Here is a 43,889-nt window from a genome sequence, read left to right as displayed (position 1 = left end):
AACTGGCTTGAAGCCATAACAAAAAACTGCAACTTACTCGTTGCAGATACACAGATTTAATTCTGTTCTTTTTAGAAACTTATATTTTCATTTTCAGGCATAGTAAAGACATCGTTTTTTTCAAAATAAGGTTTTACCATTTCTTTCCATCTAGCTTTATGAAAATTGATTGAGTTTAAAGGAGATAGGCCATAATTTCCCAATGCATAACCATCATTTACTTCAACAACAAGTGTTCTGCCATCACTAGTAACACCGATATCTAGTCCATAAGCTATTGGCGCATCTTTCCAACATGATATGGCTTTATCAATTACACTAGGATCAAATTGTGCATGATAATCACCTGTATAGGGTCGAACATCTAATACGCGACCATCTAAAACAAAACAACGCCATTCTGCTATGAATTCTACAACCTCACTAATCCATATAGGATAGTCAAAAGGTAGACCAATACCTATCAAATCACGGGTTCCGTTAACAACTCTTCCAGTAAAGACTTTTGAACCAGCTTTAGGCTTAATAAATTTTCCCCAATTATCAGGTATATTTACAATCTCTCCTAAAACACCTTCATAAATCTTTCGACCATAAAAGTCTTTAAGCTCAATAGGATAGTCATAAACCGGAACATTTAACCCCATCATTTTTAGTAATGCTCTGGTCTCCATTATATAATCTACAACTATATCTTTACTTGTTAACTGTTCTATTTCAGAAAAAGATTGATATAAAATAATTTCTTCTCCTTGTAAGTAGGCACCTACTTGAGCATTGTATTTATTAATTGAAACTTCACTTGGTAGTTTGCTTTGTCTAATATAAACAACCATTTCATCACTCCTACTTCACTAGTGTTGCACCTGTTTGTAAAAAAATAATAGCATTTTTGCTGTTATTTTTTTGAGTAAATAGCTCCCATAATATCATCGAAATAATCAACAGTATTAAGGAGTAATTCTATAACCTGGGACTTTGTTAGTCGTATTCCTCTTCTATCTCTAGCATCTTCTACTAAATTTTCAAGTTTATCTAGATTTTTATCATCCAAGCTAATCATTATTCTATTTTTATCAGTTGCCATTTTCTTCACCTCTAGTTAATTCTATCAAAAGTGTAACACTTGTGTCAACTGACTTTTATAATACATTAGTTTAAAAGTGGAGAGGATTTTTAACACAGTAACTTTAAATCTTTGGTATTAAAAAATTTTCACAGTATTTATAGAAATAAAATCTGTCTCAAATAAGTTATCAAATCTAGTATAAATTATGAGCGGCTACTCTAATACTTTTCCTCTAAACAAGACAAAGGCTTACACTCAATGATTTTCTTACCCCCTTCGTTACAATGTTTTGACATTTTTACTAGCAAAGGTACATACTCACAAGGAACTTTGATCGACTATTGAATCTCTCCCACTTCTTCTTTAACATATCCTTCTACATCTTCAATCTCTACAAACATTGGGTCTAAGTGACACAAGAAATGCCAATTTTCTGCACCTTTTTTTCTGTAGAGAATCGCTTCACCGTCTTCACTTCCGAAAAAGCTTCTATCTACTTCATATCCACTGCCTTCTAGAAAGTCTTTTGCCTGCCGATAGTTTGCTTCTCTTGCTTCCACATAGGTTTTAACTTCATCGTTGTTAACGACATATGCATCGATTTTGGAATAGCCTTCAATTACTTTTTCGTTTGGTTCGGATAGATTCGAGATCTTTTTCCAAATAATGTCTACATTTTCCTTAGAGTCAAACATAAATTTAGAAAAAGGTACAATGTTTCCGTTATAGATAATTTCCATATAGTCTGGTAGGTTTGTAGGATTAAAAAACTCTACTTCAAATCCATCTTCTGTTTCTAAAGTATATCCAGGGATTTGTGCTACAAAAGTTTTCCCATCTTCTATGGAATCAAATGCGACTAAATCTTTAGAATAATTATTTTGAGATAACTCTAATATAACCATATATAACCTCTTCTAAATTGTCTGTAGATTGATTTTTCAGAACATAATACTGATTAGTTAGTAACCGTTAGGATATAGCAAATTCTTTTTTCCACCTTCTTAAAACATCATTTCAAGGCTACATACTCAGCGGTTCGCTGTTACCCTATCGTTTCGTCGTAAACTTATTACTCTACGACAGCTATCCCATTGGCGGACTCAAAAGGTTTGGGGAACCTTTTGAGGATTAACTGCGTTTCACTAACAAACTCACACACTCAACATGTGTTAATATTCTTCTTTTATACTAATAAACAAAAGGCAATGAAAATCATTTTAAAATGATACTGTGGAACGGAAAGATTTTCGCCAGTTGCAAAAGAAACGACATTCATCATTCCACTTGAAATTACAACAGAAAATTCTTTAACATCGATTATCTAGATAGACCGATTGTTACCTTCAATAATGGATATACTGATCTAAATTTTAAAATGTTGTTTCCTTACTAATTCTATTACTCGCCAATATAGTATAAATAAAATAACCAATAAAAATGACAATAAAAATAACATTAATTTTTAACACAAAATAGAGATTTAACAAATTTGCGAACGCATGAAATAATATACAGTATCCCACAGATTTCGTTTGACGGTAAAGAAGACCTAAAACAAAACTTAAAAATAATGTATATATAAAAAACAAAATAAAAGGAAATCCTTGATGACTTTCTCCAACTATAAACCATAAAGGCAGATGCCAAATTCCCCAAATTGATCGTACAATCAAATTAGATTGCCAATATGTATATTTTTTATCAAGTAACGGTTGTAATATTCCTCTCCACCCTAATTCTTCATGTCCACCACCAAAAAAAAATTAGTTGTATAAAGAATAATGGCATTAGATAAATTGATACTCCATTTAATTCTAAGGAAGATACAGAAAATAGTATCAAAATTGCTAACATATGAATAATGAAATAGATACTACTATTTTCTCTCTTATTAAATAAAAAATGTTTAAATTTTATATTATTACTTTTCAAATAAAACCCACTTGCAATAGCTGGTCCGAGTGCACCTATTATATGTAAAGTTCTCCCTATAAAAGTTTCTAATCCAAAAATATGAGATTGCGTAAAGATGGCAAGAATCCCCCAAGCTATATAAGTAATTCCAAATGTACAATAAAGATAATTTTTTAAATTCCTTTTATCAATTTCTGTCATTTTATCTTCCTAATCTTGATTATTTTATGAATAATATTTTTACTGCTTCTTAGTTGCTCTCGGTTATAACTACCTATATTCTATCACAAAAATAGGAGCAGTTTAATTGACTGTTCCTGTTTTTTTATTACAAATATTCTCGAACAATTATCGTCACAACAGAATATAATTCATAGTTTACGTTTAAGTACTATTTTGTTACTAACTAGCTAACAAAAAGAGTGAGGAAATCAAACGTTTCCACCACTCTTTTGTATTCTATTATAGATAAATCGATGTTCTTTCACTATCTATTTTCTCTGTAATTTCAAATGATTTATCTTTCAGATTAGCTCTTAATTCTGCCACTGTATTGGCATCGGTATTGGTCCAACTGATGTGGATAGTATTAGCGTCTTCCATGTCAACAGTAAACTCTCCATCAAATGCTGCGCTGCTATTACGGAATTTGAGCAGATTGAACAAGGACAACTGGGCGTTGAACTTCTCGCTCAATTTCTTCCAAATCATAATAGTGACGGTTGATGTTGCGGCCTTCTTTGGTTGATTCGAGCAATTCGATATCATTTTCTCCTGCCAACAAGCCAACGTAGTAAATCTGCGGAATACCTTGTGCAAAACATTGAAGCACACGTGCCAAGAGATAGGCTTGGCCATCATTTCCTAAAACTGAATAGTAGGTACAATTTATCTTATAAATATCCAAATTGTTGTAGTCCTCTGTTTTGACATTTGCTCCTTGGGCATAGAGGGCTTCTCTTGTCACCTCTGTTTCCTCATCTGTCAGCAAGTCCTTGACATCGACCACTCCGTGTCCAAGGTTGTAAATTGCTTGCGAGGGCAGATTTCCATCCAGTGAACAAGACGGTTGACATTACCTGAATAAAGAGCATGAAGAACCAGCATCGGAAGGGCAAAGTCATAGACATAGTAGTCTTGCTCAGCGATTTTTTGCTGAATGGTGTAATGTTCATGAATTTCTGGAAGAATTTCCACTCCTTTTGGTGCCAATAGCTGACGCGGAAAATGAAGCATTTCCCAAATATCTGGCTCAACAAAGAAACAGTTGGTGCCGATTTTCTTATTGGCGTAGGCAAAGGCGTCCAAGCGAATAATGGAAGCTCCGTGGTCCGCCAGCTGTTCCAGATTTTCCTGAATAAAGCGACGAGTTGTTTCTGTTGTCACATCGAGGTCGATCTGTTGCTCATCAAAGGTACACCAAACTTTTTCCTTACTACCATCAGCAAACTTGGCAATGCGATAGGGAGCACGTGGCTTCCGTTTGTAAATCAGGTCTACATCTTCCTGAGTCGGCCCACTGTTTGGCCAAAAATTTTTGTAGCGGATAAACAAATCCGCATAGGCAGACTCATCTTTCTTTTCTAGGAAATCAAGGAAAAAGGCGACTTGGCTGAGATATGGTTAATCATGAAATCAAACATGAGGTAGTAGTCTTGACTGAGTGCCTCAATATCGCTCCAATCTCTAAAAGCCTCATCAACCTTGGTATAGTCCATGGGTGCAAACCCGCGGTCGCCTGACGATGGAAAGAAGGGAAGAATATGGACCCCACCGACCACATCTTTCAAAGGGCCTTCTAAGACCTACTTCAAGTCTTTCAGATTTTTTCCAAGACTGTCTGAATAGGTAATTAACATTGCTTGATTTTTTACTTTCATAACTTGCTCTATTTACCTTCCTCAAAGCGTTTATAGACTGCTATAAATTCCTCAGCAATCGTTCTAAAACCTTCTGCACTCATTAACTGATCCTCAGCGTGCATCAGAAGTAGACCTGTTTGGCTTAATGCCCCATTCATTTCTTTTGTCAAAAGTGAGTGGTGAGCATTGTGTCCCTGTACAAATGCTTCTTCGCCTTGTTTAATTCTATCTTTAGCCTGCTCGAATTCACCCTGCTTAGCCAATTGAATAGCATCGATGTACATAGATTTTGCTGTTCCTACATAGGTGATAATTTGAAAACACACTTCGAGTACTTTTTCGTCCATTTTAATACCTCTCTTACCAATCTTCGTCTTCTAAATCGCTTGTTTCTTGCATTACAGCTTGTAAAGCTTGTTTATCCATCTGTTTAATAAATGGATAATAAACAAAGAAAGACATAACCAAAATAAGTGTTTGCAACAAGGCTGTTTTCCAACCACCGATGATAAATCCTGAAATAATTGGAGGACAAGTCCACGGAACTTGAACGGCACCATACATAGGTGTCAGTCCAAAATAAATCGCTGAATACTGGATGATACAAGATAAAATAGGCGTTAATATAAAGGGAGTTGCTAAAACTGGGTTCATTACAATCGGCAAACCAAAGAGCACCGGCTCATTGATATTAAAGATGGCTGGAACCATTTCAAGACGTCCAAGAATTTTTAGTTGTTTTGATTTTGCAAATGCAACCATGTAAACTACCAAACCAATCGTAATCCCGGCACCTGTAACATTGATAAATTGATCAAAAAATTGAATCGTCACAATATGACCACCATTGGCTAGATTTAATTCAAGGCCCTTATCTAAAATGGCTTGGTTTTCCAAAGCATTCGCCTGTAGCAAGCCACTCATGATGCCACCAACTACAGTTGAGCCGTGCACCCCAAACATCCATAAGAATGGTACAAGGAAACACATAAGCACCGCACCAAACAATGAGTCAGTCAAGCCTTGCATTGGTGTTTGAATAAGATTATAAATCATTTCAATCGTTGTGACCTTAAACAATTGTTCAACAAGTCCGACAAAGATCGTTGCCGCTGTGATGATAACAGTAGCAGGAATCAAGGCTGAAAATGCGTTGGCTACACCAGTTGGTACGCCATCTGGCATTTTGATTTTGATATTTTTCTTCAAAAACCAAGAATAGCTTGCTCCTACAATCAAACCAACGATAATGGCACCAATCATCCCTTTCCCGGAAGTCCAATCCTTCAGAATAATGTTACCAACTACATCCCCATTTTTAGAAATCAAACTGGAGGGCTGGATTAGCAAGAAAACTGCTAGGGCAATGACACCTGCCCCAAGCGGCTCCTGTTTTTCTAGCTTAGCATAGGTATACGCAATCCCAATGACTGTTACAATCGCACTGATATTAAAGGTTGCACCAATTGTTTGATTGAGAACAGGGGTAATACCACTAGTTTCTAACATCGTTGCTAGAGCTGGAACTGGAAGATTGGCCAAGATAAGAAAGATGGAGCCAACAATCAACAATGGCATAGAGAAAACAATACCATCTTTTATCGCTGTTACACCTTTGGTATTGACAAAGGCCATCATCCCATCAACAAACTTTTTAATCAGTTTATCCTTCATCATCTTCTCCTTATTTTTTCATCATGTAAGCTTGTTTAAGAACTGCCATACCGTTTGCAGTGCCATAATCAGCCATTGCAATCACTTCTACAGGAACATTGTGAGAAGCACAAATTTCTTTTGCTTTTTCAAGTTGGAAACCAACCTGTGGGCCTAATAGAGCCACATCAATATCTCCAACTCTTTGTTCCAATTCACTGATGGAATAAGCTGCAATTGTTGCATCTTTCCCTTTTTTCTGAGCCGCTTCTTTCATTCGCTCAACCAAAATACTTGTTGACATACCTGCTGCACAAAACAATCCAATATTCATTTTAATTACTCCTTATAATTCGTTTCCATTTGATGTAATCACTTTTTGATACCATGTAAAGGAATCTTTCTTCATTCGTTGCAAAGTTCCTTCGCCATTATTATTCTTATCGACATAGATAAAGCCATAACGCTTCTCCATTTCACCTGTACCAGCACTAACAATATCGATACAGCCCCAAGGGGTATAACCAATGACATTTACGCCATCTTCTTCAATCGCTAACATCATTTGTTCAATGTGTTGTTTGAGGTAATCAATGCGGTAAGAATCATGGATTCCATCAGGCTCTACCTTATCATAAGCACCGAATCCATTTTCAACTATAAAAAGCGGACAATGATAGCGATCGTATAAAAGATTTAAGCTATAGCGTAATCCCTCAGGATCAATCTGCCAACCCCAATCGCTTGATTCAATATAGGGATTTTTCTTAGTATAAACATCTTTGAAAAGTTCTTCTGTTTCCTCAGATGCTGTAGCAGTCACTGTATCACTCATATAGTAACTCAAGCCAATATAATCTACACAACCTTCTTTTAGAGTTTCTAGATCTTCTGGTAAAATATCCAGTTTGATATTATTTTTTCGACAAAAGGCCTCGATATAGTAAGGACGCTCTCCAAAAACATGAAGATCTCCATAGTGAAATAAACGATGCTCCATTGCCTTCTGGCTAGCAAGTATATCTTTTGTATCACATGTATTCGGATAAAATGGTACCATTGCCAGCATACAACCAATTTTGAAATTTTTATTGATTTTCCGACCCAATTGTACAACTTTTGCAGAAGCCACTGACTGATAATGGATAACCTGCTGTAGTACCTCAACTGGATTTTCATCTTCTTGATAAATGACACCAGAATTAGTCCATGAGCACCAAGGAACATTAATTGCACCTTGATTATTGATCTCGTTAAAGGTCATCCAATACTTAACTTTGTCCTTATATCGTTCCATGACGACTTCCGCAAAACGAACAAAGAAATCAATCAACTTGCGATTACGCCAAGCACCATACTTAGTAACTAGATGATAGGGCATTTCAAAGTGACTGAGTGTGATGACCGGTTCAATTTGACGAGCTAGCAGCTGATCAAATAAATCATCATAAAATTTCAACCCTTCTTCGTTAGGTTCTTCTTCATCTCCATTTGGGAAGATACGAGTCCAGGCAATCGAAGTTCGAAAACACTTAAATCCCATCTCAGCGAATAATTGTATATCGTCCTTATAGGTTCTGTAAAAATCTATTGCATCATGATTCGGATAATATTCGTCAGGTAAGACGCCATCAGTAATCTGTCGAGAGTGGGTAGCACTTCCAACCGTCATCACATCGGCTATCGAAATGCCTTTTCCACCTTTATCATATCCTCCTTCAATTTGGTGAGCAGCAACTGCCCCACCCCATAAAAAGCCTTCTGGTATTTTTGCCATTTTACCAATCCTTTCTGTATTTTGTACTAGCGCTATGAACAAGTCTATTTTATAACATACTGTATCTGCTGACAATAGATATTGAGATAGAAAATAAATGTACAGTCGAACAATATTTGTTACATAAAAAAAACAAGAGTTTTCACTCCTATTTTTTTAAATAAACTTGGTAACGTAAGGATTCTAAAAAATAGACAACTGGAATCTGAGTGGTCAAATTAGTGGAACGTAGCGAGGAATCTGCGTAGGCAACTGGCATAAAGTAGGATAAATTTATATCCGATAGCTGTGATAAAGTGGAAATATCTGTATTTGTCAGACTAACAATCTTAGCATTTCTTTCTTTGAATCCCTGTACCAGAGTTAGAACTTCTTCTGTCTCACCGCTGACACTTAGAGCAATAACCAAAACATCCTCCAAATTAGAATGATGCAATTTCAGAGAATAAAATGGGTTAGTAATAGCAAAGCTAAGAATACCGATTCCAGAAAAAAGATATGAGCCATATTCTGCCAAACTTAGACTAGTACCCACCCCTAAAAAGATAACTTGTTTGGCTTGAACGATCAAGTCTGCTATCTCTGATAGTTGTTTTTTTAAAGCTTCATCTTGGACACTAGTCTGTAAAAATTGTATTGCTGGAATATCAATAGGAAAGTAGTGACGATGTTTATTTTCCTTATCTTCCGACCTTGACAAAGCATATTTTAAATCATTGTAGCTATCAAATCCCATCTTTTTCGCAAAACGAATGATGGTTGTTGTCGATAGATTTATAGATGTCGATAGCTCTCTGATAGTCATCGTAGCAACTTTATCTCTATGTTGCAATATAAAATTATACACGCTTAATTCACTATTATTTAGCCCTTTTACTTTATGATAATCAAATAAATTCATAGACACCCTTATGCTTTTGTAGTATATAGTTGTTTCATTAACATTTCAATAATAAGAATAACAGGTACCTGCGTCGTAATATTAAACCCATTTAAAAATAATTGAGGAACATGATAGGTTATGGAGCAATCAGATAGCCTTGACAATGTTGATTCCAATGTATTTGTGATGGCAATAACTGGACAACCTTTTTCCTTTAATTTTTGTACAATTTTCAATGTTTGAGAAGTCTCACCAGATTCGGATAAGGCAATGACACAAGTTTTTTCCATACTGTTTTGTAGCACTGGTTGCCAAGGATCTTCAATACACATACTAAATTTGCCAATATTTGAAAAATAGCGCGCTCCATATCGACCTAAAGTTCCAGAGGAACCAATTCCGACAAAAACAATCTGTTCAACTTTCTTTAAGATTGCCACAGCCTCCATAATCAGCTGCAAAAAAGTATCTTGCTCAGTATAATCAATGAATAGCTTCAAAGAATGATTGTTTTGATTGTTTAAAATAATTTGCTCATTTTTTAAATATTCTTTATAAGCAATCTTAAAATGGCTATATCCATCAAATCCTAGATGCTTGCAAAATCGTTGTACGGTTCCAACTGATACATGTGCAAGTTGGGCCAATTCCTTGATTGTCATAGAGGATATATTTTCATTTTCTAAAATAGTTGTATAAATAGCATTTTCTAAGTCGTTAAAACTTGCTACAACCTCATAACTAAACATATAATTCCTTTTTCTATCTCTATTGATTTGCTTACAATGTAACAAAAAACTAATAACCAAAGTGTTCCACACTAAAATAATGGAGAGCATAATGGCTATAAAACCAAGTCAGCATTAAAATCTATTAGAAAACCAGACGAATCAGATTTGTCTAACGAGACATGGTTAAGAGAAAATACTTTAAAACAGTATTGCCTTATGTCCTAGATTATATCATATTTTTGAGCATACTTTGAGTATTGTTAGTTAATTGACTTAAAAGAAACATAACAAGAGCTTATCTCTATTAAATTGTATCAATTTCAATCGCCCATTCTGGAGATATGTAAGGTGTGGACGTTTCTATTCCCACAATCTCCTTGTCAATGGAAACAAACACGTACCCACAGGGTAAATGGAAATAGAAACTGATAATTTCTAGCTATCACTTCTATTCATTCCAAAAATTTTCTCACTCTGATACTTCCCCACGCCAATACAAAAAGCCTTGCAATCAAGGCTTTTCGTTATCCCTTTCATTCAAAGGTTTCTAGGTTTTTACGAGCAGAGCAACACACTCCACGTGGTGCGTCTGCGGAAAAAGATCAACCGGCTGGACTTTCTTCAATTCATATCCCAATTCTTGGTAGAGTTTGATATCACGCGCCATGGTTGCGACATTACATGAGATATAGGCGATGCGGTTAGCTCCTGTTTGGGTACTAGCTTTGATAAAACTCTCGGTGAGTCCTTTTCTTGGTGGATCAACTAGGATAAGGCTTGGTTGAATTCCATCTTTAAGCCAATTCTTCATGGCGTTTTCAGCTGTGTCACAGACATAGTTGGCATTTGAAATATTGTTCAGTTGAGCATTCTTCTTACTATTCTCAACCGCTTCTGGAATTACTTCAACACCATAGACTTCCTTGACGTGTTTCGCAACAGAAATACCAATCGTCCCGATACCAGAATAGGCATCAATGACCACATCATCTTCTTTTAATTCAGCAAAGTCAATAGCTGTTTGATAAAGTTTTTCAGCCATTTCAGTATTGACTTGATAAAAGGCAGGGCCAGCGATTTGGTAGTCATTTCCCAACATCTGGTCAGTGATAAAATCTTGTCCATAAAGCGTACGCCATTCCTTACCAAAAATAGCATTAGTGTTCTGGTCATTGATATTTTGCATAACAGACACAATCTCTGGAAACTGCTTGATGACTTGTTCAATCAATTGGTCAACACGAAAAACTTTGGGACGAGTTGTCACCAAAATGACCATGATTTGCCCTGAATAGTGCCCACGACGCACCACAAGATTTCGAATCAAGCCAGATTGTTCCTTTTCATCATAAGGTTTCAAATCATAACGACGTAGCAAGTCACGTAGACCTACTACTACCTCATCAATCACAGAATCTTGTATAAAGAAATCTTCCAAAGGCATGAGGTCGTGGGAATTCTTACGGAAAAATCCTGTTTCCAAAACACCATTCACTCGACGAACAGGGACCTGTGCTTTGTTACGGTACTTGACTGGATTTTCCATACCTAAAGTTTCAGCAACCTCTATATCATCAATTCCAGCAATCTTATATAGACTGTCTTTGACTTGCTTGGTTTTAAACTTGAGCTGTTCTGGATAGGCAAGATGACCTAAATCCGCGATTCCTGAACGCAGGTAAGCCAAATCTAAATCTTGATTACGGTGTGGTGATTGGACAAGGTATTCTTCAACTTTCCCAAAACCAATCTTTTTATTAACCTTGAGGACACGCATAAGGATTTTTTCACTCGGTAAAGCATTCTCAACAAAAAATACCAAACCATCCACCTTGGCAACTCCTGCCCCTTCATGGGTCAAGTCAACAATCTCAACTTCTACAATATCATTTTTCTTTAACATTATTTTCTCTTTCTATTGGCCGACAAAAAAGACGGCAACGTTAGGGTTACCATCTATTATACCATGAAATTTCTTAAGAACCAAAACTCTTGAAGAAGTTGACAATGGCTTGCCAGAGGGAACTTAAGAAGTTCCCACCGTCCTCTAGCGCCTTATCAGCATCAAAGTTAAGGTTGATATTTTTAAAACTGTCGCCAGCTTGTGAAACAATACTTTGTTTAAGGTCATTTAGAGTTTTAGTGAAGTCTGTATTGCTAAGAATATCACTTTTTGAGAGATTCAAAGCAAAATTGATGATGATATTGATTTGGTTTCCTGTTATAACCTGATCAAGTTTGTAATTTTTCAAGGTATCTTCAACAATTTTACGGACATCTTCCTCTGTCAGATTTCCCTTACTTTCTTTAGCTTTGGCGAGTCCTGACTTAATATCTGCTAAGGCAACGTTTAATTTATTAGCATCATAGCCTGTTTTGTCCTTGTTTTCAGCATTGATATCGGACAAAGCCTTTAGCTCTTCTTGAGCCAAATCTTTGTTGGCTTGTGGCACCTTGGCTCCATTAGCTTCTAGCGAATAATAAATCCCTGCTAAAGCACTCTCACCTGTAACTGGAATAGGGGCTGCTACAGTGATTTTAGCATGTTCCACACCCAAGGTTACTGCTGCATTTCGGTACATATCCTGAGTCACCTTAGTGATGTTCTCTGGTGTTTCAATCTTGACCTCAAGTGGCGACTTGTCACCTAGTTTTTGAATCTTGGCTGATGAATACAATTGTAAGCTAGAGTCATTGGCCACATTCATAATCTTAGAATAGACATCAGGTGTCATGGTCTTGAGTTCTTTGGTGTCTGTTGAGGCATTGTAGCCTAGTTTTTTAAGGGTTTGATTTTTTTGATCTTCAGACAATGATGAACCTAGGACATATTCAGGTTGAACATAGGTTTCATCGATAACTTTTTGAACATCTGTTGCTGCATGGGCGCTATTCATAGCTGTTACTGCCCACAAGACCGCAGCACTGGTCAGAAAGAGTTTCTTTCTCATAGGGAATTCCCTCCTTTACCTTTTTAGAGTAATATATCTATCTTAAAGAAAACTTATAACAAAAACACCTGGATTAGCCAGATGTTGAAAAGAGAGTGAAACATTTGATGATGTAAAGGTTAAGATGAACCTGCCTAGAATAGTAATAGTTTCCTCCATTTACATAAAGTTCAGCACCGTGAAAAATGGAAATAGGGTGAATATAACTATAAGTCTTTCCAGTGGTATTACCAAGCAAGGGAGCAACAGTCTCACGAGAGTACTGTTTGGCCAGAGCCAAGGTATTTTCCTTGCCATTTTGGGCGATAAAATCGATATAGGCTGGTCCAAAATTATAGGCTTGAACAGCCGTCCAGACATCAACACCCTGCTTCTGGGCCAGATAGAGATTGTCTGTCAGAGTTTGAACGCCTTGCCGAATGCTAGAGGCGTTATCATTTATGGTGTTGGTGGAACCACTGGCAGACTCACTAGACTGCATGACGTCGCCTTCTTTTCCTTTTGTTTCGGTATAAATCATAGCGAGCACAAGCTCTTCGTTTGCTGGGGTGTCTTTTTCACTCAAGATTTCTCGCACCATGGGTTGATAGGTCATAACTTGCTTAACATCTTGGTGAATGCGGTAAGCTTTATATCCAGCAAAAAGGAAGACTGCTAGTACAAGCACTCTTCGAATTCGTTTAAACATTATTTACTTTGGATATCCTCGATATTTTTGATTAAGATAGAGTAGGTTCCATTGTCGTTTTGGATAAACTCAACAGACTCGGCGTCTTGATAGACGTTATTGGGAACGATGAGCTCAATTCCATTTGACAAGGAAAGTTTTTGATTTTCAAATTTCTTTAATTGGCGACTGGCATCAATTTCATCAAATTGAACAGGTTCTGGTACGGCTTCTTTGACTTGGTCAATAAAGCTCAAACGAGCCGTCAGATTGTTGTCAAAAAGGTCATTGGCCAGTTTCTCTGGTGACAATTCATTGCTTTCTTCTAGGTTGTTGAAAATCGCTGATTTGACCTTGGATTGAAATTGAAAATCATCTGTGTTAAAAGTCTCAGCAATGCGCTGTGCTGTTTTTTCCAATTCCTTGATAGATTTCTTAGGAGAAATCTTAGGAGCGACAGCAAGAAGATTATCTGAAAAATAGTTCAAGAAAGCCCCGTTATACTTGATTCGTTTTTCAATCAGATGGTACTTGCGACTCTGAAGATTAACCACCAAGGCCTCATCAGCCCCTGTTCCAAATCCAGGCAGGTTATTCTGAGTCAGCTTGATTGGATTATCAACTTCTCCTCCGAGGTGAGTCAAGGTCTCACGCAGGGCAATTCTCAAGAAAGCGAAATGTTCCACACCTTCTTTAGACAATTGCACAAAAATCAAGTCATTGGTCTTGAGATTTTCAGAAATGCTAAACTCCTCTTTCCAGAGATTAGCCAGTGTTACTGATGTCTCCAATAAATCGTCTGTGATGTGATTGAAGAAGGGATTTTCTTCCTCGAAAATCCCAGTCTTGGCTTCATCTGAATACACACGTTCAATTTTTTTACGCAGGTATTCTTCGATTTTTGGAGTAATATTGAGAAGCTTATCCGCTAGGAACAGCTCGGTATCATCCGGACTGAACTGGTGAATAATGGCTTTCTTAATATAAATGTCCATAAAAGTTTTAGTCCTCGTATAATGGGAAGGCATCTGTCAATTCTTTGACTGCACTTCTCACTTCTTCTAATACAGCCTCATTTTCTGCATTTTTAAGGGTTTTAATGATGAGTTCAGCCACTTTGCGACTTTCTTCTTCACCAAATCCACGTGCAGTAATGGCTGCTGCTCCGATACGAATCCCACTTGTCTTGAATGGTGACAAGGTTTCGTAAGGGATTGAATTTTTATTTAGGGTAATATTGACTTCATCCAGCAAGTTTTGAGCAACTTTTCCGTTTTCTACAACCTTAGTCACATCAACAAGGAAGAGATGGTTTTCAGTTCCACCTGAAATAATACGGAAATCAGGGTCTTGCAAGAAGACATCTGCCATAGCCTTGCTGTTCTTAATTACATTGGCAGCATATTCCTTGAAGGCTGGATCCAAAACTTCTTTGAAGGAAACAGCTTTAGCCGCCACAACGTGTTCCAAAGGACCGCCCTGAATACCTGGGAAAATAGCTGAATTGATTTTCTTAGCTAAGTCTTCATCATTGGTCAAAATCAAACCACCACGTGGTCCACGAAGGGTTTTGTGGGTCGTTGTTGTCGTGATGTGAGCGTATGGTACTGGGCTTGGGTGAAGACCAGCAGCAACCAAACCAGCGATATGAGCCATATCTACCATAAGTTTAGCCCCAACAGCGTCCGCAATTTCACGGAATTTTGAAAAGTCGATAATTTGAGAATAGGCTGAAGCACCTGCTACGATCAATTTTGGTTTTACTTCTTGAGCTTGTTTCAAGATAGCATCAAAATCCAAGAGTTCCGTTTCAGGGTCAACACTGTAAGAAACAAAGTTGTAGGTTTGACCTGAGAAACTAACTGGAGCTCCGTGGGTCAAGTGTCCACCTGCTGCCAAATCCATCCCCATAACGGTATCACCTGGCTCAATTAAGGCCATGTAAGCCGCACAGTTAGCTTGGCTTCCTGAGTGAGGTTGGACATTGGCAAATTTTGCACCGAAAATTTCTTTTGCGCGTTCAATGGCTAGAGATTCTACCACGTCTACTACATCTGTTCCACCATAATAACGGCGTCCTGGGTAGCCTTCGGCGTATTTATTCGTCAAGATAGACCCTTGAGCTGCCATAACAGCCTTGGAAACTACGTTTTCCGAAGCAATCAACTCAATGTTGTTTTGTTGTCGTTCTTCTTCTTTGGCAATAGCATTCCAGAGATCAGCATCATATGCTTTAAAATCATCTTTGTCAAAAATCATAGGTCTTCTCCTTTTATTGTGTGACTAGTCCATTAGTTTCATTTTCTTATTAGAAAATCAAACTAAAAGATGCGAATAAACCGTTTCTGCATTTTATCACAAGTATAACCAACTTTTTCATAAAATGCATGAGCACCCAGACGATGATCGGCAGAGTTTAAGCGGATAAACCCATAACCACGTCTTTTTGCTTCTTCTTCCAACCCTTGTAATAAGCTTTTACCAATACCTTGACCTTGCGCTTGAGGTGAAACTGCTAAAGCTAAAATATTAAATCCTGCTTTAGAATAAAGTGATTCATAGACCTCAGCGTGGACATATCCAAGCAAGGCATGACTAGCTTCATCCTCATAAGCAAGTAGGAAATGATGTGAATCCTGAGATAATCTAGCTAGTTGACTAGCTGTATCCTCTGGACTAAAAGAATAACCCAAAGCCTCTTGGTTAATTTCACAAATGGCTTTCACATCAGTTTCTCTTAAATCTCTTAGCATCTCATTCCTCCTCAAAAGAAATCTCTGGCAACCGAGCAAGAATATCTTCTCGCTTAATCGCCCCTTGGCGTAAGATTTTCACCTTGTCTCCCGACAAATCCAAAATAGTTGAATCCTGTCCAGTTAGAAATGCATCGTCTTCTAGACCCAGAACCTCTTGGTCAAAATCCTTCAGAATTTGTTCAAAGGTCACGCCACTTGCCTGACCTGAGATATTGGCAGACGGTCCAATCAAGGGACCCGTCTCTCGAATCAAATCAAGGGTAATGGGATGACTAGGCATCCGAAATCCAACAGTCGCAAGGCCAGAATTGACCCAATAGGGAACTCTGTCATTAGCTTCGAGAATAATAGTCAAGGGACCTGGTAAAAAGGTCTCTACAAGTTTTTGAAGATAAGTTGGCTGATTCTTAGAAAAGTTCAAGATGTCCTTTAGAGAGGCGATATTGAGATTGAGTGCCTTATCTCTAGGACGACGTTTGAGTTGGTAAACATGGTTAACTGCTTCTTCGTCTAGAGCCTTTGCAAAGAGACCGTAAACTGTCTCCGTAGGTAAGACAACTGCACCACCCTTTTCTAACTCTTGTCTAATCCTGTCTATCATCAATCACGACCATCCTATCTTGACCAAATTGATCCTTAAGCGTTCTTACACGTTTTTCAGGAAGATGCTTCCTAAAAAGTTCAGGAACACTTTGACCTTGCTTGTATCCAATTTCAAGGTAAATCTTACCACCATCTTTGAGATAGTCTTTTGCATCTTCCGCAATTCTACGGTAAATAGCTAGGCCATCCTCGTCTGCAAAGAGAGCTAGATGAGGCTCCGAATGCAAAACATTCAAGCCAACCTCTGACTCATCTTCACGAGAGATATAGGGTGGATTGGAAACAATTATATCATATTTTTCAGAAATTTCTGTAAAACAGTCAGATTTTTTTAAAAATATTTGAAGATTTTGATTTTTAGCATTTTCGTTAGCTAAATCTAAAGCATCTTGGGAAATATCTGCTGCTGTCACTGACCAATCTGGTCTATTTTTTGCTAGAGCGAGAGCAATAGCTCCACTACCTGTCCCGATATCTAGGACCTTAAGATTTTCTTCAGAATTTTCAGCCAGGATAAGCTCGACTAATTCCTCTGTCTCTGGACGGGGAATCAAAACCCGCTCATCAACTTTTAACTGCATTCCATAAAAATCTGCCTGTCCGATGATATACTGTGCTGGTTTATGATCTACTAACTGTTGAAAAATTCCTTTTACAAATTGTTTTTCTTCCTCTGTTACCTCTTTCTGGAGGGCAAAAACAAAATCTGTGAAAGGAAGATTTTTCAGGCCACGATAGACAAAAGAGAGGCTTTCAGCTTCCTCTCCTTGTCTTATCAACTCTTCTTCAAAATCTGAAAATAATTGAGCTAATATCATTATTTATTTAATTCTTCTAATTTTTGTGTTTGGTCATAGAGCACCAAAGCATCCACAACCTCATCCAATTTACCAGACAAAATAGTATCTAGTTTTTGGAGAGTCAAGCCGATACGGTGGTCTGTGACACGGTTTTGTGGGAAGTTATAAGTACGAATACGTTCTGAACGGTCACCAGTACCGATTGTTGATTTACGCTCAGCGTCTTGTTCATCCTGAGCAATTTGTGCAAAGTGGTCAGCAACACGCGCACGGATGATTTTCATGGCTTTCTCACGGTTCTTCTGCTGGGTACGTTCTTCCTGCATCTCAACTTTAATATTGGTTGGCAAGTGAACGATACGAACGGCTGTCGCAACCTTGTTGACGTTCTGTCCACCAGCACCAGAGGCGTGATAGATGTCGACACGAAGGTCTTTTGGATCAATGTCGTATTCAACCTCTTCAACTTCTGGCATAACAAGAACTGTCGCTGTCGAAGTATGAACACGGCCTTGGCTTTCTGTCACAGGGACACGTTGCACACGGTGGGCACCTGATTCGTACTTGAGTTTAGAGTAAACCGACTGACCAGAAACCATAGCAACCACTTCTTTAAAACCACCGACACCGTTCATAGAGGCTTCCATGACTTCAAAGCGCCAACCTTGGGCTTCCGCATACTTTTGGTACATAGTTAGCAAATCTCCAGCGAAAAGTGCCGCTTCGTCTCCACCAGCTGCTCCACGGATTTCAAGGATGATATTCTTGTCATCGTTTGGATCCTTTGGAAGGAGCAAAATTTTCAGTTTTTCTTCATATTCTTCTTTTTCAGCCTTGGCATCTTTGAGTTCTTGCTTGGCCATTTCTTCCAAGTCCGCATCTCCGCCTGATTCCTTAATCATCTCTTCGGCATCGACGATATTTTGAAGGACTTGTTTATACTCACGGTAGGCTATTACGGTGTCACGATTGGAAGCTTCTTCTTTTGAAAGCTCCATAAAACGCTTGGTGTCTGAAACGACATCAGGGTCACTCAGCAATTCTCCTAGTTCTTCATAACGGTCTTCTACAGCTTGTAGTTGATCATAGATGTTCATTTTTCTTCATTCTCCTTATTGATTTCAGGGGCAAAATAATGTTTACGGCAAACCGAGATATAGGTTTCATTACCACCAATCTGGATCTGTTCTCCATCGTAAACGGGCAGTCCATCCTGTGTTCGCAACACCATGGTCGCCTTTTTCTTGCAATACTGACAGATGGTCTTGATTTCGTCAATCTTGTCTGCTAAAAGCAAGAGATATTTGGAACCTTCGAACAATTCATTGCGAAAGTCATTTTTCAAGCCAAAAGCCATGACGGGTATGTCTAACTCGTCCACAACACGAGCTAGGTCGTAAACATGGTGGCGTTTAAGAAACTGGGCTTCATCGACCAAAACACAATAAGGTTTTTCTGGTAGGTCTCGGATATAGCCAAAGATATCCGTTGTTTCCTCAATCGCAAGGGCAGGGCGTTTCATGCCAATTCGACTCGACACATAGCCAACACCGTCACGCGTATCCAGAGCCGAGGTCATAATGACAACACCTTTTCCTTGCTCCTCGTAGTTATAGGCCACTTTGAGAATCTCAATCGTTTTACCAGAGTTCATGGTCCCATAACGATAATACAACTGTGCCATGTTTCTTGCTTCACGTCCATTTCTAAATTTTTGCTACATTCTAGTATATCATAATTTTCTGAAGCTTTAAACGGCAAAATGTGGTAAAATGGAAGAAATCAAAACTAGTGGAGGAAGCTATTATGCCATTTGTACGCATCGATTTATTTGAAGGACGCACGCTCGAGCAAAAGAAAGCTCTTGCTAAGGAAGTAACGGAAGCAGTTGTCCGCAACACTGGAGCCCCTCAATCTGCTGTCCATGTCATCATCAACGACATGCCAGAAGGAACTTACTTCCCACAAGGGGAAATGCGTACTAAATAAGCTAGCTTAAGCAGAATTGCTTAGACTTTTTCAATCTCCAAGTAGCATCCATTGAAGAAATAGTTCAAATTTGTTACAATTTGAAAAGAGACTTGGAAAAATTTCCAAGAAAAGAGTTATTGATTAAAGGAAACATTATGATTACACGAGAATTTGATACCATCGCTGCTATCTCTACTCCACTAGGTGAAGGGGCTATTGGTATTGTCCGCTTGAGCGGAACAGAAAGTTTTGCTATTGCGCAAAAGATTTTTAAAGGAAAATACTTGAGTCAGGTTGCTAGCCATACACTTAACTACGGTCACATCGTTGACCCTCAAAATGGTAAGGTCATGGACGAGGTTATGGTTGGAGCCATGAAGTCTCCAAAAACCTTCACTCGTGAAGATATTATCGAGATTAACACTCACGGTGGGATTGCGGTGACCAATGAGATTCTCCAGCTAGCTATCCGTGAAGGAGCTCGGTTGGCAGAACCTGGTGAATTTACCAAACGTGCCTTCCTAAATGGACGTGTTGACTTGACTCAGGCTGAAGCCGTTATGGACATCATCCGTGCTAAGACAGACAAGGCTATGAACATTGCAGTTAAACAATTAGACGGCTCACTTTCTGACCTTATTAACAATATCCGTCAAGAAATCCTTAACACACTTGCCCAAGTCGAGGTCAATATCGACTATCCTGAGTATGACGATGTTGAAGAAGCGACTACTGCTGTGGTCCGAGAAAAGACAATGGAGTTTGAACAATTACTAACCAATCTCCTTAGAACAGCCCGTCGCGGTAAAATCCTTCGTGAAGGAATTTCCACTGCCATCATCGGACGCCCCAACGTTGGGAAATCAAGCCTTCTCAACAACCTCTTACGTGAAGATAAGGCAATCGTAACCGATATTGCTGGTACGACACGTGATGTCATTGAAGAATACGTCAACATCAACGGTGTTCCCCTAAAATTGATTGACACAGCTGGTATTCGTGAAACGGATGATATCGTTGAACAAATCGGTGTCGAGCGTTCGAAAAAAGCCCTCAAGGAAGCTGACCTAGTACTACTAGTGTTAAATGCTAGTGAACCACTAACCGCCCAAGACCGCCAACTCCTAGAAATCAGCCAAGAAACCAACCGAATTATTCTCCTTAACAAAACTGACCTGCCAGAAGTTATTGAAACCTCTGAACTTCCAGAAGATGTCATTCGCATTTCAGTCCTTAAAAATCAAAATATCGATAAGATTGAAGAGCGAATCAACAACCTCTTCTTTGAAAATGCTGGTTTGGTTGAGCAAGATGCTACTTACTTGTCAAATGCCCGTCACATTTCCTTGATTGAGAAGGCCGTTGAAAGTTTGCAAGCTGTTAATGAAGGTCTTGAACTGGGGATGCCTGTTGACTTGCTTCAAGTTGACTTGACCCGTACTTGGGAAATCCTCGGAGAAATCACTGGAGATGCGGCTCCTGATGAACTCATTACCCAACTTTTTAGCCAATTCTGTTTAGGAAAATAAGAAAAATCCATGATCCTTCATTCGGTCATGGATTTTATTGTCTTATTAGTAATCTGGTCTTAAGACACCTGTTACAGTTGCCTTGGTCGCTTCGTAGTCGCCATCTACGACGACTTTGATAATGCGTTTGGCATCTTCTTCTGGTGCTGGAACTAGAGGTAATCGAGTTGGGCCAGCTTCAAATCCCATATAGTTCAAAACTGCCTTAACTGGAGCAGGACTTGGATAAGAGAAGAGGGCATTGACTTTAGGAATGAATTTACGCTGAATAGCTGCAGCTTTCTTCATATCACTTTCTGCAATAGCAGTAAACATCTCGTGCATTTCATCCCCATTTGTATGGGATGCAACAGAAATAACCCCATCCGCACCAAGGTTCATGGCATGGAAAGCATCTCCATCCTCACCTGTATAAATCAAGAATTCTTCAGGCTTGTGCTCAATTAAGTAAGCCATATTGGCCAAGCTGGTACATTCTTTGACACCAATAATATTTGGATGATCAGCCAAACGAAGCATGGTTTCTGGAGTCAATTCGACAACCACACGACCTGGAATGTTATAGATAATAATAGGCAGGTCAGAAGCATCTGCAATGGCCTTAAAGTGCTGATACATTCCTTCTTGAGAAGGTTTATTGTAGTAAGGTACAATAGCAAGCCCAGCAGCAAAACCGCCGAATTCCGCGACTTCTTTGACAAACTCGATAGAGTCACGCGTATCATTGGTACCAACACCCGCAATCAAAGGAACGCGTCCATTGACAATCTTTTGTACAGCCGCAAACAACTCCAACTCTTCATCGTGAGTCAAGGTTGGACTCTCAGCAGTGGTCCCTGCGAGAAGAATTCCATCCGTATGATGAGCCAACAAATGCTCAATCAAGGCTGGAATAGCATCAAAGTTGATGGAACCATCCTGATGGAAGGGGGTAATAAAGGCTGTGATGATTTTACACTCTTTTAAATCTTGATAAGACATGAAAACACCTCTCTATTTCAAAGAAGGAGTTCATCTGAACTCCTAAACGATATGACTATTTTAATTCAAATTTCAATTCAGCTGTTGGACGAACCAAGCCACGTTCATGAAGAGTTTCAGCAATCTGAACTGAGTTCCAAGCAGCACCTTTGAGCAGGTTGTCTGAAACAACCCACATGTGGATTCCTTTTTCAGCATCCAAGTCTTTACGGATACGACCAACAAAGGTATCACGCGAACCAACTGCATTGATAGCTTGAGGATAAATTTGATGAGCTACATCATCTTCAAGAACAGCACCCGGGAAGGCTGCGATAGCTGCTTTGACTTCTTCGATTGGAGCCACTTCTTTTGTTTCGATATAAACAGACTCAGAGTGAGCTGATAAGACTGGAATACGAACACATGTTGCTGAAACGGCAATACTATCATCTTCCATGATTTTCTTAGTTTCCTTAGTCATCTTCATCTCTTCATAAGTGTAATCATTGTCAGTGAAGACATCAATTTGTGGAAGAGCATTGAAGGCGATAGGATAATGTTTCTTGTCACCACCTGAAGGCAAGATTTCGGCATGCAAATCACGTGGGGTTACACCATCATTCAAGACTTCACGAAGTTCACGTTGTGTCTCAAGAATTGCTCCCATACCAGCACCTGAAACTGCTTGGTAAGTTGAAACAATGATACGGTCCAAGCCCCATTTTTGGCGAACTGGCTCAAGAGCCACCATCATTTGAATTGTTGAACAGTTAGGGCAGGCAATGATCCCATTGTGGGCATCAAGTGCGTGAGCATTGACCTCTGGAACAACCAAAGGAACGTCTGGATTTTGACGGAAGTAAGATGTATTATCTACTACTACCGCTCCAGCTTTCACTGCGTATGGTGCATACTTAGCTGATGTAGAACCACCTGCTGAAAAGAGAGCAATATCAACTCCTTCAAAAGCTGTTTCAGTCGTTTCTTCAATCGTAATATCTTGATCTTTAAATTTCAAAGTCTTGCCTGCTGAACGTGCAGAAGCAAGTAAACGAATTTTATCGATTGGAAGTGTTGATTCTTCCAACATTTTTATCATCTGAGCACCGACAGCACCTGTCGCGCCGACTACAGCAACTGTATATCCCATAAATAACCTCTTTCGGAATTTTCTAAAAATTTCTATAATAGAAGTATTATACTACTTTTTCCATGAATTGCAAAGCTTTTTCATCATTTTTTGGAAAATAAAAATCCCCAGTCGTTAGACTAGGGACTAAGAGGCATCTTCATGTGATGAGCAGGTTCACACAACTCATCAAGGTCCGCTCCTGCGTTATGACCTCCTTATGCTCAATAGTAGTCCGAAGACTACCTATCGACTCATCGCATATTCTATATTACTAGAGATACTTGATTTTGTCAATAAGAAATTTTTTCGATCGAGTATAACAAAAAACTCTCGTATTCAAGAGTTTCCCTATACATATCATGCTAATTGCCGGGATTGAACCGGCGACCTCATCCTTACCATGGATGCGCTCTGCCAACTGAGCTAAATCAGCTTACTTAAGTAAGTATACTATAATCAGAAAAACTTGTCAAGTTTTCTTAGAAATTTTCCATAAGAAAAAGCCAGGTAAAGGCTACCTAGCTTGTCCTGTTCTATTTGCTTAAATCGATTCGACGACCAATTTTACCAATGATAATCGCTCCAATAATCAATGAGGCAAATTCACCAATTCCTGTTGTAAACCAAGTAAGGAAAAATGGTAATTCTGCTACAATATTTAACTCTGCAGCGATGGTAAACATGGAAATTGAAAAGAGGATTGAAAAGAAGAAATGATCTTTTCGAATCAATCCGTTAAAGAGGTAATCCTTGCTATATTTTGCAAAAAGCCAAACACCTAAACTGAGGAATACCAAGGTTGATCCGCCACCAACAAAGACATCTAGTAGTCCGAAGCTAAAGAAATTAGCAATCATACAACCGATAGTAACTCCGATGATGTACTTGGGATTGTAAAAAGCCATAAAGTTCATCATTTCTGAAATACGAAACTGATAAGCACCATAGCTGATGGCATTTAGGGGCGGTGTGACAGTCAAAACGACATAAATAGCAGCAACGATTGCAATATCTGCAACATCACGAATAGTTAATTTTTTCATTTTTTCTCCTTTGGCGGTTATCCGCGTGTAATATGCTTGGTGAAAGAAGCTAAGCACCAAGGGTTGCTTTATTCAACCTTACTAGTATAGCACAATAGCCTGCTTTATGCTATACTTAAAGCATGAAAAAACCTATTCAAAAATTTTTTAACAATGAAATCTTAGCCTATCTCTTTTTTGGCCTTGCAACAACTCTAGTTTCGATTCTCTCGCGATTGGTCATTTATCAACTAACTCATCAGGAACTTCTTGCTACGGCCTTGGCAAATATATTTGGTATCCTATTTGCCTTTATCACAAATGATAGGCTTGTATTTAAGCAAGCAAGGAAGAATCGGCTTATCCGTTTAGTGAAATTTTTTCTTGCCCGCCTTTCTACTTTTCTGTTAGACTTGTTTTTAACTTTTCTCTTTGTAACTCAATTCCCTCATATCATAGGGCAATTTGTAAACGAAAATCCTGATAAGGTAAATGCAATTGAAACAATAATTGCACAAATACTCATTATTATCATCAATTATATCTTGAGCAAGATCTATATTTTTAGAAAATAATGCTCCATTTATGAGCCTTTTAATTGCCTTCTATAATGATTTAGGATACAATGAAACACGAAACATTGAAAGGAAAACAGTATGTTAAAAAATCTAAAATCGTTCTTGCTTCGAGGAAATGTTATTGACCTTGCTGTCGGTGTTGTCATTGCCTCTGCTTTTGGTGCTATCGTTACTTCACTTGTAAACGACATTATCACTCCTCTTATTTTAAATCCCGCTTTGAAAGCTGCTAAAGTCGAACGTATCGCTCAACTTTCTTGGCATGGAGTCGGCTATGGTAACTTTTTAAGTGCTATTATCAATTTTATCTTTGTGGGTACCGCCCTCTTCTTTATTATCAAGGGTATTGAAAAAGCACAGAAACTGACTGGTATAAAGGAAGAAAAAACTGACGAAAAAAAACCAACCGAATTGGAAGTCCTTCAAGAAATCAAAGCCCTTCTTGAGAAAAAATAATCGATTAAAAGGATCTAGCACAAAGCTAAATCCTTTTTCTTTACTCTTTGGGCAACTTGCCTGCTTTTTCTAGCATCTTCTTGATAAGATAAGGCATCTTAACATTCTCCCGCCCTTTTTTCTCAATCAGTTTTTTCACAAATTCCGGCATTTGTAAATCTTGAGATTCAGCCAAAATGTTTTTCGTCTCGTCTGAAGGAACTAACTCATCAAAGGTCTCTTCTTCTGGGAGAAATTCCTTAAACTCTTGATGTTCATTGGCTCTAACTGTATTGACCAAGGCATCAATCAAGCGAGAATCTGTATTTGGCATTGGTGGACGATGGTAGTTTACCCCAAATTCCTGACACAAGTCATAACATTCCACATCATTATCAAACAAGACTTCAATGTGCTCACTGATAAAGCTGATTGGAACAAAAATATAATGGTCTGGATGTTCTGTCTGTTCTCTGAGATACTCCAAAACATCTGGCTTAATCCATGGAATCCCAATATCACTCTCACTTTGCCAGGTATTTGTATATTGATCGGAACTCAAACCTAGTTTTTCAGCAACTAACTTGCTATTTTCGAAAATTTGATCGATATAAGGATCTCCAAAATCCAAGGCAAAAATGGGCACACTATGGGCTGAAAAGATGACTTTAAAGCTATCCTGCTTTACTTCTTCTTTTAAAATTTTAGCAATTTCATCTGCCCAATAGTTTAAAAGTGCTTCTCCCTGATACCAGTCCTTAATGACCAAAAATTGAATTTGTTTGCTTTCTAAAAATTTTTCATAGCCCATGACAGAGTAGAAAGAATAATGAGGCTCCAAAATCAAACAAATACACTGTTCAATTCCGTCTGCTTCCATTTGACCGATCACATCTGGAATAAAGGGACTGGAAAACTTATTAGCAAAGTAGACACTGTATTCATTCCCCAGCCTAGCTTCTACCAAGGCAACCTCTTGACGGGTAATTTTTTGCAGAGGCGTGCCTCCAATTCGTACATAATTATCATAGAGAGTCTGAATCTCGTGGTCTTGAGGTCTCACTCCACGACGAATATTTGTGAAAAAATCAGCTACACCTTCAAAGGTAATCTCTTCTGGCGAACCGAAGGTCATCATTAAAATTGCTTTTTTCATAATCGCTTCCTTGTGATGTTTTTATCAAGTTTATTTTATCATGAATCCACTGATAAGTAAACGCTAACATAGCAGATTGCCCTAACTTCTGTCTTTTGTTTTTCTCTTCTTTCTATGATACAATGAAAAAAATAAATTCAAAAGGAGTTTTTTATGACTTATCCAAATCTCTTGGACCGCTTCTTAACCTACGTTAAGGTCAACACGCGCTCTGATGAACACTCTACTACTACTCCAAGTACACAGAGTCAGGTTGACTTCGCAACAAATGTCCTAATTCCTGAAATGAAACGTGTTGGACTGCAAAATGTTTACTATCTACCGAATGGTTTTGCTATTGGAACCTTGCCAGCCAATGATCCATCTTTAACACGTAAGATTGGCTTCATCTCCCACATGGATACTGCTGATTTTAATGCTGAAGGAGTCAATCCACAGGTAATTGAAAACTACGATGGTGGTGTGATTGAACTTGGAAATTCTGGTTTTAAACTGGATCCAGCCGACTTCAAGAGTCTTGAGAAATATCCAGGCCAAACGCTCATTACAACTGATGGAACAACCTTGCTAGGTGCTGATGACAAGTCTGGTATTGCTGAGATTATGACAGCTATTGAATATCTGACTGCTCATCCTGAAATCAAACACTGTGAGATTCGTGTTGGTTTTGGTCCAGATGAGGAAATCGGTGTTGGTGCTAATAAATTTGATGCAGAAGATTTTGATGTGGATTTTGCCTACACTGTTGATGGTGGTCCACTAGGTGAACTTCAGTACGAGACTTTCTCAGCCGCTGGTGCTGAATTGCATTTCCAAGGCCGTAATGTCCACCCTGGTACTGCCAAAGGGCAGATGGTCAATGCCCTTCAGCTAGCAATTGATTTTCATAATCAACTTCCAGAAAATGACCGACCTGAGTTAACTGAAGGTTACCAAGGTTTTTACCATCTAATGGATGTGACAGGTAGTGTTGAGGAGGCGCGTGCAAGCTACATCATTCGTGATTTTGAAAAAGATGCCTTTGAAGCGCGTAAAGCATCCATGCAATCTATCGCTGATAAGATGAATCAAGAACTTGGGAGCAACCGTGTCACTCTCAACTTGACAGACCAGTACTACAATATGAAAGAAGTCATTGAAAAAGATATGACTCCAATTACCGTTGCTAAAGCCGTTATGGAAGATCTAGGTATCACGCCTATTATCGAACCAATCCGGGGTGGAACAGACGGCTCTAAGATTTCCTTTATGGGAATCCCAACTCCGAATATCTTTGCAGGTGGCGAAAATATGCACGGACGTTTTGAATACGTTAGCCTTCAGACTATGGAACGTGCAGTTGATACCATCATTGGCATCGTAGCTTATAAAGGCTAAAAAGACGAGGTGGCTCAGCTACTTCGCCTTTCTGTTTATTCTACTGCTTTTTCTTGATTACCAGTGCTTGTTGTAGATTCAGTTGATCCCTTTTCTGAAGTTAATTCAGCAGGTTTAGAATCTCTTGTGTTGCTTGCTTTGTTTTCGTCGCTAGCAGTTTCGCTGTTAGATTCTGTAGTTGCGTTTGGTTGGTTCTCAGCACTGGTGTTATCACCATTTGCTTCAGCATTTCTTGCTGGACTTGTTTCTTCACTTGCGCTAGCTTTTGACTGGATTTGGTGATTCAAAACTAGAATAGCTTTTGTCAATTCAAGTAAAGCTGCTTTGTCTTTACTCTTAGCAGAAAGTTGATCTAGTAATGCATCCACTTTATCAAAGTCCTCATCAGAACCATTATTACTTTCTAAATAAGAGTGAAGCGACATGAGAATATCGTAGAGTTTTTGATAGAGTACAAGTGTCTGAGAATCTTGCTCAGCATTTTCCTTTTCTTGTTGAAGGGCGCTAGCGATACGAGTCAAAACATCTTTTACCTGACTGTTTACTTCATCCAAGTCTGCATCAGCCTTGTTTGTGGCAGCTTTTAGATTTTCTACTTCTTCTGCCAAGGATTGTCTGATTCCTTCTTCATGGATTTGTTCCAAGAGTTGATTTGCCTTGTTCAAAAGACTTTCTACTTCTTCCTTGCTGACATGATTGACATATTCTTCTTTTTTAAGATCAGGATAAAGATCTTTAAAAAATTCATAAATCGCTTGCTTAGCAGATTGGTTATCAACTTTTTCTTTATCTAAAACTGTTTCATTTACTTTTGCAGTAGCTGGCTGATTTTTCAAAGCCTCTTCTACTTCTTGTTTTGTTTGGTAAATGCTTGGGAACAGTTTATTCAAGTCCACAGCCTTACGGAAGGATTGAGATTGATATAAAGTAAAAGTCAAATTATCTACTTTATTACGAAGCTCATCACTTAAACGACCATCGTTTACATGCTCATAGAAGTACTTGATGTATTCCACTGTTGTATCGCCAGTACGGTCATTAAAGTCTTGAAGAGCTTGAAGTTGTGATTCAACCGCTGCTAAAGCAGCCTCATCTTTAGCCAACTTAGCCTCTTGGAGTCGAACGAGAAGGTCTTTCTTAGGAAGTCCATAAGTATCTGTATCTAGCGTATTGATTTTATCAATCAAGGCCTGATATTTCTTATCTAAAGCACTTGTTTCAACAGGTTTGACACTTTCATCAATATGGATATATTGCTTATCAAAGAGGTCAAGTGTTTTTAGATAACCTGCTGTAGAGTTAGTTGCTAGTTTCTTCATATTTTCAGTAAACTGACCTAAAACTAACTCAATCTGTCTTTGTTTGATTGGATCGTCTTTATAGACGTTTCGACTTTCAGCAAGAAGTTGATCTACTTTTGCCAAGACTGCCTTCTCATCAAAAGTTCCAGGTTGATAGTTGGATTGCAGGGCTGGAATTTTGTTTTTCAAGGCTACTTCATAGCCCTTAGTTTGAACCTTGATGTAGTGATTGTGGTCTCCATGACTCATGACAAAACCTGATTCATCTTCAGCGATAATACGATTAGCATCAAATCCGTATCCATCTTCTTCATGTTTCTCATGTGAAGTTCCTGGATTGATTGGAAGAGATGGAGAAGGTGTTGCTAGACTATTGTTTGGAAGAGTCGGTTGCCCAATTTGATTTGATTTTGGAATGTAATGGAAATGATCACCATGTCTTACAATATAAGCTATAGCCGTTTCTTCAATGATATCTTTTGGATTAAAAATATAACCATCAGATACTGAAGAGAGCTCCTTACTTGTCGTTAAAGAAGAAGGATTGCTTGAAAGACTGCCTAGACTAGACACTACTTCATTAGGTTTTGCATTTGTAGAAACTGTAGAACCAGTTCCACTGATAGACACCATTCTGGCAATCTTTTCTTCTAAGGCAGAAAGCTTGCTGTAAGGAATAAAGTGGTAATGGTCGCCATGCGGAATCGCAACTCCATTTGGTGTAAGACTGATAATCTTAGCAGGGTCAAAGACCAGGCCATCTGATTCACTGTAACGTTGGGCGCTAGGTGAATCATAGAGTTCCTTCAAAAGACTCTGGAGATTTTCAGATTTATTTGCTGGCTTGCTAGTTGATCCTTTTGCTACAGATTGCGTATTATTGTCACTAGCTGTTGAAGAATAGCTTAACTGACTCGGTTGCATATTTTTTCCAGCCAGATGTGCTTTAGCTGCTGCTAATTCACTAGCAGATAAATCGCTTTTGGGAATGTAGTGATAGTGACCTCCATGAGGAACGATATAAGCATTACCCGTATCTTCGATAATATCAGCTGGATTAAAGACATAGCCATCATTTGTCGTATATCGTCCCTGAGACCTTGCTACAGCAACATCAGAGCTGACCTTCTCCTTATCTTTGACATGTTCTTGTTTTTGACGATTGATTTCATCTTTGGTTCGAACATTATCAGCATGAGCTACATCTTTCAGGTAGACATAATATTTTCCATCGACCTTGATGATACAACCATCCTTGACTTCATTGACAATATCAGCGTCTTTAAGTTGATAGTTTGGATCCTTCATCAAGAGTTCTTCACTAAAGAGGGCATCATAAGGAACTTTCCCATTATAGTAATGATAGTAGTCACCGTGTGACGTTACATAGCCCTGACCTGTAATTTTGATTACAATTTGCTCAGCCTGAATTCCTTCTTTCTGGCTAACCTGGTCTGGTGTCAAGTTTTCACTTTTCTGACTTGACTGGCTGCCATCCACATAAGAGACACGATTATTGTCCTTATTTTCCTGCGAACGATGCTGGTTTTGTCCATAGGCACATAGACTCAAGGATACGATAACAGCTGATCCAGCTGCTATATATTTTTTACTGAATTTCATAAATCCCTCATTTCAATAAATGATGAAACTTTTTCTTAACTTCTTTTTTCTCGGTTAAACAATTTTTCTAAACCGCTTATTTAACCATTTAATTAACCAGTAAATAGTTTACTATTTAAAATTATAGAGAAATGAAATAAGAATAGGACAAATTGATCAGGACAGTCAAATCAATTTCTAACAATATTTTAGAAGTCAAGGTGTACTATTCTAGATTCAATCTATTATACTTCTGTCAAGTTTCTGTTACTTTCTTCTAAAAAAGAGAAGCAACACGAAAGGTTACTTCTCCATAAAATATGCTTCATTCTTTTTACTACTGTATAGGAGTCGGTTGACTCTCTTTTAACAAAGCCAAGAGCCTATCTAATTCTGCTGAAATAGTGTTACTGTCTTTCGTTCCGAAAAGAAGACTGCTGTTTAGACCAGACAATGTCTCCATAGCATTTTGGCGAGTACGAGAATCTGTTACTTTTTCTAGCAAGGTCTCCGCCTCTGCTATCTTAACGTCAATAACAGAACGCTCTACTTGTGGAACTTCATCCTCATCTGTAGTATCTTCAGCTTCTTCCTCTGTCTCTTCCGCATCAGTGCTTGGTCTATAAAGATTATCTGCTGAAGGATTTAAACCAGCGTGATTCTCTTTTTCATCAGATTCAGAATGAGTTGGCTCACTTACTTCATCATGTTCCTTATCTTCATCAGGTTTACCGTTTTGGTCTGCCTTATTTTTACGAACATGGTCGCTAGCATTACCCCAACCATTATCTGAATGAGGACGTTGGTCAGGATGTTCAACGTAGTATTTCACTGTCGCAAATAAATCTTCTAAGGTATAGCCTTCAGGAGCTGAGTAAAGTCCTTCATCAAACCATGCAAACTTAAGGTTATGATAGTGATCAAAGTGAGGAATTATAAAGTGACCATTTTGTACAGCTACAGTATACTGTAAATGATTCGGTATTTTTTCTAATGGTACCTTTTTCTCAGCTTTTACGCGGTTATAGATAGCTTCTGTCCCTGTTGCCTCTGGTTTTGCTTCTGTTGCTTCAGTAGAATTTGGAGCTTGTAAGCCTTTTTCTTTAGCATAAGCCTGAGCTGCTGCTCTTTCAGCTTCAGATAAGCTGTCTTTTTTAATCCAGTGGCTATGGTTCAAGTGTGGAGTGACGTAGGCATTTCCTTCATCACTTTCAATATCATGCTCATCAAAGATATAGCCATCCTCTGTTGTATATTTACCTGCTAATTTCGCTAATTTAATTTCATCGTCTGTATAGGCAATTTGAGCATTTGGTTTGCCAAGTCGCTCTGGATGGGTAATTGGTGCTAGGAATGCCAATAAATCATCTACCAATTTTACTTTATTAGAAGATTCATCATTCAAGCGCTCTGCTAATTTGTCTAAAGTTTGGAAATCAGAAACGCGACCTTTATTTTCAGACAAGGCTTTATGAGCCTGGGTTAACAGATTGTAGGCTTTATCATAAAATTCTTGGTCACGAGAAGCGACATTTTCTTTTTTAGCAACTAGAGCATGTGTCTCTTGAGTTTTCTTAGACAAGAGATTTTCAATAGCATCAATCTTATCCTTAGCCAAGTCTTTAGCAAAAACATAGTGACTGACACCAGCAATTTCCACAACATATCCTTCCCCAACTTTTCTAACAACCTGTTCTACTGTAAAATCAGTTTGTTTTTTCTCAGTTGATGGTTGAGCTTGCGGTTTTGGTGCTGGTTTCAAATAATTCATTCCCGGCAAGACTGCACCATTTTGTCCCTTAATAGCTATCATACGAGCCAATTTTTCTTCCAAAGGTGACATTTGTGAATAAGGGATAAAGTGATAATGGTCTCCGTGCGGTACAGCAACACCATTAGCTGTACGATTTGTTATTTGTGCCGGGTCAAATACTAGTCCATCCGATTCTACATGGCGTTCTGATAAGGGTTTAGCATACAATTCACGTAAAAGGCTTGGAATGTCTTCCCCTTGATTTTGATGATAAGTTGGAGTGACAGTCAAATTGTGGTTCTCTGACAAGCTTGGTTGAGCTGGATTTGCATTATGACTAGAACTTGAAGAAGGACGAGACCCCTGCTTCCCATTCCAATAGGCTTGGGCTGCAGCCAATTCTCCTGCAGACAAATCACTCTTAGGAATATAGTGAAAATGATTTCCATGCGGTACAACAAAAGCGTCACCTGTATCTTCAATCACATCTGTTGGACTAAAGACATACCCATCATCCGTTGTATAGGCTCCTCCAGTTGCTCTATTCGGTGCCTGCGTATTGAGATTAAAGTTTGCTTTAATGGCTGAACTTGGTTTCGCAGGACTGCTTGGTTTCGTATTATCAGAATGCTTTTGAACTGGCTGACCTCCAATTGGTAGATTTCGAGCCAATTTTTCTTCCAAGGCAGACATTTGCGAATAAGGAATGAAATGGAAATGATCTCCGTGAGGTACTGCCACACCATTTGCAGTACGTTTTGTAATCTGTGCTGGGTCAAATACTAATCCATCAGACTCCACATGACGTTGGCTAAGTGGCAAAGCGTACAATTCTTGAAGGAGACTAGCTAAATCCTCATTTTGACTCTCAGGAGTTGTTGTAAGATTTTGAGGAGTTTCAGATGGACTCGTTCTCACACTAGATCTTGTTTCTCCCCTGCTAGAACGATATTCAACCGTACTTAATTGACCGCCTTTTCCAGATAAGAAGGCTTGGGCAGCAGCTAATTCACTGGCAGACAAATCACTCTTAGGAATATAGTGGAAGTGATTGCCATGAGGAACAATATAGGCATCGCCTGTATCTTCAATGATATCAGAGGCATTAAAGATATAACCATCATCCGTTGTATAACGTCCTTGGGCTCTGGCTGCAACTACCGCCTGATTGTTTGAACCGCCACCGTGATTACTACTATGTTCCTGCTTCTGACGTTTAATCTCTTCTTTTGTCCGAATATTATCCGCATGGGCCGCATCTTTAAGGTAAACATAGTATTTACCGTTTACCTTAATGACATAACCACCCTTGATTTCATTGACAATGTCTGAATCCTTCAACTGATAATTCGAATCTTTCATGAGGAGCTCTTCACTGATGATGGCATCATAAGGAACCTTGCCATTATAGTAATGATAATGGTCTCCATGAGAAGTCACATAACCTTGATCCGTAATCTTGATAACAATTTGTTCAGCATTGATTCCCTCTCTCTTACTGACTTCATCTGGTGTTAAGTTCTCTGCCTTTTGACCAGCCTGATTACCATCTATATAAGCAACTCGATTAGACTCTTTCTTAGCCTGACCAGCTTGGTAACGACCAAGTTCATAGGAACAAACACTTAGGGCAAGAACTGCCACTGAACCTGCTAGATATTTTTTATTGATTTTCATTTTTTCCTCACTTTAATTCTTCTGCTAGAACACTTATATTTTCTTCAAGATTTTCTAAATAGGTCTTGTCATTTTGTGGGTCTGCCTCTAAAGGATTCAGAGTTTTAAGACCTACACCTGTTGATTTGACAAGAGTTTCAGCTACTTTTGAAGAAGCGTTACTTTCTGTAAAAATCGTTTTAACCTTATAGGTTTTAACAAATTCCTGAATTTCTGTTAGTTGTCTTGGACTTGGTTCTTGTTCCGGAGAGATACCTGCAATACCAAGTTGATTGAGTCCAAATCGCTTAGCTAAATAAGAAAAGGCTGTATGTTGTGTTACAAATGTTTTCTGAGTCGCTTTTTCAAATTTAGGCTGGAATTTCTTAGTCAATTCTTGAGCTTTTTTGATAAAGGCTTGCGCATTTTTTTGGTAAGTTTCTTTATGCTCACTATCCGCCTCCGAAAGCTTATCAGCGATAATCTGAGCTTCTTCGCCAGCTTTTTCAGGATCTAGCCAAGTGTGAGGGTCATAGAGCGTTTTTTCATCAACTCCATCCCCTGCTTCTACATCTTCTAGCCCTGGGACGCGGTCTAAAGTCATTCCCTCTGAAGCCTCTAAAACCTTCACTTTGGATTTTTTTAGATTGGGATCTAAACTTCCTGCCCAAGATTCGAGCGTATGTGAATGGTAAACAAAGACATCTGCATCATAGATGGCTGCGATATCATTTGCCGAAGGTTCAAAGGAGTGAATCCCACTACTTGACTGAATCATCCGAACATCATTCAAGTCACCAGATACTTCCTTAACCATAGCATAGATAGGATAAAAACTGGTCACAATTTTCATCCCCTTTCCTGTCTGACTTTCCTTTTGACTACAGGCTCCTAGCAATAAAAGAAAGACACTTAACAAGACTAAAAATAAATTTTGTTTCTTCATGAACAACTCCTTAACTGTTTAATTAACTAGTAAACATTCTACTCCTAAAAACTTAATCTGTCAAGATATTTTTAGAAAAAATTTGAAATTTCTTTCACATATAAAAATCTGCTGAGTTTCAACAACTCAACAGACTTTTACTTTATTCTTCTATGGTAGAATGCTTATAGCCATAAGTGAAGTAAATAATACTTCCTACTAACAAGGCAACTAGGAAAGCAATCCAAGTTTCCATATTATACTGTAACATAAAGGATAAACAAATGATGATTGATAAAATCGGTAACAGGGGTACCAAGGGTGTTTTAAATTCCCCAGCTTTTGGCATCCCTTTTTCTTTCCGTAAGCGAATCAGGCCGTAAGCCAGCATGATTAAGTAGGCCAAGGTACAAATGTTTAAGAAGGCTGCAATACTAGCTAGCGGGAAGATTCCTGCTGCTACTGCTGAAGCTAGACCTGTTAAAATAGTAGCATTCTTTGGTACCTTGCTAGTCTTCGTTAGTTCTTTAAAGGCGGCAGGCATTAAGCCATCGCGCGCTAAACTGTAAATCATACGCGATAGGGCATAGGTCATCGAGATACAAACTGTAATCAAGGTCAAGATAGCCACTAATGACACATAGTTGGCTGCCCAACTGATCCCAACGCTACGAAGGGCAAAGGCAACGGCATCATTGACATTTAAATGACTATAGTGAACCACACCAGTCAAAACAAGCGTCACCAAGGCATAGAGAATGGTTACGATAGAAAGCGATAAGACAATCCCTCTAGGAATATTTTTTTGAGGAGTCTTGACCTCATCTACAGCCATAGAGATGGATTCAAATCCCAAAAAACCGAAGAACATCAAGGAGGCACCAGCCATAATACCAGTACTAGCACCATAGATTTGTCCAAAACCATAAGGAGCAAAATTACTCCAATTATCAAGTTTGATATGCCAAATTCCTACTAAAACAAAGAGAGCTAAAGCCGAGAATTTCAAAATAACTAGAATAGAATTAAAGCGTAAGGCTGCTTTAGCATTGAGTAAAACAAGCGAGGTCACCAAGACCAAGACAAGAATAGGCAATAAATCAACAAATGTCCCTGCTTGAGGATTAAAGGTACCATTTAAAGGCTGAGGAAGGGCTATCCCGTATTGAGAGAGCAAGCCTTTAAAATAAGCTGCCCAACCCGAAGCTACGCCTGATATGGCTGTCATGAACTCCATCATGGTTAACCAACCAGCCAACCAGGCTGGGAATTCTCCTAAAATAGCATAGAGATAACTGTAGGCACCACCTGTAGCAGGTACTCGTGAAGCAAATTCTGCAAAAAAGAGGGCTGATAATCCCACACACAAGGCAGAAATGACGATTGAAATCACTAGGGCTGGACCAGCAAGTGTGGCAGCTGCAGTACCTGTAATTGTAAAGATGCCTGTCCCTACCATGGCTCCGATACCCAGCAAAATCAAATCCCATAACTTCAAATGCCTGTGCATCTCCGTTTTATCCAAACTTACATTCTTTGTTCTAAATATATTCATATTTCTTCTCCAAATAAAATGATGATTCTATTTTACCATAAATATAGGAGATTTGTGACTATTTATAAAATATTTTTCTAAAAAAAAAATCTGACTACATCTTGTAATCAGATTTTTATCGATTCTAGTTCATTTCTTTAAATGCTGCTTCTGCATCCGCATTACTGATAGCACCAAATTGAATCTTTCCAATCTTTCCTTGACTATCAATTAGGTATTCTGTAGGAATGCTTCGAATTTGATAAGCTTGGAAGGTTGTTGCTTTAGTATCATAAAGAACTGGGATATCTTTATATCCTTGTTCTTGGAACCATTGTGGGAATTGATTAACAGTTTTTTCACCTTGAATTCCTGGTGCAATGACAGTAAGAATTTCAAAATCGCGATCTGGTTTTGCAGCTAATTCCATCAACTCAGGCATACTTTTCTTACATGGACCACACCAGGAAGCCCAAAACTTCAAGTAAACCTTTTTACCCTTAAAATCAGATAACTTGACTTCTTTACCATCCATGGATTGCAAGGTGAAGTCTGGAGCATCTTTCCCAACAGCAATTTGCTGTACAGGCGTTTCTTGTTTTGGCTGTTGTGGGGCTTGAGTTTTTTTAGTTTCTTCCTCACCACAGGCTATCAATACAACTAATGACAAGAGACTTAAGCCAGCAAACATTACTTTTTTCATCATTTTCTCCTTTATTCAAAAATTCCAGCTAGAACATTTACTTGTCCTAATAGTAACAAAATTCCCATTAAAATAATGAGGAAACCACCAATTTTCTTCATTAGCATCATATGACGTTTGATTTTACTAAAATAAGGCATGACTAGACCTGAAGCTAGAGCCAAGACCAAGAAAGGAAGAGCCATCCCCAGAGTGTAAATAAGAGTATAGATAGCACCTTGCCAAGCTCCATTGCCTCCAGAAGCCGCAAGCGCTAAAACAGAACTTAAAACTGGACCAATACAAGGCGTCCAACCAAAGCTAAAGGTAATACCGAGTAAAAAGGCTGACCAATAACGATTGGCTTCTGATTTCTTAAAAGTAAAGCTTTTTTGAACCTCTAATTTCTTAAAATGAAAAATTTCCATCTGGTGAAGTCCCAAAATGATAATAATTGTTCCCATAACATATCGAAACCAATTTGCATAGAGAATATGACCAAAGTAACCAGCACCAAAGCCTAGAATAAAGAAAATGAGTGAAATACCTGCGATAAAGCAAAGTGTTCGAATCAAGCCTGACCAGAGAACCTTTCTCCCAAATAAAGAAAAGCTTTTTGCGCTTTCCTGATCATCCAATAAAATCCCAGCATAGACTGGCAGAAGAGGAAAAATACAGGGAGAAAAGAAGGACAAGACCCCTGCTAAAAAAACGGAAATTGAAAATACTATCGTTTCCAATAAAGAACCAACTTTCTTAAGATTTCTAATCCTATTTTACTATATTCAATTTCATTTGTATGCTTTCTGCTACGCAAAATCGTATCGGGCACTACTGGACCAATCTTTTCTTTTGCTAGTCAAGGCGGATCTTATCCCCCAAAATAGCCAAAAAGCAACGACAAGGGTTACTCGTCGCTGCTTTTGTGAACGAAAATGTCTTTTAGATCTGACATTTCATAAATCAAGTTTTACTTGAGTTTGGCAAGGATTACTTTAAGCTCCTCTACTAGTTTAGCTTCTGTCTCTGCTGAGCCATTTTCCTCTTTCACGAAATCAAGGGTTTCTTGGAGAAGGTTTTGGGCTTTGGCAAGGACTTTTTTATCCGCTTTTTCTGCATCTAGCTGTCCAAGAACTCTTGTCAATTCCGTGCTTAATTGCTGGATTTCTGACTCTTTCTTACGGCGAACCAACCAGAAGGCAATCACACCTAGAAGGGCGAGTAGACCGACTACAATCACTCCTGCTGGAACTGAGTTTGTTTCAGTCATCTTATCTGAATCCTTACTATCTTCCGTTCCTTGTTTGGCATCTTTCTTGTCCTGTGCAGGCTTGCTGTCGCTAGCATTTGCTTTCACATCTTTGAGAGAGTCCAAGGCAGCCTTCACAGACTCTACTGCAGTACGTAGACCTTGCTCTGTCAAGGCACTATCTTCCAGAGCTTTTTGAGCATCTAGGAGGACCGCCTTGGCTGCATCGATTTTCGGATTAGATACTGTTGCCAAAGCTTTCAAGCGTTGGTCTAACTCTTGAGTCAAGGCACGAAGTTCAGACTTGTCAACTTGCTCTTGAGCTGGAGCTTGCGTGCTCGTTGAGCTAACTGAAGGACTTGCTGCCGCTCTAGGTGCTTGAGTCGGAGCTGGAGCAGGACTTGCAGGTTGACCCGAAGCAGTTGGTTGAGACGGTTGTGGAGCTGGCTCAGATGGAGCTGTTGGAGTCTCAGTAGCTCCTTGGTCTGGCTGAGTAGGAGTAGAAGGTTGCGATGTTACGTTATACGAATCGGGAATTGGATAATATCGTTTTGATGGCAAGCTGACTGGTGTTGAAGAAGCACTAACTTCACTATTACCATGTTTAGCTGTCGCACTTACTTGAGTTCCTGCACTAGCCGCATTATGGGAAATTGTAACAACACCACTTACTCCATCAATGCTGACACCTGATTTTGTTGGTGTTAGGCTCCAGCTTGACCCTGATTTCGTAGCTACAACTTTGTCGCTTCCAATGCTAATTTCTACATGGTCTGCATTCGCACTTGGTGTTACCGTTACATTGGCATTCGCTTCGCTAGAGGCAACTGTTGGTTTTTCAGGTGTTGCTTCTTTAGCTACTGGTACTGTCGCTCTTCTTTCATCACTAAACCAGGAACCACGTTCTCGTGGATTACCATCGTTTACGTTATTATTTACTTCGATAACAGTGAGTGCTCTAAATTTATCTGTTCCTATCTTATTAACTCCAGACTTATAATCAGACTGGGTAATAGTAATTTGGCGTGCAGAACCATCCCCATCATTATTAGGAGATATATCTTTAGAGGCAAGTATATTATAACCTTCCGGATAAGCTAATCCATCCGTACTCCCTCCATAATTAGAAATATCCGAACCTCCGGTTACCAAATATACTTTCATCTTTGCGCCATTAGGTAATTTAGGAACATAAGGAATTGTCACATCAATATTAGGTTTTTCATTAGCTTTACCTGCTAAGCTCGGGACACTTGCATCTGTACTATCATTTGGTGTATTAATAGTCGGCTTCTGAAAAGGGAGATAGTATCCAAATTGTGTCGTCTGACTACCGCTTGAAGTAGTTACTGTTACATTCAATAAATACTGACCCCTACGCGGAGTAATTCCGTCGAAAGTCAAAGATGCTTCACTCCCATTGACAGAAGATTCGACCTTTAACCCCATGTTTTCATGACCAGTTACAGATATGCTAGTAATTTTCTCATGATTTGATTTAGCACTAATTTTCAAAATATTACCAAATACTCTATCTCCACCTGGTACTACTAGTATATTAGAAACTTCTATTTGTTTACGTACTGCATTCCATCTCCCAATTGTTAATCCTGCTATATTCCGTCTTTTTCTTACATGAACTCCTCTTTCCTCAGAATTTTCCTCACTATCATTTTTTGACATCATCACTTGATTACCATCTAGTAACTTGTGAGCTTTTTCGACAAGTTCTCCAGAAATCTTTCCGTCGTCTGAAAGTCCTAACTTTTCGTTGATAGTATCTGCTAAGTTTTTAAAAGCTGCTGCCGACTCAGGATTGGATTCTTTCAATCTTTTAGATGCATCTATCAATTTATCATATAACTGATCCCCATCTTCTTCTTGGGATTGATCTATCTTATCTTCTCTATTAGCTTCTTCTTTGATAATTGAGGATTTTTCTTCCAACTCTGGTTGAGCTTCTTTTTTATATTTCTCTACCTCGGACACTGGAGATAACTCACTCGATACAGGTTTAACTACACCATCAACTTTTCGTCACCTTTATTCTCTACTGTTGACTCAGCTTTTCCTTCACCATCTTTAGCTTGGCTGTCTTGCTCTTCTTTATCTGTCTCTTGAGTTTTTGGTTTATCCCCTTCTTGTTCTACGTTAAGATTTTGATTGCTTGTATCTGATGGCGGTAAGACAGATGGATTCCCAGTGTTGCCATTTCCATCCTGACTGACCACTTCTGTATTTACTTCCGCCGCCTGGACTTCTGTCGCTGGATTAGCTATAAAAAAGACAGACCCTAGCAAGACTGAGACTGCTCCAATTGAAAACTTGCATATAGAAAAGCGTTGGCGCTCATTCATTTTAAACTGTTTCATAGTTTTTCCTTTCTTTCTACCCTGTCTTTGCTCCTCTAGCCATGTTCATGCAGGCATCAACTCGCAATAAAAACAGGAAAACATGACCTTTTTTCATCTTAAACAAATGACAAAAAGGCCCATTGTCTACTAATACTTCATTATATCAACTTAGTTCCCTTCCTTCAACCTCACTTTGTTTTAGAAAATCGATGATTATATATATATATATATATATTTCTTATTTTAAAGGATTTAGAGGCTCCTTATTTGTAAATTTAGTATATTTTTCGTTATTTTCAGAAATTTTAAATTTATATGACATTCAAAAGAAGCTGTTCGTCTTGCTATCTATCGCCAGCAAGAACTATCCTAGACTCAGCAAATAAAAAAACAGGCTCTCCGAAAAATACTTACCTATCACGGAAGGAATAGTTGTTCCTCTTTTTTATTACTAAAATTCAAAGAATTCCAGAGCTTTTTTCAAGAGCAAATCCGTATATTCTGGATCTTCTTGGGCTACTTCTATTTCCCACTGAACTTTTTCCAAATCATCTGTAATCACTCCATCTACTCCTAAGTGAAGCGATTTATTGATAGCTTCTGAATCATTGACAGTCCAGACATAAAGTTTCTGATCCGTTGTCCATAGTTTGCTTACAAAATATTCATCCAAGGTCGAGTACTCCATAGTATATCCTGTCGCCCTTGTTTTAGGAAAGACAGAATTGTAGGGTATGATAAAATAAACTGGCAGTTCGGCATCATACTGTCTTACTTTTTCGACAACATGGTAGTCTAAAGACTGGATTTGATGTCCATAAATCTTGAGCTTTGCAGCATAACGGGCTAAAAAACGGTCCATCATGTCTGGACTATCTTTTTTACTTGTTTTAATTTCAATTAGTAATTTTTGACCAAGCTCGTTGGCTCGACTGAGATAATCTTCAAAGCTTGAAATTTTAGTCTGGTAGCCATTTTCAAAAATATCAATCCCTTTAAGCTCCTCCAAGTTTAAGTCTTGAGGACTTTTATTGATACCTGCTAGATTTTTCAAGTTAGCATCATGCATCATGACAAACTGCCCATCTTTTGTTTCCTGCACGTCCGTCTCCACCAAGTCTGGTTTGAGTTGTGCTGTAGTTTCCAAGGATTCTACTGTATTTTGAATCCCATTTGCATTGGAAACCCCTCGGTGAGAAATAAGCTGAGGTAGATGAACCATGGGAGCCTCCAGATAAATATAACCTTCTAAGGCAAAGAAAAGACTGGCACAAGTCATGACTCCCCATCGCATGATGTGATCTTTTTCTCTCCGAGGAAGCATATCCAGCTCCTTTCCTGTCAAAAATGAAACAAATTTAACCAAAAAATAAGTCAGAGCCATATAATAGAGATTTTTAATCACGACAAAATTCAAAATACCAAGAATCAGAGACTCTCTCTGAGTGATATCATCTACCAAAGTTTGAGCCAATAATAAAGGAATCAAAGGAAGATAAAATAATAAATGTGCTTTGAGCAAGATGTAAAATAAATTCCAAGCATAAAAAGTAACTCTCTTCTTGGTTTTCTCCAAGCTAAACATCACTGCTTCTCGAACAGTCAGCTGATCATATACAATCTTCGGAAGGGCAAACATCAATCTGACAGAGACATAGAGAAAGATAAGAGATAGAAGTAGGATGCTCAGCCACCACATCCAATATTTATCTTCTAAATAAGCTTGGATAAACTCTGGAATGACGATTTTATTAAGATAATAAATCTTCAGCATTTTCCGTATAAAAGGAAAAAGCATAGCTATATAGAAAAAGATAAACAAGGCTTTAGCGCAAGTTAGCTTTTTCATAAATCCAAAACTTTCATGGAAAACCTTGCGGATATACTCAATTAGCCTTCGCTTTTCATTATAGAGGAGATGACGAGCACCAATAAAGAGGAGTCCTATTTGAAAATAAGCAACCAGAAGGTTAATTACAATCAAGGCTAAAAAAGCTAGACTAATCAATGGAGAATGAGTAAGGATGGCTAAGACATTGTTATAGGAAATAAAAAGATAACCTGTCTGATCTAATAAGAAACTAGCCAACCATGAATTGAATGGGACCCACAAATACTCCACTATCATAAAAATCAAGAAAAATAGAAAGAGGATTTTATCAAGATTGAGGTAAATCTGTTTAAGACCCAATTTTTTAGGTTTTTCAGGTTTCATAGGCACTCCTAGTCAAATAATTGAGACAAGTCCAAGCCACCAAAAGGATTGTTTGATAAGCTACTTTCTGTCTCTAACAATTCCCTAGCTTGATCCGACTCTAAGAAGGATTCGTAAACACGCGCCGTCATCTGAGCATCCTCTAAACTATTATGAGACTGACCTTGAAATCCAAGAAATGAGGCAACAGTTTGCAATTTGAGATTGGCAATACCATGTAAATCTGAACTCCGACGTTCAAAAGCTTCATCATACAAATCCACCTTGTACTGTTGGCTATAGTCTAAACCATGCTCTGCTAAAATAGGTAAATCACTTTTAGCAGCATTGTAGCCTATCATCAGCAAAGAACCCACAAACTCTTGGAATTCTTCTAAGACTTTCTCAACTGGAGGAGCATCTTTTAAGGTTTCGGCTGTAATCCCAGTCAATCCATTGATAAAACTCTTTAGAGGCACACTAGTATGGACATAGGAATCATAGGCATCGATTTCCTGACCATCTCTAAAACGCACTGCCGATACTTGAATCAAGTGTGTTTGTCCTTCGTGCTGATTAAATTCTAAGTCAAAAGCAATGTAATCTTCTAATCGTTCCATTTTCTACCTCTCCTATACTGTTATTTTATACTCTTCGAAAATCTCTTCAAACCGCGTCAGCTTCGCCTTGCCGTAGATATAGTTACTGACTTCGTCAGTTTTATCCGCAACCTCAAAAACATGTTTTGAGCTGACTTCGTCAGTCTTATCTACAACCTCAAAGCAGTGCTTTGAGCAGCCTGCGGCT

38 protein-coding genes, 1 tRNA gene, 3 pseudogenes and 1 riboswitch are annotated in these 43,889 nt (G+C 38.5%); of the genes and pseudogenes, 5 read left to right on the top strand and 37 right to left on the bottom strand.

The genetic code is table 11. The annotated features are described in order from the left end of the window. Positions 1-71: 71 nt before the first annotated feature. The 21 genes and pseudogenes from HT709_RS10335 to HT709_RS10235 form a co-directional block, all read right to left on the bottom strand. Positions 72-836: an ATP-grasp domain-containing protein gene (locus HT709_RS10335; protein ID WP_000262013.1), complete on the bottom strand. Its 765-nt coding sequence runs from the start codon at positions 834-836 to the stop codon at positions 72-74. A 62-nt stretch (positions 837-898) separates the two neighbouring features. Further along, positions 899-1,087, bottom strand: coding sequence for a hypothetical protein (locus tag HT709_RS10330; protein WP_000179767.1), 189 nt, complete (start codon positions 1,085-1,087; stop codon positions 899-901). Between the two features lie 320 nt (positions 1,088-1,407). Next, on the bottom strand, positions 1,408-1,974 hold the full coding sequence (locus tag HT709_RS10325; protein WP_000234981.1) for a hypothetical protein: 567 nt from the start codon (positions 1,972-1,974) through the stop codon (positions 1,408-1,410). 468 nt (positions 1,975-2,442) lie between these two features. Then, a pseudogene (locus HT709_RS10320) lies at positions 2,443-3,187 on the bottom strand (CPBP family intramembrane glutamic endopeptidase). Positions 3,188-3,448: 261 nt separating this feature from the next. Next, positions 3,449-4,866, bottom strand: a pseudogene (gene gtfA / locus HT709_RS10315) (sucrose phosphorylase). Positions 4,867-4,874: 8 nt separating this feature from the next. After that, positions 4,875-5,195 (bottom strand): PTS lactose/cellobiose transporter subunit IIA, encoded by a 321-nt coding sequence (locus tag HT709_RS10310; protein WP_000343789.1) that lies wholly within the window; start codon positions 5,193-5,195, stop codon positions 4,875-4,877. A gap of 13 nt (positions 5,196-5,208) precedes the next feature. Further along, positions 5,209-6,522 carry a PTS sugar transporter subunit IIC gene (locus tag HT709_RS10305; RefSeq protein WP_172925743.1) on the bottom strand — a complete coding sequence of 438 codons (1,314 nt, stop codon included), beginning with the start codon at positions 6,520-6,522 and terminating at the stop codon, positions 5,209-5,211. 10 nt (positions 6,523-6,532) lie between these two features. Beyond that, positions 6,533-6,835 carry a PTS sugar transporter subunit IIB gene (locus HT709_RS10300; protein WP_001020606.1) on the bottom strand — a complete coding sequence of 101 codons (303 nt, stop codon included), beginning with the start codon at positions 6,833-6,835 and terminating at the stop codon, positions 6,533-6,535. Between the two features lie 12 nt (positions 6,836-6,847). Next, complete coding sequence (locus HT709_RS10295; protein ID WP_001062961.1) at positions 6,848-8,278, bottom strand: 6-phospho-beta-glucosidase; 1,431 nt, start codon at positions 8,276-8,278, stop codon at positions 6,848-6,850. Between the two features lie 148 nt (positions 8,279-8,426). Beyond that, positions 8,427-9,179, bottom strand: coding sequence for a MurR/RpiR family transcriptional regulator (locus HT709_RS10290; RefSeq protein ID WP_023932686.1), 753 nt, complete (start codon positions 9,177-9,179; stop codon positions 8,427-8,429). Between the two features lie 8 nt (positions 9,180-9,187). Next, complete coding sequence (locus tag HT709_RS10285) at positions 9,188-9,910, bottom strand: MurR/RpiR family transcriptional regulator (protein WP_000493321.1); 723 nt, start codon at positions 9,908-9,910, stop codon at positions 9,188-9,190. 529 nt (positions 9,911-10,439) lie between these two features. Then, positions 10,440-11,795: a 23S rRNA (uracil(1939)-C(5))-methyltransferase RlmD gene (gene rlmD / locus HT709_RS10280; RefSeq protein WP_000914557.1), complete on the bottom strand. Its 1,356-nt coding sequence runs from the start codon at positions 11,793-11,795 to the stop codon at positions 10,440-10,442. Positions 11,796-11,868: 73 nt separating this feature from the next. Next, positions 11,869-12,843: a DUF1002 domain-containing protein gene (locus tag HT709_RS10275; RefSeq protein ID WP_001227752.1), complete on the bottom strand. Its 975-nt coding sequence runs from the start codon at positions 12,841-12,843 to the stop codon at positions 11,869-11,871. A 73-nt stretch (positions 12,844-12,916) separates the two neighbouring features. After that, the gene (gene pmp23 / locus HT709_RS10270) at positions 12,917-13,531 is read right to left on the bottom strand and encodes a cell wall hydrolase Pmp23 (protein ID WP_000476369.1); all 615 of its coding nucleotides are present in this window, start codon (positions 13,529-13,531) and stop codon (positions 12,917-12,919) included. Next, positions 13,531-14,505 (bottom strand): nucleoid-associated protein, encoded by a 975-nt coding sequence (locus HT709_RS10265; protein WP_031222414.1) that lies wholly within the window; start codon positions 14,503-14,505, stop codon positions 13,531-13,533. Before HT709_RS10265 ends, pmp23 begins: the two co-directional genes overlap by 1 nt. Positions 14,506-14,512: 7 nt before the next feature. Continuing rightward, positions 14,513-15,769: a serine hydroxymethyltransferase gene (gene glyA, locus HT709_RS10260; protein ID WP_033677253.1), complete on the bottom strand. Its 1,257-nt coding sequence runs from the start codon at positions 15,767-15,769 to the stop codon at positions 14,513-14,515. Between the two features lie 62 nt (positions 15,770-15,831). After that, positions 15,832-16,263 carry a GNAT family N-acetyltransferase gene (locus HT709_RS10255; protein WP_172925741.1) on the bottom strand — a complete coding sequence of 144 codons (432 nt, stop codon included), beginning with the start codon at positions 16,261-16,263 and terminating at the stop codon, positions 15,832-15,834. 1 nt (position 16,264) lies between these two features. Continuing rightward, positions 16,265-16,867 (bottom strand): L-threonylcarbamoyladenylate synthase, encoded by a 603-nt coding sequence (locus HT709_RS10250; RefSeq protein WP_172925740.1) that lies wholly within the window; start codon positions 16,865-16,867, stop codon positions 16,265-16,267. After that, positions 16,851-17,687, bottom strand: coding sequence for a peptide chain release factor N(5)-glutamine methyltransferase (gene prmC / locus HT709_RS10245; protein WP_172925739.1), 837 nt, complete (start codon positions 17,685-17,687; stop codon positions 16,851-16,853). Before prmC ends, HT709_RS10250 begins: the two co-directional genes overlap by 17 nt. Continuing rightward, entirely contained in the window at positions 17,687-18,766 is a 1,080-nt protein-coding gene (gene prfA / locus HT709_RS10240; RefSeq protein WP_001028801.1) for a peptide chain release factor 1, read from the bottom strand. The genes prmC and prfA overlap by 1 nt, the downstream gene beginning before the upstream one ends. Then, positions 18,763-19,353 (bottom strand): thymidine kinase, encoded by a 591-nt coding sequence (locus HT709_RS10235; RefSeq protein ID WP_000068143.1) that lies wholly within the window; start codon positions 19,351-19,353, stop codon positions 18,763-18,765. Before HT709_RS10235 ends, prfA begins: the two co-directional genes overlap by 4 nt. A 122-nt stretch (positions 19,354-19,475) precedes the next feature. Between HT709_RS10235 and HT709_RS10230 the strand changes: the two genes are divergently transcribed. After that, complete coding sequence (locus HT709_RS10230) at positions 19,476-19,658, top strand: 4-oxalocrotonate tautomerase (protein ID WP_001117401.1); 183 nt, start codon at positions 19,476-19,478, stop codon at positions 19,656-19,658. Positions 19,659-19,795: 137 nt separating this feature from the next. Further along, positions 19,796-21,169 carry a tRNA uridine-5-carboxymethylaminomethyl(34) synthesis GTPase MnmE gene (mnmE, locus tag HT709_RS10225; protein WP_023938116.1) on the top strand — a complete coding sequence of 458 codons (1,374 nt, stop codon included), beginning with the start codon at positions 19,796-19,798 and terminating at the stop codon, positions 21,167-21,169. A gap of 45 nt (positions 21,170-21,214) precedes the next feature. Here mnmE and dapA read toward each other — a convergent pair whose 3' ends face one another. The 4 genes from dapA to HT709_RS10205 all read right to left on the bottom strand — a co-directional run bounded on the left by dapA (position 21,215) and on the right by HT709_RS10205 (position 24,307). Beyond that, the gene (dapA, locus tag HT709_RS10220) at positions 21,215-22,150 is read right to left on the bottom strand and encodes a 4-hydroxy-tetrahydrodipicolinate synthase (protein WP_023935945.1); all 936 of its coding nucleotides are present in this window, start codon (positions 22,148-22,150) and stop codon (positions 21,215-21,217) included. Positions 22,151-22,205: 55 nt separating this feature from the next. Further along, on the bottom strand, positions 22,206-23,282 hold the full coding sequence (locus tag HT709_RS10215; RefSeq protein ID WP_000542464.1) for an aspartate-semialdehyde dehydrogenase: 1,077 nt from the start codon (positions 23,280-23,282) through the stop codon (positions 22,206-22,208). Between the two features lie 342 nt (positions 23,283-23,624). Further along, positions 23,625-23,697 (bottom strand) — tRNA-Thr (locus tag HT709_RS10210). A gap of 100 nt (positions 23,698-23,797) precedes the next feature. Further along, positions 23,798-24,307 carry a QueT transporter family protein gene (locus HT709_RS10205; RefSeq protein ID WP_000737071.1) on the bottom strand — a complete coding sequence of 170 codons (510 nt, stop codon included), beginning with the start codon at positions 24,305-24,307 and terminating at the stop codon, positions 23,798-23,800. Beyond that, positions 24,305-24,401: riboswitch (PreQ1 riboswitch) on the bottom strand. Its footprint overlaps the gene before it by 3 nt. Before the next feature lie 28 nt (positions 24,402-24,429). Between HT709_RS10205 and HT709_RS10200 the strand changes: the two genes are divergently transcribed. Continuing rightward, positions 24,430-24,861 carry a GtrA family protein gene (locus HT709_RS10200; RefSeq protein WP_000743002.1) on the top strand — a complete coding sequence of 144 codons (432 nt, stop codon included), beginning with the start codon at positions 24,430-24,432 and terminating at the stop codon, positions 24,859-24,861. Between the two features lie 81 nt (positions 24,862-24,942). Beyond that, a complete protein-coding gene (gene mscL / locus HT709_RS10195; protein WP_000916792.1) occupies positions 24,943-25,320 on the top strand; it encodes a large conductance mechanosensitive channel protein MscL in 378 nt (125 codons plus the stop codon). Between the two features lie 40 nt (positions 25,321-25,360). On the opposite strand, the gene hemH is transcribed toward mscL, so the two are convergent. After that, positions 25,361-26,455, bottom strand: a complete 1,095-nt coding sequence (gene hemH, locus HT709_RS10190; RefSeq protein WP_023938119.1) for a ferrochelatase — start codon at positions 26,453-26,455, stop codon at positions 25,361-25,363. A 153-nt stretch (positions 26,456-26,608) separates the two neighbouring features. Between hemH and pepT the strand changes: the two genes are divergently transcribed. Then, positions 26,609-27,832, top strand: coding sequence for a peptidase T (gene pepT, locus HT709_RS10185; protein WP_000222060.1), 1,224 nt, complete (start codon positions 26,609-26,611; stop codon positions 27,830-27,832). Between the two features lie 35 nt (positions 27,833-27,867). On the opposite strand, the gene HT709_RS10180 is transcribed toward pepT, so the two are convergent. The 11 genes and pseudogenes from HT709_RS10180 to HT709_RS10130 form a co-directional block, all read right to left on the bottom strand. Then, positions 27,868-30,756 carry a pneumococcal-type histidine triad protein gene (locus HT709_RS10180; protein ID WP_172925738.1) on the bottom strand — a complete coding sequence of 963 codons (2,889 nt, stop codon included), beginning with the start codon at positions 30,754-30,756 and terminating at the stop codon, positions 27,868-27,870. A gap of 316 nt (positions 30,757-31,072) precedes the next feature. After that, the gene (locus HT709_RS10175; protein ID WP_023938123.1) at positions 31,073-34,165 is read right to left on the bottom strand and encodes a pneumococcal-type histidine triad protein; all 3,093 of its coding nucleotides are present in this window, start codon (positions 34,163-34,165) and stop codon (positions 31,073-31,075) included. A 7-nt stretch (positions 34,166-34,172) separates the two neighbouring features. Further along, complete coding sequence (adcAII, locus tag HT709_RS10170) at positions 34,173-35,090, bottom strand: zinc-binding lipoprotein AdcAII (RefSeq protein WP_000744536.1); 918 nt, start codon at positions 35,088-35,090, stop codon at positions 34,173-34,175. A 142-nt stretch (positions 35,091-35,232) separates the two neighbouring features. Further along, positions 35,233-36,624, bottom strand: a complete 1,392-nt coding sequence (locus HT709_RS10165; RefSeq protein WP_001020307.1) for an amino acid permease — start codon at positions 36,622-36,624, stop codon at positions 35,233-35,235. 124 nt (positions 36,625-36,748) lie between these two features. Next, entirely contained in the window at positions 36,749-37,306 is a 558-nt protein-coding gene (sdbB, locus tag HT709_RS10160) for a thiol-disulfide oxidoreductase-associated lipoprotein SdbB (protein WP_000757366.1), read from the bottom strand. An 11-nt stretch (positions 37,307-37,317) separates the two neighbouring features. Next, complete coding sequence (gene ccdA2, locus HT709_RS10155; protein WP_014017248.1) at positions 37,318-38,025, bottom strand: thiol-disulfide oxidoreductase-associated membrane protein CcdA2; 708 nt, start codon at positions 38,023-38,025, stop codon at positions 37,318-37,320. 230 nt (positions 38,026-38,255) lie between these two features. Continuing rightward, the gene (locus HT709_RS10150) at positions 38,256-38,672 is read right to left on the bottom strand and encodes an LPXTG cell wall anchor domain-containing protein (RefSeq protein ID WP_172925742.1); all 417 of its coding nucleotides are present in this window, start codon (positions 38,670-38,672) and stop codon (positions 38,256-38,258) included. 27 nt (positions 38,673-38,699) lie between these two features. Beyond that, positions 38,700-38,897: pseudogene (locus HT709_RS10145) on the bottom strand (hypothetical protein); the annotation flags it as partial. A gap of 1,655 nt (positions 38,898-40,552) precedes the next feature. Beyond that, positions 40,553-40,906, bottom strand: coding sequence for a YSIRK-type signal peptide-containing protein (locus tag HT709_RS10140; protein ID WP_023940659.1), 354 nt, complete (start codon positions 40,904-40,906; stop codon positions 40,553-40,555). A 433-nt stretch (positions 40,907-41,339) separates the two neighbouring features. Then, the gene (locus HT709_RS10135) at positions 41,340-43,103 is read right to left on the bottom strand and encodes a glycerophosphodiester phosphodiesterase (RefSeq protein WP_166731887.1); all 1,764 of its coding nucleotides are present in this window, start codon (positions 43,101-43,103) and stop codon (positions 41,340-41,342) included. Positions 43,104-43,111: 8 nt separating this feature from the next. Beyond that, complete coding sequence (locus HT709_RS10130; RefSeq protein ID WP_172925737.1) at positions 43,112-43,702, bottom strand: 3'-5' exonuclease; 591 nt, start codon at positions 43,700-43,702, stop codon at positions 43,112-43,114. Between the last annotated feature and the right edge of the window lie 187 nt (positions 43,703-43,889).

The organism is Streptococcus sp. 1343 (genome assembly GCF_013277355.1).
Classification (GTDB): Bacteria; Bacillota; Bacilli; order Lactobacillales; family Streptococcaceae; genus Streptococcus; species Streptococcus pseudopneumoniae.
Note: the sequence above shows the minus strand (reverse complement) of the source record. Positions and strands in the feature narration are given on the sequence as shown.

What these genes read in the sequence shown, in the direction of transcription:
- HT709_RS10335 (WP_000262013.1), bottom strand. Translation starts at nt 836, where the DNA reads ATGGTTGTTTATATTAGACAAAGCAAACTACCAAGTGAAGTTTCAATT.
- HT709_RS10330 (WP_000179767.1), bottom strand. Translation starts at nt 1,087, where the DNA reads ATGGCAACTGATAAAAATAGAATAATGATTAGCTTGGATGATAAAAAT.
- HT709_RS10325 (WP_000234981.1), bottom strand. Translation starts at nt 1,974, where the DNA reads ATGGTTATATTAGAGTTATCTCAAAATAATTATTCTAAAGATTTAGTC.
- HT709_RS10310 (WP_000343789.1), bottom strand. Translation starts at nt 5,195, where the DNA reads ATGGACGAAAAAGTACTCGAAGTGTGTTTTCAAATTATCACCTATGTA.
- HT709_RS10305 (WP_172925743.1), bottom strand. Translation starts at nt 6,522, where the DNA reads ATGAAGGATAAACTGATTAAAAAGTTTGTTGATGGGATGATGGCCTTT.
- HT709_RS10300 (WP_001020606.1), bottom strand. Translation starts at nt 6,835, where the DNA reads ATGAATATTGGATTGTTTTGTGCAGCAGGTATGTCAACAAGTATTTTG.
- HT709_RS10295 (WP_001062961.1), bottom strand. Translation starts at nt 8,278, where the DNA reads ATGGCAAAAATACCAGAAGGCTTTTTATGGGGTGGGGCAGTTGCTGCT.
- HT709_RS10290 (WP_023932686.1), bottom strand. Translation starts at nt 9,179, where the DNA reads ATGAATTTATTTGATTATCATAAAGTAAAAGGGCTAAATAATAGTGAA.
- HT709_RS10285 (WP_000493321.1), bottom strand. Translation starts at nt 9,910, where the DNA reads ATGTTTAGTTATGAGGTTGTAGCAAGTTTTAACGACTTAGAAAATGCT.
- rlmD (WP_000914557.1), bottom strand. Translation starts at nt 11,795, where the DNA reads ATGTTAAAGAAAAATGATATTGTAGAAGTTGAGATTGTTGACTTGACC.
- HT709_RS10275 (WP_001227752.1), bottom strand. Translation starts at nt 12,843, where the DNA reads ATGAGAAAGAAACTCTTTCTGACCAGTGCTGCGGTCTTGTGGGCAGTA.
- pmp23 (WP_000476369.1), bottom strand. Translation starts at nt 13,531, where the DNA reads ATGTTTAAACGAATTCGAAGAGTGCTTGTACTAGCAGTCTTCCTTTTT.
- HT709_RS10265 (WP_031222414.1), bottom strand. Translation starts at nt 14,505, where the DNA reads ATGGACATTTATATTAAGAAAGCCATTATTCACCAGTTCAGTCCGGAT.
- glyA (WP_033677253.1), bottom strand. Translation starts at nt 15,769, where the DNA reads ATGATTTTTGACAAAGATGATTTTAAAGCATATGATGCTGATCTCTGG.
- HT709_RS10255 (WP_172925741.1), bottom strand. Translation starts at nt 16,263, where the DNA reads ATGCTAAGAGATTTAAGAGAAACTGATGTGAAAGCCATTTGTGAAATT.
- HT709_RS10250 (WP_172925740.1), bottom strand. Translation starts at nt 16,867, where the DNA reads ATGATAGACAGGATTAGACAAGAGTTAGAAAAGGGTGGTGCAGTTGTC.
- prmC (WP_172925739.1), bottom strand. Translation starts at nt 17,687, where the DNA reads ATGATATTAGCTCAATTATTTTCAGATTTTGAAGAAGAGTTGATAAGA.
- prfA (WP_001028801.1), bottom strand. Translation starts at nt 18,766, where the DNA reads ATGAACATCTATGATCAACTACAAGCTGTAGAAGACCGTTATGAAGAA.
- HT709_RS10235 (WP_000068143.1), bottom strand. Translation starts at nt 19,353, where the DNA reads ATGGCACAGTTGTATTATCGTTATGGGACCATGAACTCTGGTAAAACG.
- HT709_RS10230 (WP_001117401.1), top strand. Translation starts at nt 19,476, where the DNA reads ATGCCATTTGTACGCATCGATTTATTTGAAGGACGCACGCTCGAGCAA.
- mnmE (WP_023938116.1), top strand. Translation starts at nt 19,796, where the DNA reads ATGATTACACGAGAATTTGATACCATCGCTGCTATCTCTACTCCACTA.
- dapA (WP_023935945.1), bottom strand. Translation starts at nt 22,150, where the DNA reads ATGTCTTATCAAGATTTAAAAGAGTGTAAAATCATCACAGCCTTTATT.
- HT709_RS10215 (WP_000542464.1), bottom strand. Translation starts at nt 23,282, where the DNA reads ATGGGATATACAGTTGCTGTAGTCGGCGCGACAGGTGCTGTCGGTGCT.
- HT709_RS10205 (WP_000737071.1), bottom strand. Translation starts at nt 24,307, where the DNA reads ATGAAAAAATTAACTATTCGTGATGTTGCAGATATTGCAATCGTTGCT.
- HT709_RS10200 (WP_000743002.1), top strand. Translation starts at nt 24,430, where the DNA reads ATGAAAAAACCTATTCAAAAATTTTTTAACAATGAAATCTTAGCCTAT.
- mscL (WP_000916792.1), top strand. Translation starts at nt 24,943, where the DNA reads ATGTTAAAAAATCTAAAATCGTTCTTGCTTCGAGGAAATGTTATTGAC.
- hemH (WP_023938119.1), bottom strand. Translation starts at nt 26,455, where the DNA reads ATGAAAAAAGCAATTTTAATGATGACCTTCGGTTCGCCAGAAGAGATT.
- pepT (WP_000222060.1), top strand. Translation starts at nt 26,609, where the DNA reads ATGACTTATCCAAATCTCTTGGACCGCTTCTTAACCTACGTTAAGGTC.
- HT709_RS10180 (WP_172925738.1), bottom strand. Translation starts at nt 30,756, where the DNA reads ATGAAATTCAGTAAAAAATATATAGCAGCTGGATCAGCTGTTATCGTA.
- HT709_RS10175 (WP_023938123.1), bottom strand. Translation starts at nt 34,165, where the DNA reads ATGAAAATCAATAAAAAATATCTAGCAGGTTCAGTGGCAGTTCTTGCC.
- adcAII (WP_000744536.1), bottom strand. Translation starts at nt 35,090, where the DNA reads ATGAAGAAACAAAATTTATTTTTAGTCTTGTTAAGTGTCTTTCTTTTA.
- HT709_RS10165 (WP_001020307.1), bottom strand. Translation starts at nt 36,624, where the DNA reads ATGAATATATTTAGAACAAAGAATGTAAGTTTGGATAAAACGGAGATG.
- sdbB (WP_000757366.1), bottom strand. Translation starts at nt 37,306, where the DNA reads ATGAAAAAAGTAATGTTTGCTGGCTTAAGTCTCTTGTCATTAGTTGTA.
- HT709_RS10140 (WP_023940659.1), bottom strand. Translation starts at nt 40,906, where the DNA reads ATGAAACAGTTTAAAATGAATGAGCGCCAACGCTTTTCTATATGCAAG.
- HT709_RS10135 (WP_166731887.1), bottom strand. Translation starts at nt 43,103, where the DNA reads ATGAAACCTGAAAAACCTAAAAAATTGGGTCTTAAACAGATTTACCTC.
- HT709_RS10130 (WP_172925737.1), bottom strand. Translation starts at nt 43,702, where the DNA reads ATGGAACGATTAGAAGATTACATTGCTTTTGACTTAGAATTTAATCAG.